Origin of the sequence: Geobacillus sp. DSP4a (assembly GCF_013096875.1) — a bacterium.
GTDB lineage: Bacteria > Bacillota > Bacilli > Bacillales > Anoxybacillaceae > Geobacillus > Geobacillus thermophilus.
The window spans coordinates 1-56658 of sequence record NZ_SDLD01000010.1 but is presented as its reverse complement, the minus strand read 5'-3'; the positions used below and the strand labels follow the sequence as shown (position 1 = coordinate 56658).

Below are 56658 nucleotides of genomic sequence, written 5' to 3'. Positions count from 1 at the left end.
AAAAATCACGGATTTGTTGATTTTCCCTTACAAGCGTAAATAGAGTTCAGAAAAAATCAAGTACAACTTTTGGTGAAGAGCCAAGCAGGAAAAGGGGAAGAAATAGATGGAACCGTTATTTTCATTGCAAAACTTGACGTATCGCTATGATGGGGGAGCCACGATTTTTCAGCAGTTCTCATTTTCCATTTTTTCAGGGGAGACCGTGCTTCTCACCGGCCCCAATGGAGTGGGGAAAACGACTCTTTTGCATATTATTTCGGGATTGCTCGATAAAGGAGAGCTGCATTATCAAGCCTTTTATAAAGGCAATCCGATTCAGCTTCCCGACATGCGCGCTCATTTGTCTTATGTGACATCCGAGACTGTCATGTTTTCAAAATTGACGGGTTATGAAAATATCGAATGTTTCCGGCTTTTATGGAAGCTGGATCAACAGTACGTCCGCAAAGCGAACGAATTATGCAGTCTGCTTGGAATGGAGGAGATGCTCCCGCTCCCGGTGGATCAGTATTCATTAGGAACAAAACAAAAACTGCATATTGCGATTGCTTTAGCCCGCCCGGTCGAATTGTATTTGATGGATGAACCGTTCAATTCCCTTGATAGGCTAAGTCGCGATCGGTTGGCGGAGTGGATTCAAGGCGACCGTCAACATGCTTATCTCATTGCTTCTCACGTTCATCAAGAGCGCTTCCCTGGCTCCCGCATAATCTCGCTTACACGTCCAAACAATGAAGACAAAATAGAAAAATGACGGTGGGATCTTCAGGAAAAATTCAGTTTTCATACGTGTGATCAAGGATTTTTCCGTTGCACTTTCCACTCTCCTATGTTCTAATTAGGAATAGTGAACATCAAGAAGACGGAGGGCTGGAAGTGAACGGGGAAGAGATCATCCGCTTCGAGCGAGTGACGAAGGAATACGACGGCGCAGCCGTATTGGATGACGTCAGTTTTGCGATGGAGCGCGGGAAGTTTTATACGCTGCTTGGCCCGTCAGGGTGCGGGAAGACGACGATTTTGCGGCTGATTGCCGGGTTTATCGAACCGACGGAAGGAACGATTTATTTCCACGGGAAGCCGATTCAAAACGTCCCGCCGAACAAGCGGCAAGTCAACACTGTCTTTCAAGACTATGCGTTGTTTCCTCACCTCGATGTGTTTGAAAACGTGGCATTTGGCTTGCGCGTGAAAAAGATGAAAGAAGCGGACATCCGCCAAAAAGTGAGCGAAGCGCTCCGGTTTGTCAACTTGGAAGGCTATGAGCGCCGCCGCATTCAAGAGATGTCCGGCGGCCAACGCCAGCGCGTCGCGATTGCGCGGGCGATTGTGAATGAGCCAGAAGTGTTGCTCTTGGATGAGCCGCTATCGGCCTTGGATTTGAAGCTGCGCACGGAAATGCAGTATGAACTTCGCGAACTGCAGCGCCGCTTAGGGATTACGTTCATTTTTGTCACGCATGATCAAGAAGAAGCATTGGCGATGTCCGATTACATTTTTGTTCTAAATAAAGGAAAAATTCAGCAGTTTGGGACGCCGAAAGACATTTACGACGAGCCTGTCAATCGATTCGTCGCCGATTTCATTGGCGAATCGAACATTTTGTCAGGGCGCATGATCGACGATTTCCTCGTCGAATTTGCTGGCAAACAGTTTGCGTGTGTTGACCGCGGCTTCGCGCCAAACGAACCGGTCGATGTCGTCATCCGCCCGGAAGATTTGGAGCTCGCGGCGCCGGAAGATGGGCAGATCGTCATCCGCGTCGATTCGCTCTTATTCCGCGGTGTCCATTATGAAATTTGCGGCTATGACGAAAACGGCAACGAATGGCTTGTCCATTCGACGAAAAAGGCCGAAGTCGGGGAAACGGTCGGCCTTCGTTTTGAACCGGAAGCGATTCACGTCATGCGAGTCGAAAAGGAGGATGAGGACGCATGACGGAACGGGCGTGGCGGAACTGGTATTTAATCCCTTATGGCATTTGGCTTGTGCTGTTTGTCGTGGCCCCGATTGTCTTTTTGGTGTATGAATCGTTTTTGGATCTTGACGGCCGTTGGACGTTGTCCAACTACAAATCCGTGTGGACGCCCATTTATTTGAAAATGATGGCGTATTCGTTTTGGTATGCGTTTTTAATCACGCTTGTGTCGCTGCTCATCGGCTATCCAACCGCCTATTGGCTGACAAAGACGAGGCACAAGCAGTTATGGCTGTTGTTGCTTATTTTGCCGATGTGGGTGAATTTGCTGCTGAAGGTGTATGCGTTTTTAGGGCTGTTCGGCACGTACGGGCTGGCCAACGATTTGTTGAAAGCGCTGGGCGTCGGGCCGCGGCAGCTGTTGTTCACCGATTTCAGTTTTGTCTTTGTGTCGGTGTACATTTTTATTCCGTTTATGGTGCTGCCGATTTTCAACGCGCTGGAGGAGCTGCCGCCATCGCTTGTCGATGCCGCCCGCGATTTGGGCGCTTCGGCTTGGACGACGTTCCGCCGTGTCGTCTTTCCGCTCACGCTTGGCGGAGTGAAGGCCGGCTGCCAAGCGGTATTCATCCCGGCGCTGTCGCTGTTTATGATTACACGCCTTGTCGCTGGCAACCGCGTCATTACGCTCGGCACTGCCATTGAACAGCATTTTCTTGTCACCCAAAATTGGGGGATGGGGGCGACGATCGCGGTTGTGTTAATGATCGCGATGGCGGTCATCGTCGTCCTGACAGGAAGCGGAAGAAAAGAGGGAAGCCGATGAAACGGATGCAGGCATGGGGACGTGTGTACTTGTTAGTCGTGTTTGCCGTGATGTATATGCCGATTGTGTATTTGATGTATTATTCCTTCAACAGCGGCGGGGCGATGCACGATTTTCAATCGTTCACGCTCAAGTGGTACCGCGACGTGCTGTCCGACGACCGCTTGCCCATCATCGTTTTGAATACAATCGTCATCGCACTGTTGTCGGCGGCGGTTGCGACGATACTCGGGGTCATCGGGGCGCTCGCCATTTACTATGTCAAGCGGCAACGGACGAAAAACGCTCTTCTCGCCCTCAACAACGTGCTGATCGTCAGCCCAGACGTCATCATCGGTGCTTCGTTTTTGCTGCTGTTTACAATCGCTGGCATCAAGCTCGGCTTTACATCCGTGCTGTTGTCCCATATCGCTTTTAGCGTGCCGATTGTCGTGTTAATGGTGCTGCCGAAACTGGAAGAAATGAGCCCGACGCTGATTGATGCGGCTAGAGATTTAGGAGCCAGTCATTGGCAAGTGCTGTCCGGTGTGGTGCTGCCGTTTTTGGCTCCGAGCATATGGGCGGGCTTTTTCATGGCGCTCACGTATTCGCTCGATGACTTTGCCGTGACCTTTTTTGTCACGGGAAATGGGTTCTCGACGCTGTCGGTGGAAATTTATTCGCGGGCGCGCCAGGGCATTTCCTTATCGATCAATGCGCTGTCGACGCTGCTATTTTTATTTACGATGCTGCTCGTCATCGGCTATTACGTGCTCAGCCGAAAAGGCGGCCGCTTGTACGGGATAGGGGGGCGAAAGTAGGTGAGACGGCTTGTCCAAGGATTTGCGGCTGTGTTCATCGCCGCGTTCGTCCTGATGTTTGTCACTCATCGGCTGAACGAAGCGGAAGGGTACGGCGGAGGCAAAACGGTGACGGTCTACAACTGGGGCGATTACATTGACCCCGCGCTCATTCGCGAATTTGAAAAAGAGACAGGGTGGAAAGTGATTTACCAAACGTTTGATTCCAATGAGGCGATGATGGCGAAAATCGCCCAAGGCGGGGCAACGTTTGACGTCGCCGTTCCATCCGATTACGCCATCAGCAAAATGATCGAAGAAAAGCTGCTTCTGCCGCTTGATCACCGAAAGCTTCCCAATTTGCAATATATCGAACCGCGGTTTCTCAACTTGCCGTTTGATCCGCACAACCGGTATTCCGTGCCGTATTTTTGGGGGACGGTCGGCATCGTCTACAACCGCGAGATGCTTGGCGGCAAGACCATCACAAGCTGGAACGACTTATGGAACCCGGACTTGCGCAATCAAATTTTGCTTGTCGACGGGGCGCGCGAAGTGATGGGGATGGCGCTAAACAGCCTCGGCTATTCGCTCAATGACACGAACAAAGCCCACTTGCAAGAAGCCAAGCGGAAGCTCGATCGGCTCATGCCGAATGTGAAGGCGATTGTCGGCGATGAAATCAAGCTGCTGCTTGCCAATGAAGAAGCAGCCATCGGCGTCGTCTGGTCAGGCGATGCGGCCGAAATCATTGCCAAAAACGACAAGCTCGACTATGTCGTGCCGAAAGAAGGTTCCAACTTATGGTTTGACAACATGGTCATTCCGAAAACAGCGAAAAACATCGAAGGGGCGCACGCGTTCATCAACTTTATGCTCGACCCGAAACACGCGGCGCAAAACGCCGAGTATGTCGGCTATTCGACGCCGAATAAAAAGGCGCTTCGCTATTTGCCAAAAGACATCGCGGGCGATCGCCGCTTCTACCCCGATTTGGATTCAGCAGGGCCTCTCGAAGTGTACGAAAACTTGGGAAAACACATGCTCGCCTACTACAACGAGCTGTTTTTGCAGTTTAAGATGCAGCAAAAATAAACAAACGAAGCAGCGTTCTATCGGCGAAGCGAGCGTACGCCTTCATTCACGAGGGTTGGCGCTCGCTTTCTCATTTCTCCTTCTCCTGCAGAAAATCAGGAGGATTTCTCATCCGGGATGTCGAATGAGTGCTTAAAACATAAGGTTGTTGAGCAATAAAATGCAGATGGCCAATAAGGGGGCACGAGGATGAACATTCATAAGTTCGTGATGCCCGAAGTGATTTTTGGTAACGGTTCCATTCATCAAGTAGGGGAAAGTTGTCTAAGGCTTGGTGCGACAAATGTGTTGATTGTCAGCGATCCAGGTGTTACGGAAGCTGGTTGGCTCGATGTTGTCATTAAGAGTTGCAGGCAAGTAGGATTAAAATACACGACATTTTGTGATGTAACAATAAATCCAAAGGACGAAGAAGTAAAAAAAGGCTGTGAAGCATATCTTGAGAATGAATGCGATGCTATCATTGGAATCGGTGGAGGCAGTTCTATTGATGCCGCAAAGGCTGTCGCCATTCTTGCTACAAACGGGGGACAAATTCATGAATATGAGGGAGTGGATAAAATTCAATTGCCCCTTCCTCCTCAAGTGATGGTTCCAACAACAGCAGGGTCAGGATCAGAAGTATCCCAATTTTCTGTTATTGTTAATACAAAAGAGAAAAAAAAGATGACGATCATTTCCCGATCTCTTATTCCTGATATTGCAATTATTGATCCAGAAACATTGTCGACAAAAAGCGCTCATTTAACTGCCTCAACAGGATTAGATGTTTTAACGCATGGCATTGAGGCGTATGTAAGTCTAGCAGCTACACCGCTTACAGACGTTCAAGCTCAAAACGCTATTTCTTTAGTAGGAAAATATTTGCGCCCTTCTGTCGCCTCTAAAATCAACCAAGAGGCAAAAACCAATATGGCAATGGCGAGTTTGCAGGCAGGATTGGCTTTTTCTAACGCGATTTTAGGCGCTGTTCATGCAATGTCCCATGCTGTCGGGGGAAGGTATCCTCTTCTTCATGGGGATATAAACTCTATATTGCTTCCGCATGTGATGGAGTTCAATCTGTTGGCGAATCCGAAAAAATTTGCTGATATTGCTTGTTTTCTCGGAATGGATACTCGTGGCATGTCTTATATGGAAGCGGGAAGAAAAACAATTGAATATGTAAAACAATTGGCAGAGGATATTGGGGTGCCACAGCGATTATCTGATATAGGAGTGAAACAAGAAGAAATACGGAAAATGAGTTTGGTTGCCTTTCATGACGCATGTATGATCACCAACCCTCGTGATATCACTGTAGAAGAAATTGAAGGAATATTCAGAAAGGCGTGGTAAACAAAATGAATGACCGGCAACAGCTCATTAGCCTTTTAACAGGAGTTCAATCTTCGAAAAAAAGTTATTACACAGAATTAAAAAAGATGGTGATAGAGTTAAAAAAGAAAAATATGCAGTTGGAGATTATTAACGATATTACCAAAAGTTTTAATATTGATATGTCAATGGATGAAATGTTAAAAAATAGTATAGATAAATTGAAAACAATTTTTCCAGTGGAACGAATCAGCTTATCGTTATGTGAAAATCATAAATTAGTGTTAACAAATGTATATCCCGCTCACTCTTTGTATTTTCCTATTGGTTTTGTTTTGCCAAAAGAGCGATCGCTCTATTGGCAAGTCATACAATCGCTCGAAAAAATTTTTTATCAAATAGAAGAGGACGAAGATTTGTATGTCGAAGTAGCTGTATATAACGCCTTGGGAATTCGCAGTGTGTTATTGATCCCCCTTATTAGCAAAGGGAAGGTGATCGGGGTACTGAGTATAGGAAGCAAGGAAAAAGTGGTGTATGATGAAGATGATCTGTCCTTTTTTCAGCAATTTTGCGACCAACTGGCAGTTTGCATTGAAAATGCCCGTCTTTATAATGAAGTACTTACCAGTAAAAAAGAATGGGAAGAAACGTTCCGTGCTGTTTCAGAAATGATATTCCTCATCGACCTAGAAGGGAATGTTTTGCGATATAACGATGCAGCTAACGAATTTTTTCAAGGTGACTTGTATAAAAAGGATATATGTAAATTGTTATCAATCAATCCGAAGGAAAGCCCGATCGTGGAAATTTTAGAAACAAAAAAACCTGTTCATCGGCGTATTCACATCCAACAGCGGGTATGTGAATTGCGTTCTTATCCCGTCTTAAATGAAAAACAAAATATGTATGCTGTTATTATGTATCTCAATGACATTACTGAAAAATTGCAGATTGAAGCCCAACTTGTTCAATCAGGAAAGTTAGCTGCAATTGGGGAAATGGCTGCTGGAATTGCGCACGAATTGAATAACCCTCTCACCGCCATTCTTGGCAATGCCCAACTGTTGTTGAGGTCTTTTTCAAAAGATGATCGTATATATAAACTGCTATTTGATATTTATTCATGCGGGAAGCGTTGTAAAACTATTATTCAAAATTTATTAACATTTTCAAGGCAAGATGAATATAGATTCGAGGACTGTTCTATAAATGATGCCGTTGAACAAGTATTAGGGTTAATTGGTGATCAAATTTGTAAACAAAATATTATTATTCAAAAAAGATTAGACGTTTCCATTGAATTGATTGAGGGAAACGTACAACAGATAAGCCAAATAGTTTTAAATTTATTAATAAATGCTAAAGATGCGCTTGAAGAGATAGATATTCCAGAGAAAATCATTGTTATAGAAACAAAGTCGATCGTTGAAGCTGGAGAGCATTGGGTTGTTCTATCGGTTCGTGACAACGGAAAAGGAATAGAAGAACAATATTTACAGGAGATTTTTAATCCATTTTTTACAACGAAGAGGCCAGGGAAGGGAACCGGACTTGGGCTGTCTGTCAGTTTAGGGATTGCTGAGGCGCATGGTGGAACGATTGAGGTGGTCAGCGAACTTGGTAAAGGAAGTGAGTTTATATTAAAACTTCCAAAAAAGAAATAAGGGGGGAGATGAGTGGGGAATATTTTAGTTATTGATGATGAAAGGGAAGTTGGGACGTTTTTCCAACATTTATTAGAAGGAAGAGGGAACAAGGTTAAGCTTGGATTTAGTGGGGAAGATTTTTTTCAGTTGATTCAACAATACAAGTTTGATCTTGCTTTCATCGATGTGAAACTTCCAGATGCAAATGGTTTAAATTTATTAAAACAGTTAAAACGCTCATGTCCTTCTTGTAAAGCTGTTGTAATGACAGGCTATAGCACAGTAAAGACAGCGGTTGAAGCGATTAAACATGGAGCAAACGACTATATTGAAAAGCCGTTTGACGATATTGAACAGTTAGAGCGATTAATCGATGAATTATTAAGTGATGGTCCTCTTTCATCCCAAGATGATATGTATAAGCTGGCTGAGACGCTCGGTTTCATTGTTGGAACAAATAAAGAGATGAATGATTTGCTTAAATTGGCTTATAAAATTGCGAAAAAAAATGTGAACGTGTTGATTGAAGGAGAGACGGGGACTGGAAAAGAAGTGCTCGCTCATTTTATCCACAACGCGAGCATGCGCTATGACCAGCCTTTTATTGGGGTGAATTGTGGCGCTGTTTCGGAAACACTGTTAGAAAGCGAATTGTTTGGACATGAAAAAGGAGCGTTCACAGGAGCGGTAAAGGAGAAAAAGGGGATTTTTGAAATTGCTAACCGTGGCACGTTATTTTTAGATGAAATTGGAGAAGCGTCTCTCGCGACGCAAGTAAAACTGTTAAGAGTGCTAGAAACAGGGGAGTATATTCGCGTCGGGGGTGAAACGATCCGCAAAACGAATACACGCATTATTGCTGCTTCGCATGTCAATCTGGCAAAAGCGGTCGAGGAGAAGACGTTTAGAGAGGATTTATTATATAGATTAGATGTTGTGAAACTTACCATTCCTCCGCTTCGAGAGCGGCTCGAAGATCTTCCAATTTTGATTGATTATTTTTTAAAAAAACTAAATACACCTCTATCGTTTTCAGAGGACTGTATTTCCCGTATGAAACAGTATCATTGGCCGGGGAATGTGAGAGAATTGTATAATGTTGTTAAAAGGGCGATAACTCTAGCGGAAGGAGAAACAGAGGTGATCACCGTTGATTATTTGCCGGAGAAGCTTAAGGTTCCGTTGCATTTAGGGCAAGTGTCGAATAACAAGCGAAGTACAAAAGATGAAGTAGAAGACTTAGAAGCTTATTTGCAAAAATGGATGAATGGTGTGCTAGCACTATGGAAAAACAGTGATCGATTAGATCTTGAACAAGTAATATCTTCAGTGAAAGAACTAGAAACTAAAATCGGCCGATCTTTTGTAATGAAAATGTTAAAAGAAACGTTAGGAAATCGTAAAGAAGCAGCAGAGCGATTAAATATCAGCGTACGAACATTGAGATATTTATTAAAAGAAAAAGGAGCTGATCCAAAAGCGTAAACGACTTTCGGATCAGCTTTTTGTTGCTTGATTGATCAGAAAAATCCTAATGGTTTTGGATTGTAGCTAACGAGTAAATTTTTCGTTTGTTGATAGTGCGCTAACATCATATGATGGGTTTCACGGCCGATCCCAGATTGTTTATATCCTCCAAAAGCAGCATGGGCCGGATAAGCATGGTAGCAATTTGTCCAAACTCTTCCTGCCTGAATGCCTCTTCCGAAACGGTAAGCCAAGTTGATGTTTCTCGTCCATACCCCGGCACCAAGGCCGTACAACGTATCATTAGCGATCTCCAAAGCTTCCTGTTCATCTTTAAATGTTGTCACTGAGACTACTGGACCGAAAATTTCTTCTTGGAAAATACGCATTTTATTATGTCCTTTAAATACGGTTGGCTTGATATAATACCCGTTTTCGAATCCAGGGATTATGTTTTTTTCGCCGCCAATTAGGCATTCGGCGCCCTCTTGTTTTCCAATATCAATGTATGCAAGAATTTTTTCCATTTGTTCTGCTGAAGCTTGTGCTCCCATCATTGTGCTTGTATCAAGTGGATTTCCTGTTCGAATCTTTTTCACGCGTTCAAGAGCGCGCTCCATAAATTCGTCATAAATGGACTCATGGATGAGAGCACGAGAAGGGCACGTACAAACCTCGCCCTGGTTTAAAGCGAACATGACAAATCCTTCAATCGCTTTATCTAAAAAGTCATCGTCTTTTTCCATTACATCAGGAAAGAAGATGTTTGGGGATTTGCCGCCCAATTCCAGTGTAACAGGAATAATATTTTGTGAAGCGTACTGCATAATCAGCCGCCCTGTCGTTGTTTCACCGGTAAATGCGATTTTGGCGATACGTGGACTAGAAGCTAATGGTTTGCCAGCTTCTAATCCGAACCCGTTGACAACATTGAGCACTCCAGGCGGCAACAGATCACCAATCAACTCCATAAGCACCATAATCGATGCTGGAGTTTGTTCAGCTGGTTTTAGCACAATGCAGTTTCCGGCAGCAAGCGCAGGAGCAATTTTCCATGCTGCCATCAATAATGGAAAATTCCATGGGATAATTTGCCCGACAACGCCGAGTGGTTCATAAAAATGGTACGCGATCGTATCGTCGTCAATTTGGCTGATTGTTCCTTCTTGAGCGCGTATGGCTCCAGCGAAATAACGAAAATGATCGATGGCTAAAGGAAGGTCAGCGTTTAATGTTTCACGGATTGGTTTGCCGTTATCCCATGTTTCGGCAACCGCTAACATTTCTAAGTTTTCTTCCATTCGATCAGCGATTTTATTTAAAATCAACGCTCTGTCAGCCGGTGATGTTTTTCCCCAAGCTTCTTTTGCCGCGTGTGCTGCATCTAACGCCAATTCAATATCCTCAGCCTGCGAGCGTGCTACTTCACAAAATACTTCTCCTGTTATGGGTGTAATATTTTGGAAATATCGACCCGAAATAGGCGGTATCCATTCTCCGTTAATATAGTTATCGTATCTTGTTTTGAATTGAACTTTTGCATCTTTTTCGCCTGGTTTGCTGTAAATCATTTGCATTCTCCTTGTGTCATAAAGTTTCAGAAAGATGTTTAAATTAAGCTATTTTCCATTCAGATATACTCTTATGGCCATTGCGTCTTATAAAGTAGCTGCTCTTAGGGGAGGGGGAATCGTCCCCTAAGAGCTTGATATAATAGGCACCGTAATGTTTTCTAGAAAGCAGATGATAGGCGTTGTGGTGGAACAGGTCGATTTCTCAAAATGGGAAACCTTATGATATCAATCCACTCCTAAACCAAAAACAGACAATGCCGAAAAAATCGCTATTTTCCATCGTTCCTCTAGGAAATTTAGGGTTGTTCTTCTGCTGCTTTGTGTTACATTGTTAAAACAACGCGGCCATTGATTTGACCTTTTTCCATCCGTTCAAATACTTCGTTAATTTTTTCTAATGGTACCGCTTCCACAATAGGGCGAACTTTTCCGCGTGCGGCGAAATCTAGAGCTTCTTGCATATCTTTTCGTGTACCGACGATCGAACCTTTTATCGTAACGCCATTTAATACAGTGTCAAAAATAGGAATCGGCAGTTCATCGTGAGGCAGTCCAACTATGACAAGGCAGCCGCCGCGTCGCACGGATTGATAAGCTTGTTCGAACGCTTTTTTCGTTACAGCAACGCTAATAGCCGCTTGTACTCCGCCTACTTTTTCACGAATGGCTGCTACAGGGTCTTCTTGCAATCCATTGATCGTAATATCAGCACCCAACTTTGCCGCAAGTTCTGCCTTTTCATCACTGATATCAACAGCAACAACATTTAATCCCATTGCCTTGGCATATTGAAGAGCAATATGGCCCAATCCCCCGATTCCATAAATAGCGACCCATTCGCCAGGCTTGGCATTTGAAACTTTTAATGCTTTATACGTTGTGACCCCAGCACAAAGAATAGGAGCAACTTGTACGGGATCGAGGTTTTTAGGAATTCGTGCGACATAATTGGCCGGGGCTTTGCAATATTCTGCATAACTGCCATCGACAGAGTATCCACCGTTTAATTGATGTGGACAAAGTGTTTCTTGACCGCTTAAACAATATTCACATTCACCGCATGCTGAGTATAACCATGGAATGCCAACACGGTCGCCAATTTGGATTGATTTCACTCCCTCACCGATCTCAACAACAATTCCTACCCCTTCATGACCAGGAATAAGTGGAAGTTTCGGTTTTACCGGCCAATCCCCATGAGCCGCATGCAAATCGGTATGGCAGACGCCACAAGCTTCAATTTTCACAAGCACTTCGCCATATCCTAGTTTTGGTTTCTCCACTTCTTCAATTTGAAGTTTTTGCTTGAATTTGTGAACAACGGCGGCTTTCATTTCTCACCATCTCCTTATAAAGTTTTTTGGTTTCGCCTACTATGAAACGCAAAAATCGTGCCAAGTAATAATGGTGAAGAAGAGGGGGTGGTGATAAAGTGAAAGAACATTTAAAACAAGCAAGTTCTCAATTTGAAAAGTCGACTTCCTCAGAATTTGCGAATAAACGGTTGGAAGAAATAAACATGCTTCAACAGCTCCTAAAGAGATTTGATAGGGGAAGCGTGCCAAGATTTCGTCCATTTTCTCCAAATGTTCGGCAATTTTGTTCGAAAATTCGAACTTATCAAATGAGTGTCCCAAAAGAGATAGGACACCTTTTCTTATTGCCGAATAACGCATGAACTCTCTGCTCGAAGATGATTGTGATGAGTGTTTGAATATTTGGAAAAAGGAAGAGGGGGAATGGAAAGAGAAGTATAAAATATTACCTCACCTTGATGAAAGGGGTCGAAAACATGCATAAACACTTGCCCATGGAAGAAGATGTGATGGATTTGCTCATTGGTGGTTTTTCCGGCGTGATGTTGGTCGCCATCATAACGGTTGTTTTTCTTTGGCGGAAGGACCGGCCGCGTCGTTCCGCATGGCATTGGATTTTTGCTCATTTTCTGCTGTTCTCTATTGCCGCCTACTTTGCATTGAGAGCAATCAAGTTTGATCTTACCCATGTGCAGGCATCCGAAGAAATCTCCCTCCTTCTTGGCAAGGCGGGGCTGGCGTGGGGAGTGGGGATGGTTTGTTTGTTGGTCGGCATTGTGAAACTTTCCAGACGATGACCACGATTTAGATCGGTATGATTGTAGAGAAACGCCAAGCTGCAAAAAAAAGCCATCCGCCTTTATCGACTGACGGTTCTGAGGGGCGGATGGCGTTTGCATGATCATTCGAATCAGAAGCTGCTTATGTTGTTTTTCGATTTCTTGGTATGGTCAGTGTTTTCCAGTTGTTTGCGTTCAGCTGTTTCGCGATATAGACGATTTGCCCGATATGATACGAATAATGGTACATTTGCCGCTCAATGGCTTCGATGACGGAATGGGGTTCGCCGCGGATCGTGACTGTCCGCAACAAATCCGTTTTCGCCGAAAGGGTGCGAAATGTGAGGGATAACGTCCGCTCTTTTATACGTAGCTTCCGATTTTTCCGTTTTTTCTCGCCCAATGCCATTGTTGCTTCAAGACCAATGAGCCCATGGCCAGCCATAATAGCGAGATGCCGAGAGCAGGAAAGAATACGGGCCATCCTTCATTCACTCCTTGCACGGCCCAAGAAAGGGGAGAAAAGTAGTTGAGAATATGAAACGCTGTCGGCAATAAATTTGAAGATAGAAAAAAACCTGAGAAGATTAATAAATAATAAAGCAGCACCTCGGTAACGGCTCCGACTTGTTTTAAGCGAAGGGACAGTCCTAAAATGAACACACCGATTCCCGTCATCCCGATTAGGCTTACGCCGCCAAATACGACGATCTCCGTTATCATGGATAATATTCCCGAGAGAATTTCGGAAAATCCAATCATCAAAGCCGCACAGATGAAAAAGAGCACTACCCACACGGATGATAATGCGATTTCCGCGATCACTACGCCCATTAAAACTTGCCATGGGGGAGTCTTGGTGGAAAGTACCTGCTCTGCCGTGCCGAGATACGCTTCCTCGATCACCGTGTTGCCGAGCTTTGAGATCAAATGAGCGCTTAAGTACCAAAGGCTGAAACCGAACAGTTTGAGCGTCGCTTCCTTTCCGGTTTGTATCGGGCTTGCGTACAGCGTACCGAGAAAAAAGACAAATTTAATGATAAGGCCAACGGTAAAATCGAACCAATACCGACGATACTCTGCCCTTTTTTTCAAAAAGGACGCCCATACTACATTCAAGATTTGCAGGGGCAACCGACTCACCTCCTTAGACGGATAGGTTGGAACGAATAGCGGCCAAAAAATGAGTTTCAAGATCGGCTGGAGTTGAAAAATGTTCTTTCGTGCCGCTCCAAACGATTTTTCCGTCTTGGATAAAGACAAACTTATTTCCAACGGCGTGGGCAAAAGGAATATCGTGGGTGGTGATGAGAACGGCTTTCCACCATTGGTTTTCTTCCGTTAACATGGTTCGGATATGATGCTGCGACTCAACATCAAGGCCAAGAGTTGGCTCATCAAGGAACAAAAACGGCGCTCCTTTCATTAAGGCGATCGCAAATGCCAGTTTTTGTTTCATCCCACGTGAAAGGGTTTGGGTAAGACGCTCAGCGTATGGGGTTAGATTCAACACGGCCATCATTCGTTCGGCTCTTCGTTTTGCTTCAGCACGACTCCATTTGTTCAGCAAGCCGAAGTATAAGAGATTTTCCAAAACAGTTAAATAAGAATAGGAGTTGTCAGCTTCTTCAAATACGACCGCAATCGACTCGCGCGCTTCATCTGGATGGCGGACAACATCTACTCCATTGACATAGATGCTGCCGCTGTCTGGTGCAGTAAGCCCGATGATGCATCTTATTAAAGTAGTTTTTCCGGCTCCATTCGGCCCTAAAAGAATAAGTCGATCCCCTTCAACCAGTTCAAGGGAAACATTATGTAATACTTGGCGGTTTGGCGGATAGATTTTGTTTACGTCTTGCACGGCAATCATTTTTTTCTACCCTTTCCATTTAATAAGCTAGGGTGGTCTTGAAAAATCTTGAGGACCACCCCAAAGGATTATTACCAACTCGCAGGGACTTGAGACGGAGCATGTTTTAGTATGTCGTCACTTGTAGGAATAGGAGGGACCACCGTAAGAGAACCATGTCCTTCCAGTCGATAGAAAAGCTCTGTAGAAATACTGGTGGAAAGTTCAATAGCTATATCAATTTTGCACCACATATTAAATGGTCTATGATTTTTTCCACCCATATTCTCTTTCCCCTTTAGTGTATTATACAAAAAAAACAAAAAAATGTAAATATTTAAAATTAACGTGACATTAGAAACCGATCAAAAATACACGCCAAGACAGGGATTCCGTGAGCTTGTGTAAAAAGAGGGGCGTTTTCCGTGAAGTCGTCGTCAACACCACGCTTTTTTGAGCAGTTTTACTCCAAGCTCAATATCCTCGAGCGACAAGCCGCTAAAACCGAGCTTGATCATGGGTCGGTCTGGCCGTTGGTTCACAAAATAGCGCGAAGTGGGATACACTTTTACCCCACACGATAGGGCGCGTTGAAGTAGCTGTTCTTCTGAACAATCGGAATGAACTTTGATTAACACGTATAAACCGGACTGTTCGCCAATAATGGAGATCATATCCCCAAATGCTTTTCGCAGTAGTGATGTTAAATGCTCCATTTTTCGTTTGTACACGAGGCGCATGCGTTTAATATGGCGGCCCCATTCCCCCTCCTCCATAAATTTGGCCATCGCCAATTGGCTGAGGATGGACGCAGTGCTTTCGAAAAGGCGAAACTGCTGCTGATAACGGTACAAAAGCGACGGCGGCAACACCATGTAGCTTAAGCGAATCCCAGGCAGAAACGATTTTGAGAAATTGCCCAGATAAATGACTTTTGTGGAATCAATGGAAGCAAGAGCAGGAAACGGCTTTTGCGTGTAACGGAATTCGCTGTCGTAATCGTCCTCGATAATATAGCCATCGACGTTGTTCACCCATTGAATGAGCCTGTGCCGTTGCTGGATCGGCATGCTGACTCCCATCGGGCTTTGATGTGAAGGGGTGACATAGATGAGCCGCGATCGCCTGTTCTCGAGCGGTGAAAGATCGATGACGGTTTCGGAAACAGGCACCGTTTCCAGCTGAAAGCGGTGAAACAAAAACGCTTCTCTGGCGCCGTCATAACCAGGGTCTTCGACGATCACGCTGTTGAACTCATCTTTTAGAATATGGCCAAGGGAGAGAAGCATTTGCTGTGTGCTGCTTCCAATGATGATGGCGTTTGGCTCTGTGATCACCCCGCGGGATTCGAGAAGATAGATGGAGATTTGTTTGCGCAAGCATAATTCCCCAAACGGATCCCCATAGCAAAAACATCCTTTGGCTGCCAATACTTGATTGGAAATTCTTCTCCATGCTTTAACGGGGAAATGATCGGCATCGACGGTATCGGCGCGAAAATCGACAACAACGGACGTTGCTGCTTCCCTTGCCGATTGGCGTGCAGAAATGCGGGCTTTTGGAATGAAAAGAGGTTCCACTTCATTGGCAAAATACCCTTTTCGTTTTTCCGCACGAATATATCCTTCAGCAACAAGCTGTTCGTAGGCCATTAAGGTGGTGTTGCGGCTCACATTCAACGATTCAGCAAGTTGACGGATCGAGGGAAGTGGTTCATTCGCCTGGATGTCGCCTTGTTCAATCATCGATTTTAACTTTTCGTAGATTTGTTTGTATTTAGGCAAGCGGTCATGTAGAGCAAAAATGATCGTTTTCATGTCCATCCCTCTGACATGTTTATTTTTTTGTTATTGTCCCTTTTTCTATGTCAAATTTAGTTATATGATACATCGTAAAGATTCGATTGTTAAGTTGGAAAAAGTGAAGGGGGGATTTAATGTATATTCCGAAGGATTTTGCCATCAACGATGTGGATGTCGCCTATCAAGTAATTAAGGAGAACAGTTTTGCCACCTTGGTGTCGATGCATCAAGGGGAGCTGTTTGCCACCCATTTGCCGCTGTTGCTCGATCGAGAGAAAACGTGTTTGTACGGCCATTTTGCCCGTTCGAATCCGCAATGGAACGACATTCAACATCAGACGGTCTTGGCGATTTTCCACGGTCCGCATTGTTATATTTCTCCTTCTTGGTATGAAACGAACCAGGCGGTGCCAACATGGAATTATGTGGCCGTCCATGTGTATGGGAACGTGGAGTTGATCGACGATGAAGAAGAAATCATGCAGTCGCTGCACGATATGGTAGAAAAATACGAAGCACCGGGCAGCCGTTACCAGCTGTCAGAGGTCGATTCTAGGATGCTGTCCGGCATGAACAAAGGAATTCAAGCTTTCAAAATCATCATCAAACGAATCGAAGGAAAAGCCAAGTTGAGCCAAAACCATCCTGCACACCGACAAGAACGGATCATCAAGCAGCTCGAGCAAATGCCATTTGAAAACGAAAAGCAAATCGCTTTCTTGATGAAAAAGCAACAGCAGTGAAATAGAAAATGAAGGAGTGAGATGTGATGGATCTTGCGGCGATCGGTGTGTTTATAGTGGCAGCCACGGCGCTACTCATCGTCCCCGGACCGGCAGTATTGTACATCATGGCTAGGAGCATGAGCCAAGGAACGAAAGCAGGGGTTGTATCGGTGCTCGGCGTAGCTTTTGGGGGCGATATTTGTTGTTCTCGCCTTGCTGAATGACAGCTTGTATGCCATGTTGGCCGCGGGCATCCGCAAACGGCTGGCTGCCAAGAAAGGAAGTGTGAAGGTGATGAACCGGGTGGCGGGCTGTTGTTATATCTTGTTAGGACTATTCTCCGCCTTGGCGAACCCTTCGAAACCGTAAGGAAATGGAGGAGTGAATGATGACACGTTTTGTTGTTGAAGACGATGTTTGGGCCATATTTCCCCATGCCAAAATCGGTGTGGTCGTTGCCCAAGGGATTGACAACAGCATCAAGAATGCCAGTGTTTACGAACAAATGCTGCGGGAGGCGGAGAAAGAGGCGCGGAAATTCCTGGAGTTTGAAGAATTGAGCCGCAACCCCGTCATCGTTGTTTGGCGAGAGGCGTTTCACTAAACAAGAAAAGCGGATGGAGGCTTGCCTCATCCGCTTATCGATAATTCACAAACTGCACCTCAATCGGCAAATCGGCTTCGCGAATGGCGGCGATCACTTTTTGCAAGTCGTCTTTGCTTTTGCCGCTGACGCGGATTTGGTCGTCTTGCACTTGGCTTTTCACTTTCAAGCCGGTGTTCTTGATGATCGTGGTGATTTTTTTCGCGTTTTCTTTGTCGATCCCTTGGACGAGCTTGGCGCGCTGGCGCACTGTGCCGCCTGCGGCCGGCTCGATTTTGCCGTATTGGATGTTTTTCGTCGCCACCCCGCGTTTAATGAGCTTGCCGATGAGCACATCTTTCAGTTGCTCAAGCTTAAACTCGTCGTCGGAGATGAGAACGAGCTCGTCTTTCTCGAGCGAAATATCGCTTTTGCTTCCTTTGAAGTCATAGCGCGTCTTGATTTCTTTCATGGCGATGTTGATGGCGTTCGCCACTTCCGCCAAATCGACTTTGGATACGATATCAAACGAACTTTCTTTCGACATACGTGACCTCCCGGGCGTGTGATGTACTTTCATTATAGAAAAAGGTGGGAGGAAAGACAACAATGACCAAAGGGGCAAGAAGGTTAGTTTCGTCCTTTATCCGGAAGAGGCCGGCATGTAGCACCATGCTGAAAGCGGGACTTGATGCAGGGGAACAATGTGAAAAAGGCGGTGTTTCGGCCGCCTTTTTTGTCATTTTGCTCACAAATGATCCGTCTTCTTCGAATACGCGAACTTCCCGGCTTCGCGGTTTTTTTCGCGCATCATGTTTTTCTCATGGCGCTTCGCTTGGTTGTCGCGTGCTTTTTTGTCATTGTCGCTCGTGTTTGGCATCGGTAGCCCTCCCTTGTTTCGATCGTCCATCATTAGTATGCGGCAAATGGAAATGAACTATATGGAAATAGGGGAAGGTAGTTTGTGGAAAGATAAATGGAGAATTTTTCTTCACAAATGGTTCGCCACAGAGTATAATTAAGTACAAAAATAGAGATAAATGTTTGTAATAGGGTAAATATAGGTGTTTAACGATCATTTTTTATCTAAAATGTTCGTAAAGGGGAATGAAAAATGAAACGAAAACCGTTTGTCCCCTTCAAGCTTCCTCTTAGCGAAGATGTCGTGAATCAAATGCGTTTTCTTCGCGAATTGATCGAAGCGAATAAGGCGATGGTTGAGTATCAAACGATGCTGCGGCATTCAAAGCTGCACCCGCGATTTCTGCTCAGACCGATCATGCTGAAGGAGGCGGTGCAGTCGACGAAAATTGAAGGGACACAAGTGACATTGGATGAAGTGATGGAGACTGAAGCACAAAGCAGAAAAGCGAACAGCGATGTGCGAGAAGCATTAAACTATTATGAAGCATTAGTGGCAGGGATGGATGCGCTGAAAGAGATCCCCATTTCGACTCGGTTGTTTAAGCAGTTGCATCGAATTTTGTTGTCAAACGATGTACGCGGATCCCATCGGTCGCCAGGGGAATTCCGAAGGGTGCAAAATTTCCTCGGTCCGGAAGGATGCACGATTGAAACCGCCACTTACATTCCTCCGGAGCCGCATCTTGTCAATGAGTATATGTCAAATTTAGAGAAATACATTCATGAACCGAACGATGATTATGATGAATTAGTGAGAGTAGCCATAATTCATGCGCAGTTCGAAACGATTCATCCGTTTCTTGACGGAAACGGTCGGATTGGAAGAATTTTGATTCCGCTCTATTTGTATAGTAAGGGTGTCATCGATTACCCGAACTTTTTTGTCAGCGATGTGCTTGAACGGGATAAGCACAAGTATTACCGCTATTTGAATGATACCCGCTACAAAGGCGACTGGACGCAATGGATTCAGTTTTTCTTGCAATGCGTCCATTTACAAGCAAAACAAAATGTCCGATTGATTCAAAAAGTAAACGATTTGTATGAAGAAGATTTGGAAAAGGCAAGCGCGCTTGTGAACAGCCAGAATATTCGAACCGTTGTCAATGTCATGTTCCAGCACCCGATTTTTACTGCGAACATGATGGCGGCGTTGACCGGTTTGCCGGAAGCAACGGTTCGGCGCTATTTGAATCGGTTTGAGGAGCAGCAACTCATTTTCTCGGATGGCCGGATGCGGTCCAAAACGTACTACTACTACAACCTTCTTGATCAACTTCGGTAATGAGGGCAGGCGCCTGTGTTGGGCAGGCGCCTTTGTTTCGTCCGGCGGGAAAGATGTCAGATCTCAATATATTTGTTCAGAAAAAAGAGGGCAATCGTCCCCGGTCCGGCGTGGGCGCCGATGGTGCTGCCGATGTCGGAGAGGAAAAAGCGCGTGCAGCCGTGTGTTTCTTCGATCATCCGCTTCAGCTCAAGCGCCGTTTCTTCATCATCGGCGTGGCTGATGCCGATCGTTTGCTTTTGCAGGTCATCGCCGCGCTCGCCCATCAACTCGACCATGCGTTTCAACACTTTTTTCCGCCCGCGCAGTTTTTCAAGCGGAATAAGCGCCCCGTCCTCGACGTGGAGAAGCGGCTTGATGTTGAGCAAGCCCCCAAAGGCCGCGGCGGTTTTGCTGATGCGTCCGCCGCGCGCGAGGTAGTCCAAGTTGTCAACGGTGAAAATGTGCTCCATATGGCGGCAATACGCCTCGATCGTTTCACAAAGCAAGTTGTACGGCGTGTTTCGCTCCGCCAGCTCGACTGCCTTCATGACGGCGAGCCCTTGGCCGAGCGAAGCGCATTTCGAGTCGATGATTGTCAGGCGAAATTCTGGATATTCATCAAGCAGCTCGCTGCGCACCGCTATCGCTGTCTGGTATGTACCGGATAATTTCGATGAAAAGGCGATGTAAAGGCATGGCCGGTTTTCTTTGGCGTATGGCAAAAACAGCTCCTTCATCGCCAGCGGGCTTGGCTGTGCCGTTTTCACCGTATGCCCCTGGCGCATGGCGTCATATACTTGCTTCGGCTCGATTGTGATGCCGTCTTCGTAATCTTGGCCGTTCCAATGAACGACAAGCGGCAAAAAGGCGATTTGATGCTCGCGAATGTACGATTGAGGCAAATCCGCGCCGCTGTCGGTGATGATTTGAATGGACATCTTTCGTCCTCCTCTTTTCTTCTTTCGTGTTCCCCACGGCTCTATCAGATGAACGAACCGTTTCCGCAGGTGAACGGCGATTCATGTTTCTATGTTCAGTGTAGCGGTTTTCAGCTCAGAATACAACGGAAAATCGGGGACGAGAGAAAAAAACAGCTGCGGGAAGCCCGCAGCTGTTATTGAGTGAGCTCATCAAGCTCAGCTTGAAATTGACGCAACTGCGCTTTTTCTGCCGTGTTGGAATGCGCGTACGCGGATGACAAGGCGTTTTTGGCGATGGCAACAGCGCGCTCGACGCTCATGTCGATCTCGCCGCTTTTGGCTTGTTTCGCCTGTGCGACTGCTTTGCGCGCCTCTTGAAACAGACGGTTGCCCATCGTTATGCCCCTCCAAGCGACGTTTCCACCGCTTTTTCCGCTTTGCGCGCTTCCGCCTCGGCGTACGTCAGGTGATAAGGGATTCGCTTGTCATGCCGTTCGACTGCATCGACGCTTTGCTGGACGAAACGCTTCGATTTGTTTCGTTTGCCCATGACCGATTCCCCCTTTAAAAAGTTGAAGACGCGCGTTGCGTCACGTATAGTGTAACCGCCGCCAGGGAACAGTAGTAAGGAAATTCGTTACAAACCGCCGTTCGTCGCTCTGAAAGCGGAAATCTGCTTGACACGACAGGAAAAAATCAATGCAAAAGCGGAAAGAAGTGGTTGGGAGGCGCGAGAAGCCTCCCGTAGCAAGGGGGCGGCAGGGCTACAGGCCTAGAAGATCTTGTAAATACAAGCCGATACCGTCTTCTTCGTTGCTTTTCGTCACATCGTCAGCGACCGTTTTCAATGACTCGATAGCGTTGCCCATGGCGACGCCCAGCCCGGCCCAATCGATCATTTCGAGGTCGTTGTCTTCATCGCCAAAAGCAATGACGCGCTCCTTTGGAATGCCGAAGTAGTTGGCGACTTGTTTTAAGCCCGCGGCCTTATGGACGCCATGGCGGATGATTTCAATGACATGCCACGGTTCGCTCCAACGCCGTTGGTGGATGACGTTGGCGTACACATTCGCTAAGTGTGATTGAATCCGCTCGATATGATCATCGTCTGTGTACACGAGCACGCTCGTCGGATCTTTGCCGAGCGAGCGGCGCAAATCACCGATTTCCACGGTCGGGTTGCCAAGGCGGACGATGTCAAGCAAGACGTCGTCGTGTTGATGAAAATAAACATTGTCTAACACTTCGGCCATCATATTCTTGATTCCATAGGATTCGCTGATTTCAACAATGTCTTTGACGACCGCAAGCGGCAGTGGGTAATGGTGCATGCCCCACGACGGCTGGCGCGGATGGTGGACAAACGCACCGTTGAAATTGACGATCGGCGTTGCAAGGCCAAGTTCTTCGTAGTACATGGAGCTTGCCCGGTACGGGCGGCCGGTGGCGATGACAACAAAATGGCCGACGTTGATGGCGCGGCGGATGACGTCTTTGGTAAATGGGGAAATCGTTTTATCCTCTTTGAGCAACGTTCCATCCAAATCCAACGCGATTAAATACGGCTTCATGTCCGACTCCTTTGCCCTCGTTATTCTTTACACTACATAGTGTAACTCTTTTCCAAAATCGCTGTCCATATGGTAAACTATACAGCGATGGAAAAAGAAAGGGGTTTGTGCAACCATGGTGATCATTGAACAGGAACAGTTGGCCGGCGTGCCGGTTCTTCACGTTGTCAAGCCGGAAAAGCGGGACGAACGGCTGCCGCTGATTTTCTTTATCCACGGCTTTACGAGCGCGAAAGAGTATAATTTGCATTTCGGCTACTTGCTTGCGGAGGCGGGCTACCGCGCTGTGCTTCCCGACGCGCTGTTTCACGGTGAGCGGGACGAAGGCTTGAGCGAACGGAAATTGCAGCTGTCGTTTTGGGACATTGTCGTGCGCACGATCACCGAAATCGAGGAGATGAAAAACGACCTTGTCAGCCGCGGATTGGCGGATCCCGAACGGATTGGGCTCGCTGGGACATCGATGGGCGGAATCGTCACGTTCGGCGCGCTCGCCGTCTATCCGTGGGTGAGGGCGGCGGTGGCGCTCATGGGCTGCCCGAACTACAGCGCCTTTTTTGATGAGATGATTGAAGAAGGAAAGCGGCGCCAAATCGACATTCCGCTGCCGCCGACGCTGCTTGCGCTCGAAAAAGAAAAGCTCGCCCGCTACGATTTATCCAAGCAGCCGGAAAAACTCGCCGGGCGGCCGCTGTTCATCTGGCACGGAAAAGCCGACCAAGTCGTCCCGTATGCTTATACATATGAGTTTTACAAGCAAATTAAACCACTTTATGAAGGAAACGAAGACCGGCTGCAATTCATCGCCGACCCGCACGCCGGCCATAAAGTGACGCGTGAAGCGTTTTTGGAGACGGTGCGCTGGTTTCGCGAGCATGTGTAAGCAAAATCGGCAATGAGGAAACGAACATGTTTGTGGTCAGCTAAAACGTGCTTCACAAGAGGAAATCCGCTTTTTAAACAAAAAAGGCGGATTTTTCGTTTGAACACATTTTTTATTCAAATGAATATTTGAATATAAGGGGGAGATATGCTATTCTATATTCAAATGAATATTTGAATATTGGCAAGGAGCGAGAAGGAATGCACCGTCATGATGTTTGCGACGTTTACTGTTATGACGAAGAGAAGGTCGAGCGGGTTCAGCGGCGGCTTCGCGATGAACCAATTGCCGAGATTGTCCCTTTTTTTAAGGCGCTTGCCGATGAGAACCGAGCCAAAATTGTGTATGCGCTTTGCGGTGAAGAGAAGCTGTGCGTCTGTGACTTAGCGAACGTGATCGGGGCGACGGTGGCGACGGCATCGCATCATTTGCGCATCTTGTACAAACAAGGAATTGTGAAATATCGAAAAGAGGGGAAACTGGCCTTTTACTCGCTGGATGACGACCATATTCGCGAGCTGCTGCTTGTCGCGCTCGCCCATCGGAAAGAGGGGGATGGCCGTGGGGAATGAACAAACATTGGATCGGCTTGAGGTCAAAACATACCGCGTGCAAGGACTAACGTGCACAAACTGCGCAGCTAAGTTTGAGCAAAACGTGAAATCCTTGCCCGGCGTGAAAGAGGCGAAAGTGAATTTCGGCGCCGCCAAGCTCACCGTTTGGGGCGAGGCGACGATTGATGAGCTTGAACAAGCGGGAGCGTTTGAACAGTTGAAAATTCGTGAAGAACGAGAGCGCACGGTTCAGCGGGAGCCGTTTTGGAAGCGAAAAGAAAATCGAAATGTCTTCGCCTCTGTGGCACTGCTTCTGTTTGGCGTTGCGGCGGATGCGGCAGACAAGGGGATGCTGGCGATTGCGATGTATTTGGCGGCGATCGTGATCGGCGGCTACTCCCTGTTCTGGACGGGGCTCCGGAATCTGGCCCGCTGGCAGTTTGATATGAAAACATTAATGACGATCGCTATTCTCGGTGCGGCGGCGATCGGGGAATGGCAAGAGGGAGCAGTCGTTGTCATTTTATTTGCCATCAGCGAAGCGCTCGAGAGCTACTCGATGGATCGAGCACGGCGGTCGATCGCATCATTGATGGAGATGGCACCTGCGGAGGCGACCATCCGGCGCGGCACGGAGGAAATGACCGTTCCGGTCGAAGACGTTCGCGTCGGGGATGTCATGATCGTCAAACCAGGGGGAAAAATCGCTTTGGACGGCATTGTCATAAGCGGCGCCTCGACAGTGAATGAAGCGGCGATCACCGGCGAAAGTCTGCCGGTGGAAAAAGCAGTGGGAGACGCAGTGTTTGCCGGGACGCTGAATGGAGAAGGATTCCTCGAAGTTGAAGTAACAAAACATGCGGATGAGACGACATTGGCGAAAATGATTGATCTTGTAGAAGAGGCGCAAGCGGAGCGGGCGCCGTCGCAAGCGTTCGTCGACCGGTTTGCTCGCTATTATACGCCGTTTATTATCGTGACCGCGCTTCTGATCGCCATCGTTCCGCCGCTCGTGATGGGCGGGGAGTGGCTTGATTGGATTTACCGCGGTCTTGCCGTTCTTGTCATCGGCTGCCCGTGCGCGCTCGTCATCTCCACCCCGGTGGCGATTGTCACCGCCATCGGAAACGCGGCTCGGCGCGGTGTGCTCATCAAAGGCGGCGTGCATCTCGAACAAATCGGCCGGCTGCGTGCCGTTGCCTTTGATAAAACCGGGACGTTGACGAAAGGGAAACCAGCCGTGACCGATGTCGTCGTGTATGAAGGAACACGTGAGCAGCTGTTGGCCATCGCCGCCGCCATCGAAAAACGGTCGCAGCACCCTTTGGCTTCTGCCATCGTCCGCAAAGCGGAAGAAGAGGGAGTACCGTTTCTTGACGCGCCGGTTGATGCGTTTCAGTCGTTGACCGGAAAGGGAGTCAAGGCCGCTGTCGGAAGCGAAACGTATTATATCGGCAGCCCGGCCTTGTTCACCAGTTTGATCGGGAAGTTGCCCGATGAAGCGGAAAAGCAAATCTCTGCCTTTCGGGACGAAGGAAAAACCGTGATGGCCGTCGGCACGGCCGATCGGCTGTTGGGGCTTGTCGCCGCGGCCGATCAACTGCGGCCGTCCGCCCCGGAAACGGTTGCCGCGCTGCGGCGCCTTGGGGTGGCGGAAGTGATGATGGTGACGGGCGATCACGAGCAAACCGCACAGGCCATCGGCCGTCAAGCGGGCGTATCCGATATTCGCGCCGAGCTCCTTCCGGAACAGAAGCTGGCGGCGATCCGCGAGCTGAAAGAACGTTGCGGCATGACCGCCATGGTCGGCGACGGGGTGAATGACGCCCCTGCCTTGGCCGCGGCCGATATTGGTGTGGCGATGGGCGGGGCGGGAACGGATGCCGCCTTGGAAACAGCCGATGTTGTGCTCATGGCCGACGATTTGCGCCAGCTGCCGTACACCGTCCACCTTGGGCGCCGAACGCTTGCCGTCATCCGGCAAAACATCGCCGTCGCCTTAGGGCTTAAAGTGCTGGCACTCGTGGCCGCCGTCCCGGGCTGGCTCACCCTTTGGCTCGCGGTGTTCGCCGACATGGGCGCGACGCTGCTAGTGACACTCAACAGCATGCGCCTATTGCGGGTGAAGGAATGAGACGGGGCTGCGGGCAGCGAGATACATCGTCCAACTTAGAAGAAGTGCATTTGTCCTCTCTCATGAAATGCGTGGAAATATGGGTGCTTTCTGACGATGAGAGACGGTATAATGAAGAGGAAAACATCACAGCTGATTAGGTTGAATGTTTGGGGATAGCGGCTGTTGGATGGAACCATCGTTTTGGTCTGTTCATGAAAATCGTGGGGAAGAGGGGCGTCATGAAGGGATCTCGAAAAGAAGGAAGGCATGAAACGCAACGGACAGAAGAGATTCAACGGATGGATGACCGGGTGTTTTCGCCGACCGAACAGTTGGATCGGATTGCCGCGGGAGGGGCGATGAAGCGGGAAGCCCTCGATTGGCGAGGATTTCCCCGGTGGATTCGATATGTCGGATACATCGCCTTCGCCTTTTTTGTCATCGTTCCTTTGATGGCATGGTTGTGGAACGTGTTGCTTGAATAGCCGATCAAACGCCAACCGGAGGCGGGTCTCATGGAGGAGAAAAACAAACGACACGGAAATGCCCGTTGTGTTCCGTGTCGTTTTGTTTGCGCTCTGTTGTTAATCCTCCATCCCTAAAGCGTACAAGTAATGGCGCAAGCTTTCTTCGACACATGCGGCGATCAGTTGAATGAACGGAGTGACCTCACCTTTGACGCTCGCTTTTTCCAACGCTTCGTAATACTTCCGGCGCTGTTCCGGGTTTGCTTTCACAATAGCGGGCGGATAGCCATGCTGCATGAAAATGAAATTCATCATTAAGCGGGCGGTTCGTCCGTTTCCGTCAGCAAATGGATGAATAGATAGATGCAACAAAGAAGTTTAACATATCCTTGACAGAAAAGTGGTTTGCCCATTTTCGACTGTCGAAGGCAAGCGATGGCTCTCGTTTTTTCTATTATGATACAAAAATAAAGGGCGGGGAGTGTTCAGCAGTTGCAGAACAATGAAACAACCGCCCGCCCAACACGGGCGAACGGCGAAAAGGGGATGGAAAAGTGGACCGTTTCAGGAAAAATGCCCAAGCTGCCGGAGCGCTTCTTCGCTCATCCGCTCGGGCGTCCATGGCGGGTTCCATGTCACTTGGACGCGCACGTCACGGATGCCGTCAATGTGCTCAAGCGCCCGTTTGACGCCGCCGGCGATCGAGTCGTGAAGCGGGCAGCCGGGGGTCGTGAGCGTCATCAGGACATTGATATGCCCATCTTCGATTTTTAAGTCATAAATCAACCCTAAATCGACGACGTTAATGCCGAGCTCCGGATCAAGGACCGTTTTCAGCTGTTGAATGGCAAGTTCGCGGACATCCATCGTTCTTTTCCTCCTCATTCGCTTATTTTCGGAAGACCATTAAAATCGTTCCGGCAAAAGCAACGCTTAATCCAGCCAGCAGCGTTTGAGCGACGGCCAACAGCGGCACGCTCGCGACAGCCAGCGCCACGGCCGCCAGCGCGAGGGCGATGAGCCATAGGCGGCATTGGACGGTGACGGCTCGCTCATTCATCATTTGTTTTAACGTCGGCACGTTTTGTTGGCCGACTTTTTCGCTGTAGCGATGCGTCCACCATAAAAACGGCACGATTTTGAACAAATAGCCGACGATGCTGAAGAGAATCCAGCCGACAATGAATAGATAAACAATGATGCCAAGCAGCCGTCCGCTGCCGACGACGATGGCGACAAAGGCGGCAACGTGCAGTCCAAGACCGATGACGATGGCCGAAAGCGAAAAGCGGAACGGGCGGTCAAGCGTTTTTTTCATCCGCTTTTGCAAAATGGCGCGGATATGCCAGGCGAAAACAATGAATCCGCTCATGAGCAAGGCTGCACCGGCTGCAAGCCATGCGTGGCTTCGCAAGAATAAGCTGGCGAACGCCACCGCAATCCCGCTGATGTACAGCGCATAGACGTAACGCGCCGGCCGCAGCGAAAAGCCGTGGGCGAGCGAGAACATCGGCGCCATTTTGTACGAAAAGCCTATGATGAGCAGTGTGAACCAGCCGCACAGCCCGAACAGCACATGCAAGCCGAACACCGTTTCATGACTGTTGGCGCCTGTGGCGGCGAAAAAGTGAAAGGCAAGCAGCCCTCCGGCGGCGCCCGTCAGCAGCAAAAACAACAAGGAAGTCGCGACAAACAGCGTCATGATCGTTTTGTTTTTTTGTTGTTTTAATGTCATTGCCATTTGCCAGACAAACAGCACGATGCCGAACAGCAGAAGCAAGCCAGGGAGAAACGCTTGGTTTGGCGTAAACGCTAAACTGGCGGCAAAGGCGACGATGCCGAGAGCGGTGATCGCAAACTGCCAAAAACCGAGCTGCTCGCTCCAAATCGGCGTCAAAAAGGCGACCGGAACGAGCTGGTACATCGCCCCCATGGCCGTCATCAATGCAAAGCCAAGCAACGCCAGGTGGGCCGCCGCCCACACGAACGGCAGCCGGAACGCGCCGCTGCTAAGTGAGGGAATCGCTCCAAGCAACATAAGCTGCGACGCGGCGAACGCCAACACGGCGAACATGATAAACGAGAACGGAAGACGGACGTCTGTTTCCGTCCCCGTGCGAGTAGGAAACACGTTGCTCATCCTTTCGTAATGCGGATTTCAAAACTGCCGTCTTCGCGTGCGACCGTCTCGTGCCGGTAGCCAAGCTCGTCAAGCTGCTCGTACAAAAACATCGGGCGGCGGTCGTTAATGATCGTCAGCGTCTCCCCAGGATTCAGCTTCGCGAGGGCAGCGAGCGTCCGCATCATCGGCTGCGGCGGCTCGAGTCCGCGGTTATCGAGGATCATCGGTCATCCCCCCTGCTTCACAAACGTTACTTTCCAATGTTTTTTTTCGATTTGTTCGGCCTCGTACGTAAATCCTTTCGTTTTCATAATCGGAAACAGCGGCAGCGGCTTGAACGGAGCGTGCAAAATGAACGTATCGCCCGGTTTGAGCGGCTTAATGGCGTTCATAATTTTTTCAAACGGCTCACGTTTCTGCCGCAAATCTTCGCGCACATCGAGTTCAATTGTGACAGCCATGTGCACTCCTCCTTTTTGACTATTATGATAATCATTTTCAATGTTTGATGTTGTGATATGGCTCACACATGGACGTTAGAAAAAGATTTCTTTTTCCAATCCTTCCTGGTCGATCAAATAAAAGCCGTGTTCGTCGACATTGATCAACCCTTTCCGTTTCAGTTGGCTCAACGTGCGGCTCACCGTTTCCCGGGCGGTGCCGATCATGTTGGCCAGCTCGCGGTTTGTCACATGGGCGGTGAGACGGTGCCACTTCCCTTGTTTGACGGCGTTCGTGCGCGTCAGCCGCAACAAAAGCAACACGATTTGTTCGTACGTATTATGGAGCACTTGCGCTTCGAGCCGGTTTTGCAAGTCGACGATTTTTTCGCCCATGACGCGAAACAGTTTTATGCAAAGTTCAGGGCTCGCCATCAGCACTTGTTCGAAATCGTGGATTGGGATCGCGATCAATGTCGCTTCCTCGACCACTTCGGCGTGGGCCGGATAGGTGCCTTTTAAGAAAAAGCCGGCATGCGGAAACATTTCTCCCGTCTGCAAAATCGAAACGATTTGTTCTTTCCCGCTGAAGTCCGTTTTATAAATTTTCACCGTGCCGGAATGAATGAAATAGACACGTTCTAACGGGTCGCCTTGCATAAAGACAAACGTCCGTGGTTTGTAGACACGCACATGGGAAATGGCGACAAGCGAGTCGAGCTCGTAATCGGACAGTTCACGAAACAACGGAACAGCTTTTAAGCGGTCTTTCATCCAATGGTTCGCCATGGCGTTCTCTCCTTTGGAAATGTGACAAACGTGTGACAGCTGCCAACGGAACATCAATGCTTTTCTCTTTTTGAACATCTGCGCCGTTTGGCCTTTTCTGCCTTCATTGTATACATTCTCACGCCATAAAGCTGTGATATAAATCATAACGGACATTTGCCCCGGCTCACAAACCGGCCTCGATTCAGCACGCTACAATGGGGGCGAACAAACGAGAAGGAGGTTGTCTCATATGGAAGTTCATCGATCCGTTCGCCCCAACATGCGGCCGGGGCGGCAAACGACCAACAGTTTTCTCAAATCGATTCTCATTTTCACTATTGTGATCAGCTTTACCGTCCTGCTTGTCGGCGGGTATTGGATTTTTAAAGAAATGGCGCCAAGGCCGAAGGAAGTGCGCAGTGAAGACGGCCAAGTGTTGATGACGAAAGAAACGATCATCGGCGGGCAGGCCGTCTTCCAAAAATACGGGCTGATGGATTACGGAACCGTGCTTGGACACGGGTCGTATATGGGGCCGGACTATACGGCGGAAGCGTTGAAAATTTATACGGAAGGCATGCAAGATTACAAAGCAAAAGAGCGGTATCACAAACCGTTTGCCGATTTAACCGCCGATGAGAAAACGATCATCCGCGAACAAGTCATCAAGGAAATGCGGAAAAACCGCTACAACCCGGTTACGGATGTTCTCGTCCTGACGGATGCGCAAGTATACGGGTTGGAAAAAGTGCGCGACTATTACCGCGACGTGTTCACCAATGGCGACGGTTGGGGATTGAAAAAAGGATTGATCAAAGAAAGCGACATGCCAAAATCAGGCCGTGCTTGGGTCGCGGACGGCGACCAAATCAAGCAAATTGCCGACTTTTTCTTCTGGACGGCTTGGCTGTCGAGCACGTTGAGAATTGGCGACGAGATTACGTATACGAACAACTGGCCGTACTATGAGGACGCCGGCAATACGATGTCGTTTTCCGCGGTATGGTGGAGCGGCGTCAGCGTCACGATTTTGATTTTGTTTATCGGGATCATTTTGTACGTCTTCCACCGTTATCAACTAAGCATGCAAGAAGCGTATACAGAAGGAAAGTTTCCGGTCATCGATTTGCGGCGGCAGCCGCTGACTCCGTCGCAAGTGAAAGCGGGCAAATATTTCGTCGTCGTATCGGCGCTCTTTTTCGTCCAAACGATGTTCGGGGCATTGCTTGCTCACTACTATACAGAACCAGACAGCTTCTTTGGCATCAGATGGATCTATGACGCATTGCCGTTTAACATCGCCAAAGGGTATCATTTGCAGCTGGCGATTTTCTGGATTGCCACCGCTTGGCTTGGCATGGGGATTTTCATCGCGCCGCTTGTCGGTGGGCAAGAGCCGAAAAAGCAAGGGCTGCTCGTCGATCTGCTCTTCTGGGCGCTTGTCGTCCTTGTCGGCGGCAGCATGATCGGCCAATGGCTAGGCGTCAACGGCTACTTAGGGAACAGCTGGTTCTTGTTTGGCCACCAAGGTTGGGAATACATCGAACTTGGCCGCGTTTGGCAAATCATTTTAGTCGTGGGCATGCTCCTTTGGTTGTTTATCGTCTTCCGCGGCGTCAAACGCGGGCTGAAGCGGGAAAGCGACAAAGGCGGGCTCATTCACTTGCTGTTTTACTCAGCCATTGCCGTTCCGTTCTTCTACATTTTCGCCTTCTTTATGGAGCCGGATACGAACTTTACGATGGCGGATTTTTGGCGCTGGTGGATCATCCACTTATGGGTGGAAGGCATTTTCGAGGTGTTTGCTGTTGTCGTCATCGGGTTCTTGCTCGTACAAATGAGATTGGTGACGAAAAAATCGACGGTCCGGGCTCTCTATTTCCAATTTACGATTTTACTAGGCAGCGGTGTCATCGGCATCGGCCACCACTATTACTACAACGGTTCACCGGAAATTTGGATCGCCCTTGGCGCGGTGTTCTCGGCGCTCGAAGTGATTCCGCTCACGCTCCTTATTTTGGAAGCGTATGAGCAGTACAAAATGATGCGCGACGGCGGAGTCAACTTCCCGTATAAAGCCACATTCTGGTTCTTGATCTCCACAGCGATCTGGAACTTGGTCGGCGCAGGGGTGCTCGGCTTTCTGATCAACTTGCCGGCGGTCAGCTACTTTGAACACGGGCAATTCTTAACGCCGGCTCACGGCCATGCGGCGATGATGGGCGTGTATGGCATGTTTGCGATCGCCGTGCTCCTTTACTCGCTGCGCAACATTGTCAAACCAGAGGCGTGGAATGACAAATGGCTGAAGTTCTCATGCTGGATGTTAAACATTGGATTGGCCGGCATGGTTCTCATCACGCTTCTCCCGGTTGGGGTGCTGCAAATCAAAGAAGCGTTTGAACACGGCTATTGGGCGTCCCGTTCGCCTTCGTTCTTGCAACAAGACGTCGTACAAAACTTGCTACTTGTCCGCTTTGTTCCGGATACGATCTTTTTGATCGGCGTCGTCGCGTTGCTTGTTTTCGCCATCAAGGTGCTGTTCCATTTGCGCAAGCCAACGCACGGCGAAGGGGAAGAGCTGCCGGTGGCGAATTTGGCGGAGGAAGAATAACCAAAACGGGGCTGACCCAAAACGCGAATGCGTTTTGGAATTAGCCCCTTTTTTACACCAAAATATCGTTCGTTTTCTGGCAGAATAGAGTTACCATAACCACTATCACTAGAAAAGGAGCGATTCGTTTATGAAACATCATCATAATTTTTGAAGAGTGTACCGTCAACTACCCCCACTTAGCTAACGCTTGAAGTGGGGGCTTGCAACTCCCCAGAAGTACAAGCGGACTTCGTCCTCCTTCCTTGACTTGGGGTTGCATCAGGGCAGGTTGACAACTACCCAACGACGCAGGTCATGCCTGCATCGTTACCGATTCTCTCGGTGTGTCTGTTGGCAGTACTTGGCTTCCACACACAACAGACGGATCTACGCTCGATGTTTTACGGTTACAACGTTTCCTGTAACCAACTCCATACATCGAGTAGCAGTTATTGGAGTGCCTTTATTAAACGGTTTTCTCCACGCCTTTATTATATCATACACAAAAGAAAAGGGGAACGCGCATTCCTCTCCCACTTACTCCCTTTGGTCGTTGAAGTGGGAGTCTCCTGCGCGAAATAGGATGAATCATCTCACGTTGCCAGGCGATATCATTCCACTGGATCATATGGCTCATGTAGTTTACGAAATGGTCGAACGCATTCCGATGGAGATGTTTCTTCCTTTACTATAAAGGCGGCCGCACCTCAGAAAGGCAAGGAGAGATGCTTCCTCCTTGCTCATGTTGTCTTTATAAGACGAATGCTGGAAATTGCCGCTTCGTGTTCAATCGAACGCCTAGAAAGAAGATCTAAAATCCGTTCGTGCTTTTCCATGTTTTGTTCTATTTTCTTAACGATTTCATTTGTTTCAAGCACTGCTTGTTGGAGGAAAACAAATTCTTGCTTTGTGACCATATTGGCTTTGACATGATCTAATTCTTTCATTAGGTTGTTCTTTACGTCCTCAAGCTCCTGCTTGGTAGCCATGTTGGCTTTGATGTCTTCAAGCTCCTGCTTGGTAGCCATGTTGGCTTTGATGTCCTCAAGCTCCTGCTTGGTAGCCATGTTGGCTTTGATGTCTTCAAGCTCTTGCTTGGTAGCCATGTTGGCTTTGATGTCTTCAAGCTCTTGCTTGGTAGCCATGTTGGCTTTAATGTCTTCAAGCTCTTGCTTGGTAGCCATGTTGGCTTTGATGTCTTCAAGCTCCTGCTTGGTGGCCATGTTGGCTTTGATGTCTTCAAGCTCTTGCTTGGTAGCCATGTTGGCTTTGATGTCCTCAAGCTCTTGCTTGGTAGCCATGTTGGCTTTGATGTCTTCAAGTTCTTGCTTGGTGGCCATGTTGGCTTTGATGTCTTCAAGTTCCTGCTTGGTAGCCATGTTGGCTTTGATGTCTTCAAGTTCTTGCTTGGTAGCCATGTTGGCTTTAATGTCTTCGATCTCTTTTGTGAAACTATGCTTCACTTCTTCGAGTTCTTGTTTAGTGGCCATGTTGGTTCTAATATCTTCGAACTCTTTTGTGAAACGATTCCTCACTTCTTCAAGTTCTCGTTTCGTTGCCATGTTGGCTTTAATATCCTCAAGCTCTGTTGAGAAGTTTTGCTTCACTTCTTCGAGTTCCTGTTTCGTTGCCATGTTTGTTTTGATATCGCTTACTTCATGTTCGATCATTTGGAGCTTGTCCAAAATTTGGTTCAATATCGCTTCCAAGGAAAATCCTCCCTTCTTATATAGTAGCCATGGAAAAGTGGGTGATGATGAATCGCTCCTTTCTTTTGAGGATTGGGGAAACGAGCGTGTAGAGTAAGTGGTTGAGGAAAGGGATGGGATTGTAGCGCAGAACAAATGAGGACAATCGTTCCCCATTCATATTATAAATGATTCACAGAAATTTGAACATAACGTTTTGTGTCATTGTCGCTTTGTATCCGTCCAGGAAAAGGAGTGCGTTTTAGCCCGTACGGTCATGTTAATCCCGGCAGCGACATTGTTTTGACGAAAATTGAATTTCCTTATAAATAAAAGGGTTTGATTCAGAATCGTTCATGATCAATACACGGCTTACTTAATAAAGAAAGAGCTGGCTCCAAAAGTCCACTTGTTAGTGGATTTTTGGGTCAGCCCACTTTCATTTGTGAACGTTTTCAATCACTTGTGGCATTTGTCCGGCGTGGTGTGTTCGGTTTCCTTTTGCTTGTCATGGCATGGAAAGCAGTACAACGTCTCTGTTTCTCGGCTGACGACGCCGTTTAAAAACCCATGCAGACAATGGATCGGCTTGCCGCATTGCGCGCAAAAGCCAACAAGCTCTTCCAACCGCCATTTCTCCTTTCATGGGGATTGAACATGTTCACCTTCGGGCTGTGACGCTCGTCACTACCGCCCAAGGCTCAAGCGGTTATGATAAAGTATATAATTCATTATACTACAAAGGAGGCCAATGTTATGAACCAATTTGCTGCCAAAATCCACGCCCCGGACTATCCGCCGCGGGATCGCCATCCGGCGATTTTCCGGCTGTTTGACAATTTGAAGCCGGGGGAAGTAATGGAGCTTGTCAATGACCATGATCCGCGTCCGCTGCAATACCAATTCATGATGGAGCGTCCGGATCAGTTTACATGGGAGTACTTAGAGGAAGGGCCGGACGTATGGCGGGTGGCCATCGGCAAAAAATAAATCATCCGCTCCATAGGGATTTCCGTCGACAGGCGGAAATCTTTTTTTTCGCCGGTTCGTATGGTACGGTAGGGACAGATGATGTTCGGAAAGAGGGGATAGAGATGAAACGAGCCATTGCCGGAGCGGTGCTCGCCGGCGGCCAGTCGCGCCGGTTCGGGCGGCCGAAGGCGTTTGCGCTGCACGAAGGCGCCCCGTTTTTCACTTGGTCGGTCGCGGCGCTCGATCCGATCGCGGATGAATTGTATATCGTCAGCCACCCGTCGCTTGTCGATGAATTCCGCCGCCAAACGGATATCCCGGTGCTGCTCGATGTCGAGCGCTGCCGCGGCTGTGGGCCGCTGGCCGGCCTTTACACCGTTATGGAACAGAGCCGAGCGGATTGGGTGTTCGTCTTGCCGTGCGACATGCCGTACATGCGGCGGGAAGTGACAGAGCGGCTTGCTTCCTATATCGATCCGATGTTTGACGCCATCGTCCCGCTCCATGGCGTCCGTCCCGAACCATTGGTCGCCTTATACCACCGTCGGCTTCGCTCCGTGATCGCCGAGCTGCTTGATGCCGGCGAACGGCGGATGATCTCGCTTATTGACCGCGCCCGCGTCCGCTATGTTGACGCCCAACAGCTTGCCGCGGATGAAACCGTATGGCGCAATGTCAATACGGAGGGAGAGTACCGGTGAAGGGGGAATTGTGGCCGAAGCAGACATAGCATATACTTTTTTTCAATCAGAAGAGCCATCCTTGCTTTACTTTTTGGGCGTATGGCGGGTCAATAAACTTGTCCAAACGTGGTTACTCAAGCAATCCGAGCCTAAACGCTTTTCCGACTGCTCCCGCCCGCGATTTGACGTGAAGTTTTCGCAAAATGGAAGACACGTGGTGTTCCACGGTTCGTTTACTGATGTTCAGTTGTTCGCCGATTTCACTGTTTGTTTTGTCTCCAGCAATGAGGTCGAGAACGGCCAACTCCATGTCGGTCAGAGGCGAGCCATCATGGAAAGTAAGATCAGTCGGGAATGATTTCACCCCGCGATAGCTTTCCCGAATGGCGTGAATCAGTGTTTCGGCAGAATCGCATTTGGATACAAAAGCATAGGCGCCTGCCTCATGGACGGCATGTACATATTCTGCGCTGGCATCCCCCGATAACATGACCACTTTGCTTGCAGGGAATCGTGATGAGATGTTCTTTGTCCAAATGAGGTTGTTCTGCCTTTGGCTCGGAGCATCGATGACAATGATATCAGGCTGGAAGTGAGCGATCTCCTTCTCTAGTTCGGCTGGAGAGAAGACGGCTCCCACTACTTCCAAGTCGGGCTCGCGTTCCAAAAGCTGACGGATGCTATCCATGACAAGGCCATGATCCCCTATGATCAAAATGTTGATTTTCACCATTGTCTCTTCCCCCTCCCCCGTAAAACGCAGCGAGTAGCGACGCATTTGGTTGGAACACACGTTGCGGTGAAACATGGAGTTTTACATGGGATGAGTGATGTGCTGTTTTGATCCATAAGGCCATTTCTCTCAACTTCATTCGTTAAAATTTTACAATATCAATCAATCTCTGTAAACGAAACTTCAAAAAATAGGTATTTTCTGCAATGAAATTTGCGGAAAATACGGATGTTTTTTCGATTTTATTTTGGTACAGTAAGGGTGAAGCCGGCCGGTGATCTCTGAAATAATGAGGAGGATGATGCTCAATGAAGAAGAAATTTGCCGTGCTTGCTTTAGCAGCAGGGCTTCTTGCCGCAGGAGGAGTAGCTCAGGCGGGAACGAAGTATGATGATTATGACGTGATTGTTCCAAGATTCAATGATAATGCGTTTACTCCTCAACAAACCAAATCGACGACTAGCGCGTCAGCAGATTTGAAAGTATCGATACTGGGGAAAGCACTGGATGCAAGAGTGTATTCTTATAGCGGAGGAACTGGACCTTGGATCCGTATCGAAACGGTTGGGGGGCCATTCAAACTGCCTAATTCAATCAAAGCAGGCAAGGATGCGAGAGTGGAGTTTAGCTCAGATCTTACTCAATTAGTAGATGTCAGGGTAAAAGGGGAGTGGAGAAGCAATTGATTTTATCATGAGAATGGACCAAACCGTTTGGATGGTCCATTCTCTTTCAACATGAAAACAAGCTTGGGAAAGGGTGTAAAACATGTTGGGGCATCAAGTGAAAGTGGAATTTGTGAGAGTCTTTACGTGGCGTCAGTGCATTGTTTGGGCTGCATTGGTGTTGGTTCTGCCTGTCATCCAATTTATGATAATCAAGGATGGCTACGTTTACTATAGGCAATTGGATCTTTTTCTCCGCTTGAATTCGAATTTTGTGCCGCTGTTGTTTCCCATTATCATGGTTCTTGTGTATTCGATTTCCTTCCCGAGTGAACAAAAAAACTATTTTATTCCATATGTGCGTATCCGCATCCCTTTGACGACTTACTTCTTGAGCAAATTGATCGTCAATGCGATTCTATCTTTTTTGATTGCCTTTTTGATCGTATTCGTCCCTTTTGTATTTTCTATGTATATTGAACCTTATTTAGGAATTGTTCGCTTCTATCCAACTAATGGGAATCCTATCCCTTATACAACGTTTGAGCAGTTGCTTGTCCTTGGCACGCTGCCATATGGAGTTCTTTACTCACTATGGGTCGGGCTGAATGGAATGATGTATGCGACAATGGGATTATTGCTCGTCATGATTTTAGAGAAGCCTTTTATAGCACTTTCCATTCCATTTGTTTATTACTTGTTGGGAAACTTTATTACTCAAGTTTTGGGATATGACCAATTTTCCCCTACTTTTACGATTTTTCCTTTCAGTATATCGCAACAACCTTTGTGGACAGTATTCGTGCCATTTCTCTTCTTATGTTTTGTGGTGATGGTATTGATGTTCTATTTAAAGGAAAGGTTGCATAAGCACCATGACTAGGGTAGTAAACAAATGGAAGGATTTTGTGGATGAACTATTGGCATTCAAATGGATTCTCTTCGGAGTAGTGATTTACATATATGGATTAAGTGCTAAAGAGCATATGTATGTTGCTTCGTCGCAAACAAAATTATTGTTGAATAAATGGGATTTGTTGCATAAGTTTTTTGGTGATATTTACCTTATCTTATATTTTATCTTGCCGGTCTTTCTATACCGTTCTATTTCAATTATGATGTCTGATTTTGATTATGCAGTTTTGATACGGTTAGGTTCTTATCGAAGTTGGGTGTATGCGACACTAGTTCGATTGATTCAAAGTGCCAGCATATCGATAATCGTTTGGGGAGCAGTGAGCCTCGTTTTGTCAATCGGCGCCCCTTCTTTTGCTGGCTGGAGTCCGTTTAGTAGGCTGAATGCTTCTCTAAGCGAAACGCAAATATTACAAAAATTTATAAACAGTCCCATTTTAGCGTTGGTGTTGCATTTAGCTTTGCTTGTTTTCAGTGTCAGCTGTATTCACCTTGTTTTGGCCATCCTTTATGTAAAGTGGAAAAACAAGGGCATTGTCGTGTTTGTTGCGGTGTTCATATGGGTGTATGGCGTAGTGTCATTTAAACTTCTTTCTCCTCATTCCTTGTTTAATTTGTGCCATTACTTGATTTTGCATTCGGGGGCTGCTCAGTTCAGCAATATATGGGGATCTTTTGCGATGGTTATAGGATGGATGATCCTGCTCATATGGATTGTCAATCGACTGGATTTGAATGTGAAAAGGTACAATGGGAAATATACCGCTTTTATTGTCTTGGTTGTCCTAGCATTATGGTCTGGAATGCGAGAAAACGTGGGACAAACTGTTTGGGACCAGTTTCTTTTCATGTTTATAGGCGGTTCCAGACAAGCGTTTTATTTCAAGTCGTTTTTATGTTATTGGGTTCTTTATTTTGGGGTCATCTATTTGGTCCAATTGCATTTGCAGACGGAATTGTCGGAAATGGGGTATTACAAGTTAGTGCGTTATCAGTCGATCAGCCGATGGTTTTGGGCGTGGTATCATAAGACCATGCTATACATTGGATTATACTTATTTGCTTTAGCATTGCTCGCTTTGTTCATTTTGTCGTTGAAACGTTTTTCTTTTGATTTCCATGTTTCTATTGACCGTTCAGTTACATTGCTTGATATGTTTTATCATTTTTTTGTCAACGGCTACCTTCAAGTTTCGTTTTATGTCCTATTTGTGTTTCTGATCTCTTGGCTGAGCAAAGAAACGTTTTATAGCTTCGTAGGGCTCGCTATACTTTCATTTTTTATGTTCCCGGGCCTTAATAACTGGGGGATTATTCCGTCTGGATTGAATAGCATGGCGTATTTATTGACAAATGATTCGATTTACCGCATCACGATCGTTCTATTCTTATGGAATGTTTTCTCCATTGTTTTTTTGCTGTATGTCTTTTCTAAACAAGATCTCGATTTCTAAAAAGGAGTGAGTAAGTTGCCGCATATCCTGTTAGATCAAGTCAGTAAATCATTTAAAGGAGCAACGATTTTTGAAAACGTGAATTTTGCAGTGGAAAAGGGGAAAATTTATGGAATTATTGGTCCTAACGGTTCAGGAAAGTCTGTCTTATTCAAACTAATATGCGGATTTCTATTTCCGGATCACGGCAGAGTGATCGTGGACGGGGAAGAGTTGGGGGTCAATAAACGATTTCCCAGTGATTTTGGAATTATCATTGATCGGCCTGGATATATAGCGGGAAAGACAGGGTTTGATAATCTAAAAGCATTGGCTCTCATTCGAAACAAAATCAGTGATGACAAAATAAAGAAAACGATGAGGTTGGTCGGTTTAAATCCAGAGCTGACGCAAAAGGTCAAACATTACTCACTTGGAATGAAACAAAAGCTGGCTATTGCTCAAGCCATTATGGAAGATCAACAAACGCTTATTTTAGATGAACCATTCAATGCTTTAGATGCTGACAGCGTTGAAAATATCCGAAACTTGCTTCGGAAATTCAAGGAAGAAGGGAGGACGATTTTGCTCACTAGCCATAATCAAGAGGATATTGATGTTCTTTGCGATGAAGTGTACAGGATCAACCGTTTCAAACTTGAAAAAGTAAAAAAATAGGCTCTACAGGGCTGGTGATTTAGTGGAAAATGCTGCTGATCCCAGCCATTTTTCAATTTGCGAAGAATGGTGAAATCCGCTGTTTTTTGATGAAAGGCCGCTCATAGATGCGTGAAAGCTATCAGATTTTTAAATGTTCCATAGTCCGATGACGTCTATAAGGCTGGTGATTTAGTGAAAAGTCGCAGAAAATGGATTCCCTTCTCAAATTGAGAAATCCTTTAAAATCAACGCTTTTCGTTCATCCAAAACAACTGGTTCGGCGAAATCAGTCGTTTTTCGCCGGCCTTCTATGAATGATAATCGAATTTGAAAATAATCGATCGTTTGATTGAGAACGTTTCTTTCATCTGTTCCGAGCAAGATGAGAGTTTTCTTTTCCTGACGGATGATGGATGAGGGAAGGAATGAGGCTCATGCATAAAAAAATCGTGGTCGCTGTTTCCGCTGTGCAGTTTCTTCTCTTAGCTTTGATGGCGGTCGTTGTTTCGGATATCCATGACCGCTTTTTTCCGGAACAGCTGGATGTGAAAGCGAAAGTGACATTGGATTTTAGCCAGTCTGATTTGCGTCAGGAAGATGTGTTTCAACAGTTGGGGGCGATGAGCGATCGATGGGAACTAGGATTGATGAAAATCGCGCCAGATTTACGGGGGGATCAGTCGGGACAGATCTTTGTTCAAGTGGGGGAGAAAGGGGATTTTCCAAAGAGAATTCAGCGCTTTGGCCATGAGCCAGATGCGGAGATCCGCGATCGCCGCGCGTTGGCCCATTCGTTTGCCAATGGCGATTATTTGGTGACAGGGAAAACCGATCATATAGACGAGTTGAAACATTGGCTGGCGTCGCATCGGGTCGATCAGAAGTGGAACGAAGAGACTCTGTTGACCATTCTCCAATTTTTGATCGTGCAAAGCGATTTTGGTGTGGCGCTGTTGGCTGTTTCGGCGCTGATGGTGTCATTAGCTTTATACTGGCTGGCGGTCAAAGCGAAAGGGCGCGCGTTGCGTGTGTTGGCGGGAGTTCCGACGTCGCGCATCCAATGCGAGGATTTCAGCCACTTTTTGCTGGCTATGGTTTTGGCCGCCGCTATATTGGACGTCTTGGCCGCTCTTTATGTCGGCTTTGTCTATGGATGGGGATTCGTGCCTTACTATAGTAAAGTGTTGCTTTTGGCTGAGGCGATGGTGATCTCTTTGACAATGGCTTGCGCGTTGATTTTTTCTGTTGCCTCATGGCCGAATCCAGAGATGTTGGCGATGCGCGAACCTGCTGTCAAGCGTTTGGCCAGAAGTTCGGCTGTATTGAAACTCGCTGTATTTGCTTTCGTCCTTTCCGCTGTCTCACCGGCGGTTTCAGCTTATACGAATGCTAGAAAAACAGCACAGGAACAAATCATGTGGAAGTCGTTGGCTGATCAAGCGGTGTTGGTGTTCCCGTCCCGTCCAGGAAGAGCGGGGGGAGCGGAAATCGAGCAGTTGTTTCAGATGTTGCAACCATCGGTGGGGGACATGGTTCGACAAGCGGAGGCCGACGATCGCGTAGTGTTATCGAAAGCGTGGACGGAAGACGATTTCGCCATCGATGGCATGACCATTGCGCCGTATCGTTACATGGTTATCGTGAATGAGCGATGGTTGGATATCGTTCGCAAAAAGAACAAAGGGCTATCTTTGGTTCCTCTTGCGCTGGAACAGATTCCAAAGGACGTGAGACAATTTGTCGAACTCTCCATCCCGTTATATGTAAGAAACCAGCAACAGGCTCAAGCCATATGGCATGAGGTCAAGATGTGTCGTTTGACCGGATCGTCCCCTTTTCCATTTGTCCGCTTTGGCGGACAGCTTGAGTTTGCCCGGCCGAAGGAGGTGTTATTGTTGGTTGCCCCTCATGTCCATTCATTATTCAATGACAACTTTTTGATCTCTGTCGCTTCTTCGTCGGAGTTGAGTTTTGTCGGACTAGAGGAAACACAGAAACTCGTATCTGAACGCGGCCTTCAGAACCGGATCCGCGTCAACTATATGGCGGAGGAAGGAATTTTGCGCGCGCAGCTTTATGCCTATTTCGTGTGGCTTAGAATTGGATCGATTGTTGGTCTTTTAGCGGCCTTGGCTATTGCCTCCGCCCTTAGTGCGTTTATTATGGCTGTGTTAAAAGCAAAACGCGATTTTCCTCTTCGGCTTGCTGGGGCATCTTGGTGGGCGGTGTCGCGCGGGCGAATCGTGAAAGAGTGGGTGTTAGGGGGAATCGTGGTCATGGCGATCATGCTATTTCAAGGAACAAACAGCTGGTTGCCGGTCGGTTTCACAGGGGCGCTTGTGCTGCTTGCTTTGCCGCTCGTACATATTGGTGCGGCAGCTTGGGTGTTTGCGAAAAACTCCCTGCGTCAGTTGTAGAAAGAAGGAGGAAGGCTTGACTGCCATGAGAATTGAGGCCGATCAAGTGACGATGATTATCAATGAGCGAACGATTATGGAGAACGAAAGTGTCGTATGCTCCCCTGGAGCCTTGACGGCGCTTGTTGGTCCAAGCGGAGCGGGCAAAACGACGCTTCTCCATGTGCTTGGATTGCTTTTGCGGCCGACAAACGGTCGTGTATTGATTGATGGTGTCGATACAACGAGTTGGGGAGCGAAGCAGCGGCGGCTGTTTTGGAAACACCATGCGGCATTCATTCTCCAAGATTACGGAATTATGGAGGAAGAATCAGTTGCGTTTAATATCACGATGACTTCGAGTTTGTTTCGTTCGAAAGTTGTCGGCGATGAGGAGCGGGTGCGCAAAGTGTTATCGGAAACAGGATTGGATGGAAGAGAACGAGAACTGGCCGCCCGTCTAAGTGGAGGCGAAAAGCGACGCTTGGCGATCGCACGCGCTCTCTATAAAGACGCACAAGTCATTTTGGCGGATGAGCCGACGGCTTCTCTTGATGAGGCCAATGGCGATCGCGTCATTGAGCTGCTTCAATTATTGGCGAAGCAAGGGAGAACGGTTATTGTCGCGACCCACGATGAGAAAATGATGCGAGCCGCCCATGCTGAGCATGCGCTAAAGGGAATGCGGCATGGCAGATGAGAAGAAAGGGGGCGAATCAAGATGACGAAAAAACGATGGTGGGGCATTGGCGTTGCCATTGTGTTGGTCGGCGGACTTTTAGTAGCGGGAGGGGGGATTGGTTTGTCGCTTATCCCGTTCCCAGGCAAACAGGACGTTGCTCGTCCTGAATGCGGAAAACTGCCGAGCCGATCGGAAGTGAGAGAGGCGTTGAGTCAGCATCGGGATCTCGCAGCTCGCTTGGAGCGCGTAGGAAAGGGAGTAAGCGTGAAGGTGGAGGCGCCGTGCGGAGATCAAGCGGATGAAGCGCTCATCCGCATTGTTTATCATACAAAGGAGGAACGGGATGCAGTTTCCTCCATTTTGGCTGACCACAGTTTCGGAGTTCCAGTTGAGCTAATCGAAAGATAAGATGAGCGCTGAGGTCTAAATGTGATCCATATCACATAACGCACCTGAATGTTGCGGTACAATGGAGGCCAAGGAGGGAGCATGATGCGTGATTTCAATGAAAATCCGTTTATTGTGATTTGGGAATTGACGAGAGCTTGTCAACTCAAGTGCCTTCATTGCCGCGCCGAAGCGCAATACCATCGCGATCCGCGCGAGTTGACGTTTGAGGAAGGGAAAAAACTGATCGATGAGATTTACGAGATGGATCAGCCGATGCTCGTCTTTACGGGCGGCGATCCGCTCATGCGCCCGGATGTGTACGATTTAGCGAAATATGCGATCGATAAAGGATTGCGCGTGTCCATGACGCCGAGCGCGACGCCGAACGTGACGAAAGAAGCGATCCGCAAAGCAAAAGAGGTCGGCCTGTCGCGCTGGGCGTTTAGCCTTGACGGGCCAAACGCCGAGATTCACGATCATTTCCGCGGCGTGAGCGGCTCGTTTGATTTGACGATCCGTGCGATTCAATACTTGCATGAGCTCGACATTCCCGTGCAAATCAACACCGTCATTTCGCGATACAACGTTCATGTGCTTGATGAAATGGCGGAATTGGTTGAGAAGCTGAAATGCGTCCTTTGGAGCGTCTTTTTCCTTGTGCCGACAGGCAGGGGGAAGGAGGAGGACATGATTTCCCCCATCGAGCATGAGCGGGTGTTCCGCTGGTTGTATGAAACGAGCAAGCGCGTTCCGTTTGACATTAAAACGACAGCCGGCCAGCATTACCGCCGCGTTGTGCTGCAGGCGAAAATGCGCGAAGGAAAAACGACAAAAGGCGGCATCCGTTACGAAGATGTGTTGAACCAAGGGTTGACCGGACAAGTCGACGGGCTCGGCCGCGCGCCGAAAGGAGTAAACGACGGCAACGGCTTTGTTTTTATCTCCCATATCGGCGATGTCTACCCAAGCGGGCTGCTGCCAGTCAAAGCCGGGAACGTCCGGGGAACGCCGCTGGCGGACATTTACCGACACTCGCCGATTTTCCAAGACTTGCGCAATCCGGACAAATATAAAGGAAAATGCGGCGTCTGCGAGTTCCGATATGTGTGCGGCGGCTCACGCTCGCGGGCGTACGCGGTGACGGGAGACTATTTGGAAAGCGAGCCGTATTGTGTTTACATTCCAAAGGCGCTGCGGACAAAAGAGCGAAGCCAACGGTAAGAAGGCGGTGAAAAACGGCCGCTTAAAATGACGGCGCTACGGCGTTCGTGAGACGGTTGCCCGGGCGCATGCGGCGGATGTTGGATGTGTGTTCAAAACATACGGGGGAGGAGCAGGCGCCCTTCCCCGTTTTTGTTGAAAGATCATTCGTGGTTCAATTCGACTATAAAGGTCTCGGGCCCGGTCGGCGCCGCGCTTCCCCCTTTTGGTGTTTGTCGCTGCGCTGTTGTTGAATGCTGTTTTGTTTCTTTCGCTCGGCCTGCTCGTGATGGCATTGGGCATTTTGATCTTGGGCATTCCACCCACGTTCGAGGAATTTGCCCGCATCATATGCTTTTTGTTGTTATGCCTTGTGTATATCGCCTTTTGGCTGAATCTCGGCATTTTGTTTTCCGTCGTCTTCCGCCAGGCTGCGACATCCGCGTTGTCGTCGATGGCCGTTTGGCTGTTTTTCAATCTTTTCTACTCGATGATCGTGGAAGTGTTTGCGAAACCGTTTTTGCAGTCTGACGCCATTACGTCCGTCGAGCAGGCGGTCGGCCGTCAAGAGTTGGTGCTTGGTCTCATGAGATTGTCGCCGAGCTACTTGTTCAATGAATCAACAACCGCCTTGCTTTCGCCGGACGTCCGAACGCTAGGGATCGTCACGGTGGAGCAAACGGCCGGCGCTGTTGCGGCCCCCTTGCCATTCTCGCAAAGTTTGCTGCTCATTTGGCCGCAGGCGACCGCGCTCATTGCCGCCACTCTCATCTGCTTTGCGATCGCGTATTGGTTGTTTATGAGGCAGGAGATACGAGCGAGCGGGTGAGAAAACAAGTTGTTTGCCGTAGACGGGGCGGAAGAGATGTGTGCGCCCAACAGCGTTTCTTATCGTTCGGATGTGAAAAACGTTCTGCCAAATCGTGTCCGTTCCTTTTGGGGACGGGCTTTTTCTTTTTTTGGATGTGACAAAACCGTGACAACGCTTGTGGCAAAATGGTGACAACAGGCAAGAATGTGATCAACCTCACAAATCCGTTTCCTTCTCCTGCGTATGATGGAAGTACAAACAACGTCACAAATTTTGAAAGTTTGGGAGGGGCTTTTCATGAATAAACAAAAGGCGCTGCTGCCGATTACGACGTTCGCCATGATGTTTTCATTCGCCGTGTGGGCCGTGTTTTCGCCGCTGGCGAGCACGTTTCAAGAAATGTACGGGCTGACATCGACGCAAAAAAGCATTTTAGTCGCCATTCCGGTGCTGCTCGGCTCGATCATGCGTTTGCCGCTTGGCATTTGGACGGACCGGATCGGCGGGCGCAGGCTGTTTTCGCTGCTGCTCCTGTTTTTAATCGTTCCGCTCATCGGCGCAGGGTTTGCGGATTCGTATGCGATGCTTCTGTTTTGGGCGTTTTTCATCGGTATGGCCGGGACGTCGTTCGCGATCTCGGTAACGTTCGTGTCGCGCTTGACTCCGCCGGAAAAGCAAGGAACGGCGCTTGGGATTAACGCGATGGGCAACTTCGGCACAGCGGTCGCCAGTTTTTCGGTTCCATCGATCGCTGCCGCTTTCGGCGTTTCGTGGGCGTTTTGGGGAATGATCATCCCCGTTGTCGTCATGCTTATTCTCGTTTGGTTTTTCACACCGGATATGCCGAAGCCAAAACAACAAAAAACGATGCGCGAATCGCTGTCGGTGTTGAAATACAAACATACGTGGACGTTGTCGCTGTTTTACTTCGTCACATTCGGAGCATTTGTCGCCTTTGGCATTTACTTGCCGTCGCTCCTTGTTGACTTGTATGGGTTGACGCCAGTGGATGCTGGGATGCGCGCGGCTGGGTTTACTGTACTCGCTACGCTCGCACGGCCAGTCGGCGGCTATCTTGGCGATAAAATCGGCGCTGAACGGGTGTTGACGTTCGTCTACGCTGGAATGACAATCGGCGCGTTGGTGATCGCGTTTGGAATGGAAAATATTTGGGTGATGACAGCGGCTTGTTTGTTTGTGGCCGTGATGTCTGGGCTGGGCAACGGTGCGGTGTTCAAACTCGTGCCGCAGCTGTTCCCAGCCGAAACGGGCGCCGTCACCGGCCTTGTCGGTGCCTGGGGCGGACTTGGCGGCTTTTTTCCGCCGATTGTCATGGGGATCCTGAAAGATGCAACAGGTTCGTACGTGCTCGGTTTTCTGCTCCTTAGCTTGTTTACCCTTATTTGCTTCTTGCTGAACCGGCTCGTATTTGGCAAAAAAGCCGGCGAACCGGCGAAGCGGTTCGCTTCTTGAATGGAATACCGTATAGAGAGGCTGAAAGCTTGTTCGCTTTTAGCCTCTTTTTTTATTTGGGCGTGTTTTTCTGTTATTCAATGTGAGTATGCGTTTCACTATTGTTACATGATTAAAATATATTGCTCATTATTTCACAAATCATTCAAACATGTCTGTCTGTTGGTGATACAAATCACCAGGGAAGAAGTGAAAATGCCGTACGTTAAAGGTGTAAATCAAATCATCTAAGGGGGGAGAACGATGAAACAAAGGATGTCTTCGTTATTGTCCGTCGCGTTAGCCGCTTCGCTTCTGGCCGCATGCAGCAACGGGGGAGGAGGAGAGGCAAAGGCGGAAAATAAAAACGGAACAGCGGCAACTACGCAACAGTCTGCTGCGAACATGTTAGCGGCGCACAAAGGGGTGAATCAAGCACCGGTGCCGTTAAAAATGGAGCGGGTCGGCCCTCATGATGTCCACATCGAAATGACAGCGCAAATCACCGACATTGAAATTGACAAAGGGAAAACGTATTATACGGCGGTGAAAAGAAAAAGAAGTGATTCGCATCACAATCGAAAAAAAAAGAGCGTCCGGCAGGCCGCGAACAACGGTCGGTCGGGCGTTCTTCTAATCAGCGCGCCAAAATGGCTTGGTCGTTGCTGTGTATCGAAGGGGAACGATCAGACAGACCCCTAACTACGGTGCACGGCTCACTCAATGCAACAAATATCCGCCGGACAGTCTTCGCATTGAATTTCCGTTTTCAAATAGTTTAAATCATGAACCGTAATTTTCCCCCGCTTCATCGAGATAATCCCTTCCTGTTTTAAGGCGTTGAGCATCCGATTGACGCTTTCGCGCGTCGTGCCGCAAAAGTTGGCCAAGTCTTGGTTTTTTAACGTTACGTCAATGAAGATGCTTCCATCTTCAAGCGGGACGCCATAACTGTTGCATAGGCGAATGAGCGTCGAATAGAGCGCCCCTTTTTTGCCGTTCATCATCAAGTCGCGAAACTTCGTCTGCGTCCGCCGGGCATGCTTGCTGATCCAGCGCATATATTCAAGGGTAAGGGTGGGATTGATCAGCAACTGCTCTTCGAGTTCGTTTTTATTCATCACCGCTGCCTCGCCCGGTTCAATCACTTTGGCGGTCAATAAATAGCGCGGGTCGTTCGTAAACAGCGTCAGCTCGCCGACAATTTCCCCGCTTCCACAAATGCGGAAACACATTTCTTTTCCGTCCGGGCCAATTTTGCTTACTTGCACCTTGCCGGAAAGAATCAAATACAGCTCATTGGCCGGCATCCCTTCTTGAAACAAAAACGAATGTTTGCGAAGCGGAATCACTTTTTTCGACGATTGCAGCCACGAGCGCAAGAGGGAAAAATCGCGTTTCTCCACTGGTTGGCTTTGCCGTTGCATGATTGACACCTCCATTTGTTCGGCTGCTTCTATTGTAAAAAACACCACAGTAAGGACAGAGTGAAAAAAATCACCGTTTGTCACTTTTTTTGTGCAGGTTGTCACAAATTTTTCTAACCCGGATTTCCCCTCCCATATGATACAATCAATGTGAGCAGTGTCACAGCGTTTGCCTGCTCGTTTTCGTATAGTAGGATGGAGATGGAACAAAGAGAGGCTGACCTATGACATCGTTTTGGTCACCGGTTTGGTTATCGATCAAAGTATCGCTCCTCGCCGGCTTGATTGTCGCGATCCTCGGGACAGCGGCGGCGAGGCGGATGGCGCGCCGCCGGTTTCGCGGCAAGACAGTGGTGGAGACGGTGTTTATGTTGCCGCTCGTATTGCCGCCGTCGGTCGTCGGTTTTTTGCTCGTCGTCTTGTTTGGCCGACATAGCCCCATCGGCCAGTGGATCGAGGCGTCGTTTCATACGACCGTACTGTTTACGCCCGGTGCCGCGGTGATGGCCGCCGTGGTCGTGTCATTCCCGCTCATGTATCAGGCGGCCAAAACCGGGCTCGAAGCGGTCGATCCAACCATTGAAGGGGCGGCGCGCATCGATGGGGCGAATGAGCGCCAAGTCTTTTGGCATATTTCGCTGCCGCTTGCCAGACACGCGTTATTATCCGGAGCGGTGCTGTCGTTTGCCCGCAGCCTCGGGGAGTTTGGCGCAACACTCATGTTTGCCGGCAATATTCCAGGAAAAACGCAAACGATCCCGACCGCCGTCTATATGGCCATGGAATCGGGGCGAATGGAGTTAGCGTGGGCATGGGTGGCGGTCACGATCGGATTGTCATTCAGTTTATTGGTCTTTGCGACGAAACTCGGTCGTTTACGAGAATAAACAAAGCCGCCTGGCAACATCATGAGGCGAACGAAACAGAAAGGAGGGAGCGCGATGAGCGAGCGCAACCGAACGAACGTCATGGACCGCCTGTCCCGCCCGCTTCGCGACTTGCGGTTATCAGTGATCGACCAATGCAATTTTCGCTGCGTCTATTGCATGCCGGCCGAAGTGTTCGGGCCGAATTTTCGCTTTTTGGCGGAAGGCGAGCTGTTGACGGTCGAGGAAATGGCGCTTCTTTCGGAATGCTTTGTCGAGCTTGGCGTCGAAAAAATCCGCTTGACGGGCGGCGAACCGCTCTTAAGGCGCGATTTGGACGCGCTTGTTGCGCGGCTGTCTGCGATTCCCGGCCTGCACGATATCGGCTTGACGACCAACGGCGTCCATTTAGTGAAATGGGCGCAGCGGCTGAAAGCAGCCGGGCTAAAGCGCGTCAACGTCAGCTTGGATGCGTTGGATGATGACATTTTCCGCAAAATGAACGGCATCGGCGTCGGCGTCACCCCGGTGTTAAAAGGCATCGAAGCCGCCCGGGCGGCAGGGCTCGGCGTCAAGGTGAACATGGTCGTCAAAAAAGGGTGGAACGACTCGCAAATCGTGCCGATGGCAGCTTACTTTAAAGACTGGGGCATCCCGCTCCGCTTTATTGAATTTATGGATGTCGGCACGACGAACGGCTGGGATTACTCCCATGTCGTGACGAAAAAAGAGATGTATGAGCAAATCAACGCCATGCACCCGCTCGAGCCGATCGAACACGAGTACTTCGGCGAAGTGGCAAGCCGCTACCGCTACGTCGGCACGGACGTGGAAGTCGGCTTTATCGCCTCCGTGACGGAAACGTTTTGCCAAAGCTGCACGAGGGCGCGCATTTCCGCCGATGGCAAGCTGTATACGTGCCTCTTTGCCTCAAAAGGTGTGTCTTTGAAAGAAAAACTGCGCGCCGGCGCGGGGAAAGAAGAGCTGAAGGCGCTGATCGCCGCCATTTGGAGCGAGCGGACAGACCGCTATTCGGAAGAACGGACGGCAGAGACGGCGAAACAACGGCCGAAAATTGAAATGTCGTATATTGGGGGATAACAAAGAAACGGGGCTGCTCTTTTCGTCAAAGAAGCAGCCCTGCTTTTTATCGCTCGATGCGCCTGCCTTTACCTTAGAAATGGGGGAATGGCTTCGTCTGCTTATGCCTTCACCGCCGCCAACACGCGCGGGAAGAGGATGTTGTTTTCCAAATGGATGTGGGTAAACAAATCGTCTTCGAGCGCCGCGAGTCGGTTGTAGACGAGCCGGTACGTGCCGCACGCGTCTTCCGGCGGGGTGAAGTCGTTTGTGATTTCACGAATTTCTTTCATCAAATCGCCGGCTGCGTCATGCTCATGGACGAGTTCGCGAACGGCCTGCTCGACCGCCTCCCGGTTTTCCGGCGATGGGTTGTCGGCAAATTGCAAAATGAGCGGGAATGCGCCCGTTTCCTCTTTAATGAGATGTTGCTCAAGCTCCGTTTTTAACTCATGAAACAATTTATGCACGCGGGACAGATGCGGATGGTGCATGCCGTGCACGCGCAACACTTTCGTGACATACGGGCTGAGCTGCGGCAGCTCCTCGTTCAAATAGCGGTGGTGCGTGTTGATGATATGCTCGACCAAGTCGGCTAGCGGCGCTTCGTTCCAGTTTCCGGTCGGCTTGTTTTGCGCCTCCGCGTAAAGGGTGTTCAGCTCGCGAAGGAGCGCTTCGCCATCGAGTCCGCGCTCTTCGATGGCTTCTTTTAACGGGCGCTGCCCGCCGCAGCAAAAATCGATGCGCCGCGCTTTAAACAAATCAGCTGCTTTCGGAAATTGAGTAACAATATCGCCAATCAATGATTGTTCAGTAAACCGCTGTTCCATTCATCATCCCTCCATTGATCCAATCGTTACAGCTTCAGCATACCGTGTTTTCCGCGAAGGTGTTGTGACGGATCTCACATACGTAAAAAAAAGTGGACATCGATCCATGTGATAAACGTCACAACAGCACGTTTCTTCTTTATCGTACAATGAAAAAAAGCAGACTTCTGCTGACTCTTTGCAGAGGCGGTGTCTGCTTTCGTGGATGAGAACGGACATGTTCAGCAGATAACATACAACGTGTTGACAACAGAAGCCAATCAAGAGAAGGAAAAGGGGAGACGGATATGTGGGCGTTGGTGAAGGGAAGGCAGTGGGAGGAGGAAAAAACAGAACTGGAGCGGCAACTCGCTGAGATGAAAGACGAGCTCACGAGACAAAAGGAAGCCATTCATGAGACGGTGGCAGGATTGCTCGGGGAGTTGCAGGAAATCGTTCACCAGCATGAGGTGGTCAACGGGCAACACCATGTATTAGGCCAGCTGGTTGACCGAACGAAAGAAAAGGTTGATAATGTCAGTACGCTCAGCAAGTCATCATATGCGATTTCCGACCGTTTATGCGAACAAGGGAACGCGTTGGTGGAGACGGCGGGTCAGATGGTCGCAGCCGCAAAAGAAGGTATCCGCATGTCGGAAGAAATGGAGCAGGCGATGGGGCGGCTCGGCAGTGAGATGGAAACGACATCGGCCGCGATGCATCGGTTGCGCGGCCGCTCGCAAGAAATTGAACAAATTGTGAAAGTGATCAAAGAAATCGCTGGCCAGACGAATTTGATCGCGTTAAACGCCTCGATCGAAGCCGCTCGCGCCGGGGAGCATGGCAAAGGGTTTTCCGTCGTCGCCGCTGAAGTGAGGAAATTGGCTGAGCATACGGCGGACAGCACGGAAACGATTCACCAGCTAACCGATGCCGTGCAGCAGGAAATCGAGCGGTCGCTAGAGCAAACGGAAGCCATTTCATCTTTGATCGAAACGGTTGTCCAAATGAGCATCCATACAGCTCGCAAATGGTCGGCGATGATGGAGCTGATCGATCAAGTCGAAAATCGAGCCCAAGACGTGCTAAACTATATTCAGGAACAATACCGCTATGCGGATAAAGTGAGGCAAGAGCTCGAACAGTCCGCCGCTTTGTTTGGCGAAACGCGGGAGATGATTTTGCGGCATATTGCCGATGCGAGCGTCGTTGATGAAAAGTTGGCAGAAGGCATAAAACAGCTGCAACAATGGCAACAACGTTGAAAGAACGATATGGTTGCCGCCAGCCGTATGATCGAAAGGAGAGAGAGAGATGGTCGAAAGACGAACCCCGATTCCTGTAGCGGAAGCGATTGATCGGGTGATGCGTTATGCCGGAGTGGGAGAAGAGGAAACAGTGCCGCTTCGCCAGTCGTATGGCCGCTATTTGGCCGAAGATTTGCGTGCTGACCATGACGTGCCGCCGTTTGACCGCTCGCCGTATGACGGATTTGCCATTCGCGCCGCCGACTCGGAAGGAGCGGGGCTGGATCGTCCGGTTGAGTTTGAAGTGATCGAAACGATTGGCGCCGGGCAAGTGGCGAAGCAGCCCGTCGGCCCGTTTCAAGCGGTGCGCTTGATGACCGGGGCGCAAATTCCCCAAGGATGCGATGCGGTCGTCATGTTGGAGCTCGCCAAACAGTACGAGCGGGATGGAAAAACGTATATGGCCATTAAACGCCCGTTCCGCCCTGGCGACAACATTTCGTTTCAAGGGGAAGATGCGAAAAAAGGGCAGCCGCTTGTCGAAAAAGGAACGCGCATCAATCCCGGGGTGGCGGCGCTCTTGGCGACGTTCGGCTACGCCGAAGTGAAGGTGGCGAAAAAGCCGCAGATTGGCATTTTTGCGACTGGAAGCGAACTGCTCGACGTCTCTGAACCGCTTGTGCCGGGAAAAATCCGCAACAGCAACGCCTACATGATCGAGGCTCAGGTGTTCAAAAGCGGCGCCGAGCCGATTTATTTCGGCCAGCTCGCCGACGACCTCGATGCGTGTTTTCACGCTGTGCGCCAGGCGCTCGATCAAGTGGACATGCTCATTACGACCGGCGGCGTCTCGGTCGGGGATTTCGATTATTTGCCCGCCATTTACAAGCGGCTCGGAGCGAACGTGTTGTTTAACAAAATCGCCATGCGCCCGGGGAGCGTGACGACCGTCGCCGAGATTGATGGCAAGCTGCTGTTCGGTCTATCCGGAAACCCGTCAGCGTGCTACGTCGGCTATGAACTGTTTGTCCGCCCGGTCGTGCGGACGCGCTTGTTTTCCCCCAAGCCGTATTTGAAAAAAGTGAAGGCCACGCTCGGCGCCGATTTTCCGAAGCCGAACCCGTTCACCCGCTTCGTGCGCAGCCGGGTCGAGGCGGTTGACGGTCGGCTTGTCGTGAAGCCGGTCGGCATGGACAAGTCGAACATCGTCACCTCGCTTGCCTTTGCGAACGCCTTGATGGTGCTGCCGGGCGGAACGAGAGGGTTTGCGGTTGGCGATGAGGTGGACGTATGGCTTTTGGATGACGATGAGGGGTCAAGCGAATGAACGTCTGGCAAGTCGTCGGCTATAAACATAGCGGCAAAACGACGCTTATGGAAAAATGGGTGGCGGCCGCTGTCCGGGAAGGATGGCGCGTCGGGACGGTGAAGCACCACGGCCATGGCGGCGAGCCCGCGCGGCCGGAAGGCGTCGATTCCGTCCGCCACGAGCGGGCTGGGGCGGCGGCGACGGCGGTGGAAGGAGACGGGCTTTTGCAGCTTCATCTCCGCCGCCCGTTGTGGCGGTTGGATGATGTGTTGGCGCTTTATGCGCCGCTTCGGCTCGATCTCGTGTTGGTCGAAGGCTACAAACAAGAGCGGCACCCGAAAGTCGTGCTCGTCCGCACTTGGGAAGATTGGGCGTCGCTTCAGCACCTCGCCAACATCCGCGCCGTCATCGCCTGGGAGCCGCTCGAAGGGCCGCTAGCGCACCCGGTGTTTTCGCTGGCCGATGATGACGAATATATTCCATGGCTCATGAACGAGGTGAGAACACGAACATGACCGAACCGTTGTTTGCCATTACCGACCGGCCGATTTCGGTCGAGGATGTGATGAAAAAAGTGATGCGCCCGGAAGCGGGGGCGGTCGCTGTCTTTGCCGGGACGGTGCGCGAATGGACGAACGGCAAGAGGACGCTCTTTTTGCAATATGAGGCGTACGTGTCGATGGCCGAGAAAATGCTCGCGCAAATCGGGGCGGAAATCGCCGAAAAATGGCCAGGGGCGAAAACCGCCATCACCCACCGGATCGGGCGGCTTAAGATCAGCGACATCGCCGTCGTCATCGCGGTTTCCTCGCCGCACCGCGCCGAAGCGTATGAGGCGAACCGCTATGCCATTGAGCGGATCAAGCAAATCGTGCCGATTTGGAAAAAAGAGCAATGGGAGGACGGAAGCGCCTGGGTGGGCGACCAGCTTGAAACAACGGCGTATCCGTCCGGAAAACCGGAGGTGAAAGAGGAATGATCCGTCTATTGTTTTTCGCCCATTTGGGCGAGCAAATCGGCGAGCGGGAAGTGATGTGGCCGAATGTTCCGGAAACGGTGAAAAAACTGAAAGACGAAGTGGAAGAGCGCTACGGCATCTCGCTCGGGCGCGTCATGACAGCGGTCAACGAGGAGTATGTCCGCGACGAAGCGCCGCTTCACGCCGGCGACACGGTCGCCTTTATTCCACCGGTAAGCGGAGGATGAGACGGATGGCGAACAAAAGCAAATGGGTGATGCCAAAACAACACGGCGCCTGGGCGATGCTCATCATCCCGTTTTGGCTCGGGGCGTACGCGGGCGGACTCTCGTGGATTCACGCGCCGCTCTTTGTCGCTTGGGTCGCGCTCTATTTGGCGACGTATCCGCTTTTGATGGCGGTGAAAACGAAGCGGAACGACCCGTACGTGCCCGCTGCTATCCGCTACGGCGCCATCGCCGCCGCGGCGCTTGCCGTCTCTCTTTGGCAACAGCCGGCGCTTTTCTACTTCGGGCTCGCCATGGTGCCGTTTTTCTTGGTGAACACGTACTACAGCAAGAAAAAGAACGATCGCGCCTTTTGGAATGATGTAGCCGCCATCGCGGCGTTTTGCATCGGCGGCCTCGCCGCCTTTTACGCCGGACGCGGGGAGTTGACGATCGAAGCGTTTGAACTCGCCCTGTTTTCCTTCCTCTTTTTCATCGGCAGCACGTTTTACGTAAAAACGATGATTCGCGAAAAGAAAAATGAGCGGTACAAATGGCTGTCATGGGGCTACCACGCCCTGTTGATCGTCGGCCTCATCGCCATCGGCGAGCCGTTCGCCGTCTTGGCCTATGCACCGAGCGTCATCCGCGCCGTCTATTTATATGGCAAGTCGCTGCCGATCATGAAACTTGGCATGCTGGAAATCGCCAACGCGGCGTACTTTTTCATCGCGATGATCGTGCTCTATTCTTGAGCGAACCCCAAACGGGAGGCATCCATGACCGTTTGGGGTTTTTTCTTTTGGTTAGGCGGTATTGCTTTTTCATTGCACAAGCATGATGTGAAATGGGCATGAATTCCTTGTAACGGTTTTGCAAAGGGTCGTTTCAAAAGCCTACCTCTTCTTCTATGCTCGTTCTCAAATAAATAAAAAAGGGAAACATCTCAACATTCATTATTAGGATTATAGACGTTCCAGCCCAAAGCCATGTCGAACTTTGTCTGTCGAAAATGATGGATGGCAGGGAGCAGGAAAGATACAATTTGATTGTAAAAGTAATGGAAATCGGGAAGGAGAGCATATGAGAAACATTCGTTTGCGACGATGGTTGGTTTGGATGATCGTATGGGCTTTAGTGATGCCAAGCGTCCCGACAAAGGGGCTTGCCGAAACGATCCGATCAGGGGTTGACCGTGTGGCGCCAAAAGAGGGGCCGCCAAAGGTGCCGGAAGCTCTGAAACGTGATCTCAAGCCAGGGGAAATCATAGAAGAAAGAACTGAGAATACAAAGGTTTACTACAACGGCGATGGCACGTTTACCAAGAAGATTTACTTTGAGCCTATTCATGTGAAGAAAAAGGGACAAAAACTATTTGAGGAAGTATCTTCTAGCCTAACGGATAGCACCAATAATACGAATTACGTTGAAACAGAGAATACCATTTTGGAGACAAACTTTTATAAAAAGATGGTCGATGGAGAATACGCCACGTTCCATTACAATGGATATTCGATTTCCTATTCTATTTTAGAGGCGGCAGGCAATGACGTACAATCGATAAAAGCGAAGGATGTTGCCGCCGTCTATAAGAAAAAAGACAACAAAATTCTTCACAAAAACATTTTTCCGAGCATAGACCTGCAAAATATTGCATTTAACGAGTCAACAAAAGAAGATTTGGTTCTTCATTCGTTTGCTGGCTATCATATTTTCAAATTCCGCCTGAAAACGGATTT

General features: G+C 49.0%; 59 protein-coding genes and 5 pseudogenes. 41 read left to right on the top strand and 23 right to left on the bottom strand.

All coding sequences use genetic code 11. The features are described from left to right. Positions 1–124: 124 nt before the first annotated feature. The 8 genes from ETC02_RS05495 to ETC02_RS05460 all read left to right on the top strand — a co-directional run bounded on the left by ETC02_RS05495 (position 125) and on the right by ETC02_RS05460 (position 9072). Positions 125–757, top strand: a complete 633-nt coding sequence (locus ETC02_RS05495) for an ABC transporter ATP-binding protein (RefSeq protein WP_223813602.1) — start codon at positions 125–127, stop codon at positions 755–757. Positions 758–879: 122 nt separating this feature from the next. Continuing rightward, positions 880–1941, top strand: a complete 1062-nt coding sequence (locus tag ETC02_RS05490; protein ID WP_050368314.1) for an ABC transporter ATP-binding protein — start codon at positions 880–882, stop codon at positions 1939–1941. Next, on the top strand, positions 1938–2747 hold the full coding sequence (locus ETC02_RS05485) for an ABC transporter permease (protein ID WP_050368315.1): 810 nt from the start codon (positions 1938–1940) through the stop codon (positions 2745–2747). The genes ETC02_RS05490 and ETC02_RS05485 overlap by 4 nt, the downstream gene beginning before the upstream one ends. After that, the gene (locus ETC02_RS05480; RefSeq protein ID WP_050368316.1) at positions 2744–3547 is read left to right on the top strand and encodes an ABC transporter permease; all 804 of its coding nucleotides are present in this window, start codon (positions 2744–2746) and stop codon (positions 3545–3547) included. The genes ETC02_RS05485 and ETC02_RS05480 overlap by 4 nt, the downstream gene beginning before the upstream one ends. Beyond that, positions 3548–4621 (top strand): ABC transporter substrate-binding protein, encoded by a 1074-nt coding sequence (locus tag ETC02_RS05475; protein WP_050368317.1) that lies wholly within the window; start codon positions 3548–3550, stop codon positions 4619–4621. A gap of 189 nt (positions 4622–4810) precedes the next feature. Next, the gene (locus ETC02_RS05470) at positions 4811–5959 is read left to right on the top strand and encodes an iron-containing alcohol dehydrogenase (RefSeq protein WP_011230230.1); all 1149 of its coding nucleotides are present in this window, start codon (positions 4811–4813) and stop codon (positions 5957–5959) included. Between the two features lie 5 nt (positions 5960–5964). After that, the gene (locus ETC02_RS05465; protein ID WP_011230231.1) at positions 5965–7605 is read left to right on the top strand and encodes a GAF domain-containing sensor histidine kinase; all 1641 of its coding nucleotides are present in this window, start codon (positions 5965–5967) and stop codon (positions 7603–7605) included. Positions 7606–7617: 12 nt separating this feature from the next. Continuing rightward, positions 7618–9072 (top strand): sigma-54-dependent transcriptional regulator, encoded by a 1455-nt coding sequence (locus tag ETC02_RS05460; protein ID WP_011230232.1) that lies wholly within the window; start codon positions 7618–7620, stop codon positions 9070–9072. Positions 9073–9107: 35 nt separating this feature from the next. Here the strand turns inward: ETC02_RS05460 and adh are convergent, their stop codons facing one another. Continuing rightward, entirely contained in the window at positions 9108–10625 is a 1518-nt protein-coding gene (gene adh, locus ETC02_RS05455) for an aldehyde dehydrogenase (protein ID WP_011230233.1), read from the bottom strand. Positions 10626–10951: 326 nt separating this feature from the next. Further along, positions 10952–11962 carry an alcohol dehydrogenase AdhP gene (adhP, locus tag ETC02_RS05450; RefSeq protein ID WP_011230234.1) on the bottom strand — a complete coding sequence of 337 codons (1011 nt, stop codon included), beginning with the start codon at positions 11960–11962 and terminating at the stop codon, positions 10952–10954. Positions 11963–12060: 98 nt separating this feature from the next. On the opposite strand from adhP, the gene ETC02_RS05445 reads away from it, so the two are divergent. Continuing rightward, positions 12061–12306: a phospholipase D-like domain-containing protein gene (locus tag ETC02_RS05445; RefSeq protein ID WP_128082655.1), complete on the top strand. Its 246-nt coding sequence runs from the start codon at positions 12061–12063 to the stop codon at positions 12304–12306. A gap of 114 nt (positions 12307–12420) precedes the next feature. Then, positions 12421–12741 carry a hypothetical protein gene (locus ETC02_RS05440; protein ID WP_025038928.1) on the top strand — a complete coding sequence of 107 codons (321 nt, stop codon included), beginning with the start codon at positions 12421–12423 and terminating at the stop codon, positions 12739–12741. A gap of 124 nt (positions 12742–12865) precedes the next feature. Here ETC02_RS05440 and ETC02_RS05435 read toward each other — a convergent pair. The 4 genes and pseudogenes from ETC02_RS05435 to pdxR form a co-directional block, all read right to left on the bottom strand. Beyond that, a pseudogene (locus ETC02_RS05435) lies at positions 12866–13084 on the bottom strand (DUF1572 family protein); the annotation flags it as partial. 2 nt (positions 13085–13086) lie between these two features. Beyond that, positions 13087–13866, bottom strand: a complete 780-nt coding sequence (locus tag ETC02_RS05430; RefSeq protein WP_371810094.1) for an ABC transporter permease — start codon at positions 13864–13866, stop codon at positions 13087–13089. A gap of 4 nt (positions 13867–13870) precedes the next feature. Then, complete coding sequence (locus ETC02_RS05425) at positions 13871–14596, bottom strand: ABC transporter ATP-binding protein (protein ID WP_050368320.1); 726 nt, start codon at positions 14594–14596, stop codon at positions 13871–13873. Positions 14597–15012: 416 nt separating this feature from the next. Continuing rightward, positions 15013–16392 (bottom strand): MocR-like pyridoxine biosynthesis transcription factor PdxR, encoded by a 1380-nt coding sequence (pdxR, locus tag ETC02_RS05420; RefSeq protein WP_050368767.1) that lies wholly within the window; start codon positions 16390–16392, stop codon positions 15013–15015. 119 nt (positions 16393–16511) lie between these two features. Here pdxR and ETC02_RS05415 point away from each other — a divergent pair, with 119 nt between their 5' ends. The 3 genes and pseudogenes from ETC02_RS05415 to ETC02_RS05410 form a co-directional block, all read left to right on the top strand. Next, positions 16512–17120 (top strand): FMN-binding negative transcriptional regulator, encoded by a 609-nt coding sequence (locus tag ETC02_RS05415; protein WP_050368321.1) that lies wholly within the window; start codon positions 16512–16514, stop codon positions 17118–17120. Positions 17121–17146: 26 nt separating this feature from the next. Beyond that, a pseudogene (locus ETC02_RS17655) lies at positions 17147–17471 on the top strand (hypothetical protein). A 19-nt stretch (positions 17472–17490) separates the two neighbouring features. Further along, positions 17491–17700: pseudogene (locus ETC02_RS05410) on the top strand (B3/B4 domain-containing protein); the annotation flags it as partial. Between the two features lie 40 nt (positions 17701–17740). Here the strand turns inward: ETC02_RS05410 and ETC02_RS05405 are convergent. Both ETC02_RS05405 and ETC02_RS05400 read right to left on the bottom strand, forming a co-directional pair. Beyond that, positions 17741–18232: a YajQ family cyclic di-GMP-binding protein gene (locus tag ETC02_RS05405; protein ID WP_050368324.1), complete on the bottom strand. Its 492-nt coding sequence runs from the start codon at positions 18230–18232 to the stop codon at positions 17741–17743. Between the two features lie 201 nt (positions 18233–18433). Beyond that, positions 18434–18565: a DUF3941 domain-containing protein gene (locus ETC02_RS05400; RefSeq protein ID WP_008879040.1), complete on the bottom strand. Its 132-nt coding sequence runs from the start codon at positions 18563–18565 to the stop codon at positions 18434–18436. Between the two features lie 234 nt (positions 18566–18799). Between ETC02_RS05400 and ETC02_RS05395 the strand changes: the two genes are divergently transcribed. Beyond that, positions 18800–19894 carry a Fic family protein gene (locus ETC02_RS05395; protein WP_050368325.1) on the top strand — a complete coding sequence of 365 codons (1095 nt, stop codon included), beginning with the start codon at positions 18800–18802 and terminating at the stop codon, positions 19892–19894. A 56-nt stretch (positions 19895–19950) separates the two neighbouring features. Here the strand turns inward: ETC02_RS05395 and ETC02_RS05390 are convergent, their stop codons facing one another. The 4 genes from ETC02_RS05390 to ETC02_RS05375 all read right to left on the bottom strand — a co-directional run bounded on the left by ETC02_RS05390 (position 19951) and on the right by ETC02_RS05375 (position 22367). Further along, entirely contained in the window at positions 19951–20814 is an 864-nt protein-coding gene (locus ETC02_RS05390; RefSeq protein WP_063210205.1) for a DegV family protein, read from the bottom strand. A gap of 176 nt (positions 20815–20990) precedes the next feature. Beyond that, positions 20991–21191: a DUF3813 domain-containing protein gene (locus tag ETC02_RS05385; RefSeq protein ID WP_015374102.1), complete on the bottom strand. Its 201-nt coding sequence runs from the start codon at positions 21189–21191 to the stop codon at positions 20991–20993. 2 nt (positions 21192–21193) lie between these two features. Next, positions 21194–21346, bottom strand: a complete 153-nt coding sequence (locus ETC02_RS05380; RefSeq protein WP_015374103.1) for a hypothetical protein — start codon at positions 21344–21346, stop codon at positions 21194–21196. A gap of 214 nt (positions 21347–21560) precedes the next feature. Continuing rightward, a complete protein-coding gene (locus tag ETC02_RS05375; protein WP_050368326.1) occupies positions 21561–22367 on the bottom strand; it encodes a Cof-type HAD-IIB family hydrolase in 807 nt (268 codons plus the stop codon). Positions 22368–22482: 115 nt separating this feature from the next. On the opposite strand from ETC02_RS05375, the gene ETC02_RS05370 reads away from it, so the two are divergent. The 4 genes from ETC02_RS05370 to ETC02_RS05355 all read left to right on the top strand — a co-directional run bounded on the left by ETC02_RS05370 (position 22483) and on the right by ETC02_RS05355 (position 26405). After that, positions 22483–23250, top strand: a complete 768-nt coding sequence (locus ETC02_RS05370; RefSeq protein ID WP_050368327.1) for an alpha/beta fold hydrolase — start codon at positions 22483–22485, stop codon at positions 23248–23250. 200 nt (positions 23251–23450) lie between these two features. Further along, entirely contained in the window at positions 23451–23822 is a 372-nt protein-coding gene (locus tag ETC02_RS05365) for an ArsR/SmtB family transcription factor (RefSeq protein ID WP_050368328.1), read from the top strand. Next, positions 23812–25938, top strand: a complete 2127-nt coding sequence (locus ETC02_RS05360) for a heavy metal translocating P-type ATPase (RefSeq protein ID WP_371810092.1) — start codon at positions 23812–23814, stop codon at positions 25936–25938. Before ETC02_RS05365 ends, ETC02_RS05360 begins: the two co-directional genes overlap by 11 nt. Positions 25939–26159: 221 nt before the next feature. Further along, a complete protein-coding gene (locus ETC02_RS05355; RefSeq protein WP_050368330.1) occupies positions 26160–26405 on the top strand; it encodes a hypothetical protein in 246 nt (81 codons plus the stop codon). A gap of 99 nt (positions 26406–26504) precedes the next feature. Here ETC02_RS05355 and ETC02_RS05350 read toward each other — a convergent pair. The 6 genes and pseudogenes from ETC02_RS05350 to ETC02_RS05325 all read right to left on the bottom strand — a co-directional run. Then, positions 26505–26744, bottom strand: a pseudogene (locus ETC02_RS05350) (Fic family protein); the annotation flags it as partial. A 207-nt stretch (positions 26745–26951) separates the two neighbouring features. Continuing rightward, complete coding sequence (locus ETC02_RS05345; protein WP_011230255.1) at positions 26952–27254, bottom strand: metal-sulfur cluster assembly factor; 303 nt, start codon at positions 27252–27254, stop codon at positions 26952–26954. A 22-nt stretch (positions 27255–27276) separates the two neighbouring features. Next, entirely contained in the window at positions 27277–28527 is a 1251-nt protein-coding gene (locus tag ETC02_RS05340) for a hypothetical protein (protein WP_050368332.1), read from the bottom strand. After that, a complete protein-coding gene (locus ETC02_RS05335; protein WP_013146125.1) occupies positions 28524–28733 on the bottom strand; it encodes a DUF2249 domain-containing protein in 210 nt (69 codons plus the stop codon). Before ETC02_RS05335 ends, ETC02_RS05340 begins: the two co-directional genes overlap by 4 nt. Before the next feature lie 3 nt (positions 28734–28736). Then, positions 28737–28970, bottom strand: a complete 234-nt coding sequence (locus tag ETC02_RS05330) for a DUF2249 domain-containing protein (RefSeq protein ID WP_050368333.1) — start codon at positions 28968–28970, stop codon at positions 28737–28739. A 75-nt stretch (positions 28971–29045) separates the two neighbouring features. Continuing rightward, positions 29046–29738, bottom strand: coding sequence for a Crp/Fnr family transcriptional regulator (locus ETC02_RS05325; protein ID WP_050368334.1), 693 nt, complete (start codon positions 29736–29738; stop codon positions 29046–29048). A 232-nt stretch (positions 29739–29970) separates the two neighbouring features. Here ETC02_RS05325 and ETC02_RS05320 point away from each other — a divergent pair, with 232 nt between their 5' ends. Continuing rightward, positions 29971–32334: a nitric-oxide reductase large subunit gene (locus tag ETC02_RS05320; protein WP_050368335.1), complete on the top strand. Its 2364-nt coding sequence runs from the start codon at positions 29971–29973 to the stop codon at positions 32332–32334. Positions 32335–33056: 722 nt separating this feature from the next. On the opposite strand, the gene ETC02_RS05315 is transcribed toward ETC02_RS05320, so the two are convergent. Then, positions 33057–34025 carry a hypothetical protein gene (locus ETC02_RS05315; protein ID WP_063210200.1) on the bottom strand — a complete coding sequence of 323 codons (969 nt, stop codon included), beginning with the start codon at positions 34023–34025 and terminating at the stop codon, positions 33057–33059. 438 nt (positions 34026–34463) lie between these two features. Then, positions 34464–34631: a hypothetical protein gene (locus ETC02_RS05310; RefSeq protein WP_011230263.1), complete on the bottom strand. Its 168-nt coding sequence runs from the start codon at positions 34629–34631 to the stop codon at positions 34464–34466. Between the two features lie 129 nt (positions 34632–34760). Here ETC02_RS05310 and ETC02_RS05305 point away from each other — a divergent pair, with 129 nt between their 5' ends. Continuing rightward, positions 34761–34994 carry a DUF2249 domain-containing protein gene (locus ETC02_RS05305; protein ID WP_011230264.1) on the top strand — a complete coding sequence of 78 codons (234 nt, stop codon included), beginning with the start codon at positions 34761–34763 and terminating at the stop codon, positions 34992–34994. 104 nt (positions 34995–35098) lie between these two features. After that, positions 35099–35677 carry a molybdenum cofactor guanylyltransferase gene (locus ETC02_RS05300; protein ID WP_033013777.1) on the top strand — a complete coding sequence of 193 codons (579 nt, stop codon included), beginning with the start codon at positions 35099–35101 and terminating at the stop codon, positions 35675–35677. Positions 35678–35789: 112 nt separating this feature from the next. Here the strand turns inward: ETC02_RS05300 and ETC02_RS05295 are convergent, their stop codons facing one another. Next, entirely contained in the window at positions 35790–36392 is a 603-nt protein-coding gene (locus tag ETC02_RS05295; protein WP_160268857.1) for a response regulator transcription factor, read from the bottom strand. A gap of 308 nt (positions 36393–36700) precedes the next feature. Here ETC02_RS05295 and ETC02_RS05290 point away from each other — a divergent pair, with 308 nt between their 5' ends. The 11 genes and pseudogenes from ETC02_RS05290 to ETC02_RS17650 all read left to right on the top strand — a co-directional run bounded on the left by ETC02_RS05290 (position 36701) and on the right by ETC02_RS17650 (position 47698). Continuing rightward, positions 36701–37078 (top strand): hypothetical protein, encoded by a 378-nt coding sequence (locus tag ETC02_RS05290; protein WP_050368336.1) that lies wholly within the window; start codon positions 36701–36703, stop codon positions 37076–37078. An 82-nt stretch (positions 37079–37160) separates the two neighbouring features. Then, a complete protein-coding gene (locus ETC02_RS05285) occupies positions 37161–37940 on the top strand; it encodes an ABC transporter permease (RefSeq protein ID WP_033012619.1) in 780 nt (259 codons plus the stop codon). Beyond that, complete coding sequence (locus ETC02_RS05280) at positions 37933–39426, top strand: hypothetical protein (protein WP_020279212.1); 1494 nt, start codon at positions 37933–37935, stop codon at positions 39424–39426. The genes ETC02_RS05285 and ETC02_RS05280 overlap by 8 nt, the downstream gene beginning before the upstream one ends. Positions 39427–39441: 15 nt before the next feature. Beyond that, positions 39442–40083 carry an ABC transporter ATP-binding protein gene (locus ETC02_RS05275; protein WP_033012622.1) on the top strand — a complete coding sequence of 214 codons (642 nt, stop codon included), beginning with the start codon at positions 39442–39444 and terminating at the stop codon, positions 40081–40083. Between the two features lie 416 nt (positions 40084–40499). Further along, positions 40500–42482, top strand: a complete 1983-nt coding sequence (locus ETC02_RS05270; protein ID WP_171698114.1) for a hypothetical protein — start codon at positions 40500–40502, stop codon at positions 42480–42482. Positions 42483–42507: 25 nt separating this feature from the next. After that, the gene (locus ETC02_RS05265) at positions 42508–43161 is read left to right on the top strand and encodes an ABC transporter ATP-binding protein (protein WP_041468528.1); all 654 of its coding nucleotides are present in this window, start codon (positions 42508–42510) and stop codon (positions 43159–43161) included. A 21-nt stretch (positions 43162–43182) separates the two neighbouring features. Continuing rightward, positions 43183–43551, top strand: coding sequence for a hypothetical protein (locus ETC02_RS05260; protein ID WP_013146110.1), 369 nt, complete (start codon positions 43183–43185; stop codon positions 43549–43551). An 84-nt stretch (positions 43552–43635) separates the two neighbouring features. Next, positions 43636–44754, top strand: a complete 1119-nt coding sequence (locus ETC02_RS05255) for a TIGR04053 family radical SAM/SPASM domain-containing protein (protein WP_033027960.1) — start codon at positions 43636–43638, stop codon at positions 44752–44754. A gap of 211 nt (positions 44755–44965) precedes the next feature. Beyond that, a pseudogene (locus ETC02_RS05250) lies at positions 44966–45562 on the top strand (ABC transporter permease subunit); the annotation flags it as partial. A 279-nt stretch (positions 45563–45841) separates the two neighbouring features. Then, entirely contained in the window at positions 45842–47017 is a 1176-nt protein-coding gene (locus ETC02_RS05245; protein WP_171698113.1) for an MFS transporter, read from the top strand. Positions 47018–47260: 243 nt separating this feature from the next. Next, positions 47261–47698: a hypothetical protein gene (locus tag ETC02_RS17650; protein WP_253264092.1), complete on the top strand. Its 438-nt coding sequence runs from the start codon at positions 47261–47263 to the stop codon at positions 47696–47698. A gap of 14 nt (positions 47699–47712) precedes the next feature. Here the strand turns inward: ETC02_RS17650 and ETC02_RS05235 are convergent, their stop codons facing one another. Then, positions 47713–48423, bottom strand: coding sequence for a Crp/Fnr family transcriptional regulator (locus ETC02_RS05235; protein WP_050368343.1), 711 nt, complete (start codon positions 48421–48423; stop codon positions 47713–47715). A gap of 224 nt (positions 48424–48647) precedes the next feature. Here ETC02_RS05235 and modB point away from each other — a divergent pair, with 224 nt between their 5' ends. Further along, complete coding sequence (gene modB, locus ETC02_RS05230; RefSeq protein ID WP_050368344.1) at positions 48648–49310, top strand: molybdate ABC transporter permease subunit; 663 nt, start codon at positions 48648–48650, stop codon at positions 49308–49310. Positions 49311–49364: 54 nt separating this feature from the next. After that, positions 49365–50390 carry a GTP 3',8-cyclase MoaA gene (moaA, locus tag ETC02_RS05225; RefSeq protein ID WP_050368345.1) on the top strand — a complete coding sequence of 342 codons (1026 nt, stop codon included), beginning with the start codon at positions 49365–49367 and terminating at the stop codon, positions 50388–50390. 101 nt (positions 50391–50491) lie between these two features. Here moaA and ric read toward each other — a convergent pair whose 3' ends face one another. Continuing rightward, positions 50492–51199, bottom strand: a complete 708-nt coding sequence (gene ric / locus ETC02_RS05220) for an iron-sulfur cluster repair di-iron protein (RefSeq protein ID WP_050368346.1) — start codon at positions 51197–51199, stop codon at positions 50492–50494. 287 nt (positions 51200–51486) lie between these two features. Between ric and ETC02_RS05215 the strand changes: the two genes are divergently transcribed. The 7 genes from ETC02_RS05215 to ETC02_RS05185 all read left to right on the top strand — a co-directional run. After that, positions 51487–52443: a methyl-accepting chemotaxis protein gene (locus tag ETC02_RS05215; RefSeq protein ID WP_050368347.1), complete on the top strand. Its 957-nt coding sequence runs from the start codon at positions 51487–51489 to the stop codon at positions 52441–52443. A gap of 49 nt (positions 52444–52492) precedes the next feature. Then, positions 52493–53752 (top strand): molybdopterin molybdotransferase MoeA, encoded by a 1260-nt coding sequence (locus ETC02_RS05210; protein ID WP_050368348.1) that lies wholly within the window; start codon positions 52493–52495, stop codon positions 53750–53752. Further along, positions 53749–54249, top strand: a complete 501-nt coding sequence (gene mobB / locus ETC02_RS05205) for a molybdopterin-guanine dinucleotide biosynthesis protein B (RefSeq protein WP_050368349.1) — start codon at positions 53749–53751, stop codon at positions 54247–54249. The genes ETC02_RS05210 and mobB overlap by 4 nt, the downstream gene beginning before the upstream one ends. Next, positions 54246–54713, top strand: coding sequence for a molybdenum cofactor biosynthesis protein MoaE (locus tag ETC02_RS05200; protein WP_021321986.1), 468 nt, complete (start codon positions 54246–54248; stop codon positions 54711–54713). Before mobB ends, ETC02_RS05200 begins: the two co-directional genes overlap by 4 nt. Then, a complete protein-coding gene (gene moaD, locus ETC02_RS05195; protein WP_023633820.1) occupies positions 54710–54940 on the top strand; it encodes a molybdopterin converting factor subunit 1 in 231 nt (76 codons plus the stop codon). The genes ETC02_RS05200 and moaD overlap by 4 nt, the downstream gene beginning before the upstream one ends. Positions 54941–54945: 5 nt before the next feature. Continuing rightward, positions 54946–55674, top strand: coding sequence for a YwiC-like family protein (locus tag ETC02_RS05190; protein WP_171698112.1), 729 nt, complete (start codon positions 54946–54948; stop codon positions 55672–55674). A gap of 328 nt (positions 55675–56002) precedes the next feature. Further along, a partial coding sequence (locus ETC02_RS05185) for a hypothetical protein (RefSeq protein ID WP_171698111.1) occupies positions 56003–56658 on the top strand: 656 nt, incomplete at its 3' end.

Coding starts and splice junctions, on each gene's coding strand:
- ETC02_RS05470 (WP_011230230.1), top strand. CDS start 4,811: ATGAACATTCATAAGTTCGTGATGCCCGAAGTGATTTTTGGTAACGGT.
- ETC02_RS05265 (WP_041468528.1), top strand. CDS start 42,508: ATGAGAATTGAGGCCGATCAAGTGACGATGATTATCAATGAGCGAACG.
- ETC02_RS05380 (WP_015374103.1), bottom strand. CDS start 21,346: ATGGGCAAACGAAACAAATCGAAGCGTTTCGTCCAGCAAAGCGTCGAT.
- ric (WP_050368346.1), bottom strand. CDS start 51,199: ATGGAACAGCGGTTTACTGAACAATCATTGATTGGCGATATTGTTACT.
- ETC02_RS05385 (WP_015374102.1), bottom strand. CDS start 21,191: ATGGGCAACCGTCTGTTTCAAGAGGCGCGCAAAGCAGTCGCACAGGCG.
- modB (WP_050368344.1), top strand. CDS start 48,648: ATGACATCGTTTTGGTCACCGGTTTGGTTATCGATCAAAGTATCGCTC.
- ETC02_RS05375 (WP_050368326.1), bottom strand. CDS start 22,367: ATGAAGCCGTATTTAATCGCGTTGGATTTGGATGGAACGTTGCTCAAA.
- ETC02_RS05485 (WP_050368315.1), top strand. CDS start 1,938: ATGACGGAACGGGCGTGGCGGAACTGGTATTTAATCCCTTATGGCATT.
- ETC02_RS05370 (WP_050368327.1), top strand. CDS start 22,483: ATGGTGATCATTGAACAGGAACAGTTGGCCGGCGTGCCGGTTCTTCAC.
- ETC02_RS05415 (WP_050368321.1), top strand. CDS start 16,512: ATGTATATTCCGAAGGATTTTGCCATCAACGATGTGGATGTCGCCTAT.
- ETC02_RS05245 (WP_171698113.1), top strand. CDS start 45,842: ATGAATAAACAAAAGGCGCTGCTGCCGATTACGACGTTCGCCATGATG.
- moaA (WP_050368345.1), top strand. CDS start 49,365: ATGAGCGAGCGCAACCGAACGAACGTCATGGACCGCCTGTCCCGCCCG.
- ETC02_RS05320 (WP_050368335.1), top strand. CDS start 29,971: ATGGAAGTTCATCGATCCGTTCGCCCCAACATGCGGCCGGGGCGGCAA.
- ETC02_RS05395 (WP_050368325.1), top strand. CDS start 18,800: ATGAAACGAAAACCGTTTGTCCCCTTCAAGCTTCCTCTTAGCGAAGAT.
- ETC02_RS05270 (WP_171698114.1), top strand. CDS start 40,500: ATGCATAAAAAAATCGTGGTCGCTGTTTCCGCTGTGCAGTTTCTTCTC.
- ETC02_RS05400 (WP_008879040.1), bottom strand. CDS start 18,565: ATGCCAAACACGAGCGACAATGACAAAAAAGCACGCGACAACCAAGCG.
- ETC02_RS05235 (WP_050368343.1), bottom strand. CDS start 48,423: ATGCAACGGCAAAGCCAACCAGTGGAGAAACGCGATTTTTCCCTCTTG.
- ETC02_RS05300 (WP_033013777.1), top strand. CDS start 35,099: ATGAAACGAGCCATTGCCGGAGCGGTGCTCGCCGGCGGCCAGTCGCGC.
- ETC02_RS05285 (WP_033012619.1), top strand. CDS start 37,161: ATGTTGGGGCATCAAGTGAAAGTGGAATTTGTGAGAGTCTTTACGTGG.
- ETC02_RS05465 (WP_011230231.1), top strand. CDS start 5,965: ATGAATGACCGGCAACAGCTCATTAGCCTTTTAACAGGAGTTCAATCT.
- ETC02_RS05200 (WP_021321986.1), top strand. CDS start 54,246: ATGACCGAACCGTTGTTTGCCATTACCGACCGGCCGATTTCGGTCGAG.
- ETC02_RS05355 (WP_050368330.1), top strand. CDS start 26,160: ATGAAGGGATCTCGAAAAGAAGGAAGGCATGAAACGCAACGGACAGAA.
- ETC02_RS05365 (WP_050368328.1), top strand. CDS start 23,451: ATGCACCGTCATGATGTTTGCGACGTTTACTGTTATGACGAAGAGAAG.
- ETC02_RS05335 (WP_013146125.1), bottom strand. CDS start 28,733: ATGATCCTCGATAACCGCGGACTCGAGCCGCCGCAGCCGATGATGCGG.
- ETC02_RS05260 (WP_013146110.1), top strand. CDS start 43,183: ATGACGAAAAAACGATGGTGGGGCATTGGCGTTGCCATTGTGTTGGTC.
- moaD (WP_023633820.1), top strand. CDS start 54,710: ATGATCCGTCTATTGTTTTTCGCCCATTTGGGCGAGCAAATCGGCGAG.
- pdxR (WP_050368767.1), bottom strand. CDS start 16,392: ATGAAAACGATCATTTTTGCTCTACATGACCGCTTGCCTAAATACAAA.
- ETC02_RS05425 (WP_050368320.1), bottom strand. CDS start 14,596: ATGATTGCCGTGCAAGACGTAAACAAAATCTATCCGCCAAACCGCCAA.
- ETC02_RS05340 (WP_050368332.1), bottom strand. CDS start 28,527: ATGAGCAACGTGTTTCCTACTCGCACGGGGACGGAAACAGACGTCCGT.
- ETC02_RS05210 (WP_050368348.1), top strand. CDS start 52,493: ATGGTCGAAAGACGAACCCCGATTCCTGTAGCGGAAGCGATTGATCGG.
- adh (WP_011230233.1), bottom strand. CDS start 10,625: ATGATTTACAGCAAACCAGGCGAAAAAGATGCAAAAGTTCAATTCAAA.
- ETC02_RS05345 (WP_011230255.1), bottom strand. CDS start 27,254: ATGGATGTCCGCGAACTTGCCATTCAACAGCTGAAAACGGTCCTTGAT.
- ETC02_RS05330 (WP_050368333.1), bottom strand. CDS start 28,970: ATGGCTGTCACAATTGAACTCGATGTGCGCGAAGATTTGCGGCAGAAA.
- adhP (WP_011230234.1), bottom strand. CDS start 11,962: ATGAAAGCCGCCGTTGTTCACAAATTCAAGCAAAAACTTCAAATTGAA.
- ETC02_RS05480 (WP_050368316.1), top strand. CDS start 2,744: ATGAAACGGATGCAGGCATGGGGACGTGTGTACTTGTTAGTCGTGTTT.
- ETC02_RS05305 (WP_011230264.1), top strand. CDS start 34,761: ATGAACCAATTTGCTGCCAAAATCCACGCCCCGGACTATCCGCCGCGG.
- mobB (WP_050368349.1), top strand. CDS start 53,749: ATGAACGTCTGGCAAGTCGTCGGCTATAAACATAGCGGCAAAACGACG.
- ETC02_RS05295 (WP_160268857.1), bottom strand. CDS start 36,392: ATGGTGAAAATCAACATTTTGATCATAGGGGATCATGGCCTTGTCATG.
- ETC02_RS05290 (WP_050368336.1), top strand. CDS start 36,701: ATGAAGAAGAAATTTGCCGTGCTTGCTTTAGCAGCAGGGCTTCTTGCC.
- ETC02_RS05405 (WP_050368324.1), bottom strand. CDS start 18,232: ATGTCGAAAGAAAGTTCGTTTGATATCGTATCCAAAGTCGATTTGGCG.
- ETC02_RS05215 (WP_050368347.1), top strand. CDS start 51,487: ATGTGGGCGTTGGTGAAGGGAAGGCAGTGGGAGGAGGAAAAAACAGAA.
- ETC02_RS05190 (WP_171698112.1), top strand. CDS start 54,946: ATGGCGAACAAAAGCAAATGGGTGATGCCAAAACAACACGGCGCCTGG.
- ETC02_RS05255 (WP_033027960.1), top strand. CDS start 43,636: ATGCGTGATTTCAATGAAAATCCGTTTATTGTGATTTGGGAATTGACG.
- ETC02_RS05325 (WP_050368334.1), bottom strand. CDS start 29,738: ATGGCGAACCATTGGATGAAAGACCGCTTAAAAGCTGTTCCGTTGTTT.
- ETC02_RS05390 (WP_063210205.1), bottom strand. CDS start 20,814: ATGTCCATTCAAATCATCACCGACAGCGGCGCGGATTTGCCTCAATCG.
- ETC02_RS05440 (WP_025038928.1), top strand. CDS start 12,421: ATGCATAAACACTTGCCCATGGAAGAAGATGTGATGGATTTGCTCATT.
- ETC02_RS17650 (WP_253264092.1), top strand. CDS start 47,261: ATGAAACAAAGGATGTCTTCGTTATTGTCCGTCGCGTTAGCCGCTTCG.
- ETC02_RS05280 (WP_020279212.1), top strand. CDS start 37,933: ATGACTAGGGTAGTAAACAAATGGAAGGATTTTGTGGATGAACTATTG.